48 protein-coding genes and 1 pseudogene (2 of these 49 running past the window's edge) are annotated in these 57,106 nt (G+C 68.4%); 20 read left to right on the top strand and 29 right to left on the bottom strand.

All coding sequences use genetic code 11. From position 1 onward, the window contains the following. Positions 1-2,341 carry the 3' portion of an outer membrane protein assembly factor BamA gene (gene bamA, locus MFF01_RS10075; RefSeq protein ID WP_238224648.1) on the top strand. 233 nt of this gene lie to the left of the window's left edge, so the window shows 2,341 of its 2,574 coding nt (coding positions 234-2,574); its start codon lies off the left edge, out of view; its stop codon occupies positions 2,339-2,341. 46 nt (positions 2,342-2,387) lie between these two features. Next, on the top strand, positions 2,388-3,443 hold the full coding sequence (gene lpxD, locus MFF01_RS10070; protein ID WP_238224646.1) for a UDP-3-O-(3-hydroxymyristoyl)glucosamine N-acyltransferase: 1,056 nt from the start codon (positions 2,388-2,390) through the stop codon (positions 3,441-3,443). A 33-nt stretch (positions 3,444-3,476) separates the two neighbouring features. Here the strand turns inward: lpxD and MFF01_RS10065 are convergent, their stop codons facing one another. Beyond that, positions 3,477-4,118 (bottom strand): Crp/Fnr family transcriptional regulator, encoded by a 642-nt coding sequence (locus MFF01_RS10065; RefSeq protein ID WP_238224829.1) that lies wholly within the window; start codon positions 4,116-4,118, stop codon positions 3,477-3,479. Positions 4,119-4,674: 556 nt separating this feature from the next. On the opposite strand from MFF01_RS10065, the gene fabZ reads away from it, so the two are divergent. The 5 genes from fabZ to MFF01_RS10040 all read left to right on the top strand — a co-directional run bounded on the left by fabZ (position 4,675) and on the right by MFF01_RS10040 (position 8,512). Further along, positions 4,675-5,130: a 3-hydroxyacyl-ACP dehydratase FabZ gene (gene fabZ, locus MFF01_RS10060; RefSeq protein ID WP_373319718.1), complete on the top strand. Its 456-nt coding sequence runs from the start codon at positions 4,675-4,677 to the stop codon at positions 5,128-5,130. Continuing rightward, positions 5,127-5,939: an acyl-ACP--UDP-N-acetylglucosamine O-acyltransferase gene (gene lpxA / locus MFF01_RS10055; RefSeq protein WP_238224635.1), complete on the top strand. Its 813-nt coding sequence runs from the start codon at positions 5,127-5,129 to the stop codon at positions 5,937-5,939. Before fabZ ends, lpxA begins: the two co-directional genes overlap by 4 nt. Next, positions 5,936-6,787 (top strand): LpxI family protein, encoded by an 852-nt coding sequence (locus MFF01_RS10050; protein ID WP_238224633.1) that lies wholly within the window; start codon positions 5,936-5,938, stop codon positions 6,785-6,787. Before lpxA ends, MFF01_RS10050 begins: the two co-directional genes overlap by 4 nt. Then, entirely contained in the window at positions 6,784-7,956 is a 1,173-nt protein-coding gene (gene lpxB, locus MFF01_RS10045) for a lipid-A-disaccharide synthase (RefSeq protein ID WP_238224618.1), read from the top strand. The genes MFF01_RS10050 and lpxB overlap by 4 nt, the downstream gene beginning before the upstream one ends. 64 nt (positions 7,957-8,020) lie before the next feature. Continuing rightward, the gene (locus tag MFF01_RS10040; RefSeq protein WP_238224609.1) at positions 8,021-8,512 is read left to right on the top strand and encodes a hypothetical protein; all 492 of its coding nucleotides are present in this window, start codon (positions 8,021-8,023) and stop codon (positions 8,510-8,512) included. A gap of 36 nt (positions 8,513-8,548) precedes the next feature. On the opposite strand, the gene MFF01_RS10035 is transcribed toward MFF01_RS10040, so the two are convergent. The 3 genes from MFF01_RS10035 to gltX form a co-directional block, all read right to left on the bottom strand. Beyond that, positions 8,549-9,073, bottom strand: coding sequence for a dihydrodipicolinate synthase family protein (locus tag MFF01_RS10035; protein WP_283207176.1), 525 nt, complete (start codon positions 9,071-9,073; stop codon positions 8,549-8,551). Positions 9,074-9,114: 41 nt separating this feature from the next. Further along, positions 9,115-10,404: a citrate synthase gene (gene gltA, locus MFF01_RS10030; protein WP_238224598.1), complete on the bottom strand. Its 1,290-nt coding sequence runs from the start codon at positions 10,402-10,404 to the stop codon at positions 9,115-9,117. Positions 10,405-10,637: 233 nt separating this feature from the next. Beyond that, positions 10,638-12,062 (bottom strand): glutamate--tRNA ligase, encoded by a 1,425-nt coding sequence (gene gltX, locus MFF01_RS10025; protein WP_238224596.1) that lies wholly within the window; start codon positions 12,060-12,062, stop codon positions 10,638-10,640. Between the two features lie 153 nt (positions 12,063-12,215). On the opposite strand from gltX, the pseudogene MFF01_RS10020 reads away from it, so the two are divergent. Beyond that, a pseudogene (locus tag MFF01_RS10020) lies at positions 12,216-14,474 on the top strand (ComEC/Rec2 family competence protein). On the opposite strand, the gene lexA reads toward MFF01_RS10020, so the two are convergent. Together lexA and MFF01_RS10010 are read right to left on the bottom strand one after the other, a co-directional pair. Continuing rightward, positions 14,468-15,217: a transcriptional repressor LexA gene (lexA, locus tag MFF01_RS10015; protein ID WP_238224594.1), complete on the bottom strand. Its 750-nt coding sequence runs from the start codon at positions 15,215-15,217 to the stop codon at positions 14,468-14,470. The pseudogene MFF01_RS10020 and the gene lexA overlap by 7 nt on opposite strands. Positions 15,218-15,700: 483 nt before the next feature. Next, a complete protein-coding gene (locus MFF01_RS10010; protein WP_238224592.1) occupies positions 15,701-17,146 on the bottom strand; it encodes a homospermidine synthase in 1,446 nt (481 codons plus the stop codon). A gap of 282 nt (positions 17,147-17,428) precedes the next feature. Between MFF01_RS10010 and MFF01_RS10005 the strand changes: the two genes are divergently transcribed. Further along, positions 17,429-17,599: a hypothetical protein gene (locus tag MFF01_RS10005; protein ID WP_238224590.1), complete on the top strand. Its 171-nt coding sequence runs from the start codon at positions 17,429-17,431 to the stop codon at positions 17,597-17,599. A 15-nt stretch (positions 17,600-17,614) separates the two neighbouring features. Here the strand turns inward: MFF01_RS10005 and MFF01_RS10000 are convergent, their stop codons facing one another. Both MFF01_RS10000 and MFF01_RS09995 read right to left on the bottom strand, forming a co-directional pair. Then, complete coding sequence (locus MFF01_RS10000; protein ID WP_238224587.1) at positions 17,615-18,178, bottom strand: GNAT family N-acetyltransferase; 564 nt, start codon at positions 18,176-18,178, stop codon at positions 17,615-17,617. Between the two features lie 121 nt (positions 18,179-18,299). Then, positions 18,300-19,466, bottom strand: a complete 1,167-nt coding sequence (locus tag MFF01_RS09995; protein WP_238224585.1) for a type III PLP-dependent enzyme — start codon at positions 19,464-19,466, stop codon at positions 18,300-18,302. A 669-nt stretch (positions 19,467-20,135) separates the two neighbouring features. Between MFF01_RS09995 and MFF01_RS09990 the strand changes: the two genes are divergently transcribed. Further along, positions 20,136-21,728: an OpgD/OpgG family glucan biosynthesis protein gene (locus tag MFF01_RS09990; protein WP_238224583.1), complete on the top strand. Its 1,593-nt coding sequence runs from the start codon at positions 20,136-20,138 to the stop codon at positions 21,726-21,728. Continuing rightward, positions 21,725-22,237 (top strand): GNAT family N-acetyltransferase, encoded by a 513-nt coding sequence (locus tag MFF01_RS09985; protein ID WP_238224574.1) that lies wholly within the window; start codon positions 21,725-21,727, stop codon positions 22,235-22,237. The genes MFF01_RS09990 and MFF01_RS09985 overlap by 4 nt, the downstream gene beginning before the upstream one ends. A 75-nt stretch (positions 22,238-22,312) precedes the next feature. Here MFF01_RS09985 and MFF01_RS09980 read toward each other — a convergent pair whose 3' ends face one another. From MFF01_RS09980 to MFF01_RS09960, 5 genes are all read right to left on the bottom strand, one after another. Then, the gene (locus MFF01_RS09980; RefSeq protein ID WP_238224573.1) at positions 22,313-22,552 is read right to left on the bottom strand and encodes a hypothetical protein; all 240 of its coding nucleotides are present in this window, start codon (positions 22,550-22,552) and stop codon (positions 22,313-22,315) included. Between the two features lie 106 nt (positions 22,553-22,658). After that, entirely contained in the window at positions 22,659-24,782 is a 2,124-nt protein-coding gene (gene glyS, locus MFF01_RS09975; RefSeq protein WP_238224571.1) for a glycine--tRNA ligase subunit beta, read from the bottom strand. A 46-nt stretch (positions 24,783-24,828) separates the two neighbouring features. Beyond that, complete coding sequence (locus MFF01_RS09970) at positions 24,829-25,659, bottom strand: EamA family transporter (protein ID WP_238224569.1); 831 nt, start codon at positions 25,657-25,659, stop codon at positions 24,829-24,831. A gap of 19 nt (positions 25,660-25,678) precedes the next feature. Then, positions 25,679-26,128 carry a YqhG/Tai3 family protein gene (locus MFF01_RS09965; protein ID WP_238224567.1) on the bottom strand — a complete coding sequence of 150 codons (450 nt, stop codon included), beginning with the start codon at positions 26,126-26,128 and terminating at the stop codon, positions 25,679-25,681. 123 nt (positions 26,129-26,251) lie between these two features. Beyond that, on the bottom strand, positions 26,252-27,181 hold the full coding sequence (locus MFF01_RS09960; RefSeq protein ID WP_238224565.1) for a glycine--tRNA ligase subunit alpha: 930 nt from the start codon (positions 27,179-27,181) through the stop codon (positions 26,252-26,254). Between the two features lie 200 nt (positions 27,182-27,381). On the opposite strand from MFF01_RS09960, the gene MFF01_RS09955 reads away from it, so the two are divergent. Continuing rightward, positions 27,382-27,621 carry a hypothetical protein gene (locus MFF01_RS09955; protein ID WP_238224557.1) on the top strand — a complete coding sequence of 80 codons (240 nt, stop codon included), beginning with the start codon at positions 27,382-27,384 and terminating at the stop codon, positions 27,619-27,621. A 31-nt stretch (positions 27,622-27,652) separates the two neighbouring features. On the opposite strand, the gene MFF01_RS09950 is transcribed toward MFF01_RS09955, so the two are convergent. The 3 genes from MFF01_RS09950 to MFF01_RS09940 all read right to left on the bottom strand — a co-directional run bounded on the left by MFF01_RS09950 (position 27,653) and on the right by MFF01_RS09940 (position 29,573). Beyond that, the gene (locus MFF01_RS09950; protein WP_238224555.1) at positions 27,653-28,513 is read right to left on the bottom strand and encodes a S49 family peptidase; all 861 of its coding nucleotides are present in this window, start codon (positions 28,511-28,513) and stop codon (positions 27,653-27,655) included. Positions 28,514-28,585: 72 nt separating this feature from the next. Beyond that, a complete protein-coding gene (locus MFF01_RS09945; RefSeq protein WP_290346104.1) occupies positions 28,586-29,368 on the bottom strand; it encodes a tRNA1(Val) (adenine(37)-N6)-methyltransferase in 783 nt (260 codons plus the stop codon). Next, complete coding sequence (locus tag MFF01_RS09940) at positions 29,349-29,573, bottom strand: putative signal transducing protein (protein WP_238224551.1); 225 nt, start codon at positions 29,571-29,573, stop codon at positions 29,349-29,351. The genes MFF01_RS09945 and MFF01_RS09940 overlap by 20 nt, the downstream gene beginning before the upstream one ends. Positions 29,574-29,801: 228 nt before the next feature. On the opposite strand from MFF01_RS09940, the gene MFF01_RS09935 reads away from it, so the two are divergent. Next, positions 29,802-30,821 (top strand): polyprenyl synthetase family protein, encoded by a 1,020-nt coding sequence (locus MFF01_RS09935; protein WP_238224549.1) that lies wholly within the window; start codon positions 29,802-29,804, stop codon positions 30,819-30,821. A gap of 136 nt (positions 30,822-30,957) precedes the next feature. Here the strand turns inward: MFF01_RS09935 and MFF01_RS09930 are convergent, their stop codons facing one another. The 4 genes from MFF01_RS09930 to MFF01_RS09915 all read right to left on the bottom strand — a co-directional run bounded on the left by MFF01_RS09930 (position 30,958) and on the right by MFF01_RS09915 (position 37,356). After that, a complete protein-coding gene (locus MFF01_RS09930) occupies positions 30,958-32,574 on the bottom strand; it encodes a putative bifunctional diguanylate cyclase/phosphodiesterase (protein WP_238224547.1) in 1,617 nt (538 codons plus the stop codon). Positions 32,575-32,738: 164 nt separating this feature from the next. Further along, positions 32,739-33,614 carry a 4-(cytidine 5'-diphospho)-2-C-methyl-D-erythritol kinase gene (locus MFF01_RS09925; protein WP_238224545.1) on the bottom strand — a complete coding sequence of 292 codons (876 nt, stop codon included), beginning with the start codon at positions 33,612-33,614 and terminating at the stop codon, positions 32,739-32,741. Between the two features lie 79 nt (positions 33,615-33,693). After that, complete coding sequence (locus MFF01_RS09920) at positions 33,694-35,535, bottom strand: tetratricopeptide repeat protein (RefSeq protein ID WP_238224542.1); 1,842 nt, start codon at positions 35,533-35,535, stop codon at positions 33,694-33,696. 159 nt (positions 35,536-35,694) lie between these two features. Continuing rightward, on the bottom strand, positions 35,695-37,356 hold the full coding sequence (locus MFF01_RS09915; RefSeq protein ID WP_238224540.1) for an electron transfer flavoprotein-ubiquinone oxidoreductase: 1,662 nt from the start codon (positions 37,354-37,356) through the stop codon (positions 35,695-35,697). Between the two features lie 213 nt (positions 37,357-37,569). On the opposite strand from MFF01_RS09915, the gene MFF01_RS09910 reads away from it, so the two are divergent. The 3 genes from MFF01_RS09910 (at position 37,570) to moaB (ending at position 40,025) form a co-directional block, all read left to right on the top strand. After that, positions 37,570-38,433 carry a uracil-DNA glycosylase gene (locus MFF01_RS09910; protein WP_238224538.1) on the top strand — a complete coding sequence of 288 codons (864 nt, stop codon included), beginning with the start codon at positions 37,570-37,572 and terminating at the stop codon, positions 38,431-38,433. A 102-nt stretch (positions 38,434-38,535) separates the two neighbouring features. Further along, entirely contained in the window at positions 38,536-39,441 is a 906-nt protein-coding gene (ypfJ, locus tag MFF01_RS09905; RefSeq protein ID WP_238224536.1) for a KPN_02809 family neutral zinc metallopeptidase, read from the top strand. 26 nt (positions 39,442-39,467) lie between these two features. Further along, positions 39,468-40,025 carry a molybdenum cofactor biosynthesis protein B gene (gene moaB / locus MFF01_RS09900; protein WP_238224533.1) on the top strand — a complete coding sequence of 186 codons (558 nt, stop codon included), beginning with the start codon at positions 39,468-39,470 and terminating at the stop codon, positions 40,023-40,025. 129 nt (positions 40,026-40,154) lie between these two features. On the opposite strand, the gene MFF01_RS09895 is transcribed toward moaB, so the two are convergent. After that, positions 40,155-42,359: a 3-hydroxyacyl-CoA dehydrogenase NAD-binding domain-containing protein gene (locus MFF01_RS09895; RefSeq protein ID WP_238224532.1), complete on the bottom strand. Its 2,205-nt coding sequence runs from the start codon at positions 42,357-42,359 to the stop codon at positions 40,155-40,157. A 115-nt stretch (positions 42,360-42,474) separates the two neighbouring features. Here MFF01_RS09895 and MFF01_RS09890 point away from each other — a divergent pair, with 115 nt between their 5' ends. Continuing rightward, a complete protein-coding gene (locus tag MFF01_RS09890; protein WP_238224523.1) occupies positions 42,475-43,278 on the top strand; it encodes an EAL domain-containing protein in 804 nt (267 codons plus the stop codon). 84 nt (positions 43,279-43,362) lie between these two features. Here the strand turns inward: MFF01_RS09890 and MFF01_RS09885 are convergent, their stop codons facing one another. The 3 genes from MFF01_RS09885 to MFF01_RS09875 all read right to left on the bottom strand — a co-directional run bounded on the left by MFF01_RS09885 (position 43,363) and on the right by MFF01_RS09875 (position 47,120). Beyond that, a complete protein-coding gene (locus MFF01_RS09885; protein WP_238224521.1) occupies positions 43,363-43,845 on the bottom strand; it encodes a DUF2059 domain-containing protein in 483 nt (160 codons plus the stop codon). Between the two features lie 120 nt (positions 43,846-43,965). Then, entirely contained in the window at positions 43,966-45,174 is a 1,209-nt protein-coding gene (locus MFF01_RS09880; RefSeq protein ID WP_238224519.1) for an acetyl-CoA C-acetyltransferase, read from the bottom strand. A 158-nt stretch (positions 45,175-45,332) separates the two neighbouring features. Then, on the bottom strand, positions 45,333-47,120 hold the full coding sequence (locus tag MFF01_RS09875) for an acyl-CoA dehydrogenase C-terminal domain-containing protein (RefSeq protein WP_238224518.1): 1,788 nt from the start codon (positions 47,118-47,120) through the stop codon (positions 45,333-45,335). Positions 47,121-47,402: 282 nt separating this feature from the next. Between MFF01_RS09875 and MFF01_RS09870 the strand changes: the two genes are divergently transcribed. Both MFF01_RS09870 and MFF01_RS09865 read left to right on the top strand, forming a co-directional pair. Further along, positions 47,403-50,627 carry a tetratricopeptide repeat protein gene (locus MFF01_RS09870; RefSeq protein ID WP_238224516.1) on the top strand — a complete coding sequence of 1,075 codons (3,225 nt, stop codon included), beginning with the start codon at positions 47,403-47,405 and terminating at the stop codon, positions 50,625-50,627. 142 nt (positions 50,628-50,769) lie between these two features. Beyond that, positions 50,770-51,207 carry a DUF3429 domain-containing protein gene (locus MFF01_RS09865; protein WP_238224508.1) on the top strand — a complete coding sequence of 146 codons (438 nt, stop codon included), beginning with the start codon at positions 50,770-50,772 and terminating at the stop codon, positions 51,205-51,207. Between the two features lie 16 nt (positions 51,208-51,223). Here the strand turns inward: MFF01_RS09865 and pdeM are convergent, their stop codons facing one another. From pdeM to MFF01_RS09850, 3 genes are read right to left on the bottom strand one after another with little or no spacing between them, the layout of a single operon-like run. Beyond that, positions 51,224-51,937, bottom strand: coding sequence for a ligase-associated DNA damage response endonuclease PdeM (gene pdeM / locus MFF01_RS09860; protein WP_238224506.1), 714 nt, complete (start codon positions 51,935-51,937; stop codon positions 51,224-51,226). Between the two features lie 37 nt (positions 51,938-51,974). Beyond that, entirely contained in the window at positions 51,975-54,557 is a 2,583-nt protein-coding gene (locus MFF01_RS09855) for a ligase-associated DNA damage response DEXH box helicase (protein ID WP_238224826.1), read from the bottom strand. Further along, positions 54,554-55,516 carry an alpha/beta hydrolase gene (locus MFF01_RS09850; protein WP_238224504.1) on the bottom strand — a complete coding sequence of 321 codons (963 nt, stop codon included), beginning with the start codon at positions 55,514-55,516 and terminating at the stop codon, positions 54,554-54,556. Before MFF01_RS09850 ends, MFF01_RS09855 begins: the two co-directional genes overlap by 4 nt. Positions 55,517-55,718: 202 nt before the next feature. On the opposite strand from MFF01_RS09850, the gene MFF01_RS09845 reads away from it, so the two are divergent. Further along, positions 55,719-56,063 carry a DUF6460 domain-containing protein gene (locus MFF01_RS09845; protein ID WP_238224502.1) on the top strand — a complete coding sequence of 115 codons (345 nt, stop codon included), beginning with the start codon at positions 55,719-55,721 and terminating at the stop codon, positions 56,061-56,063. Between the two features lie 66 nt (positions 56,064-56,129). Here MFF01_RS09845 and MFF01_RS09840 read toward each other — a convergent pair whose 3' ends face one another. Beyond that, positions 56,130-56,804 carry a L,D-transpeptidase gene (locus MFF01_RS09840; RefSeq protein WP_238224500.1) on the bottom strand — a complete coding sequence of 225 codons (675 nt, stop codon included), beginning with the start codon at positions 56,802-56,804 and terminating at the stop codon, positions 56,130-56,132. A 283-nt stretch (positions 56,805-57,087) separates the two neighbouring features. Next, positions 57,088-57,106: the end of a carboxylating nicotinate-nucleotide diphosphorylase gene (gene nadC, locus MFF01_RS09835; RefSeq protein WP_238224499.1), read on the bottom strand. 845 nt of this gene lie beyond the right edge of the window; 19 of the gene's 864 nt are visible here — the last part of the coding sequence; its start codon lies off the right edge, out of view — the gene reads right to left on this strand; it ends in the stop codon at positions 57,088-57,090.

The following is a 57,106-nucleotide window of genomic DNA, read 5'->3' as shown; positions in this document are numbered from 1 at the left end:
CGTGAAGGTGTCGCGCAGCGGCGGCAGCACCGTCGTGAGCGTCCGCGAGAACAACATCATCAACCGCGTGGTGTTCGAGGGGAACAAGAAGGTCGAGAAGGCCACCCTCGAAGCCGAGATCGAGGCCAAGGCGCGCGGGCCCTACAACCAGGGAATCATCACCGCCGATCTGCAGCGCATCCGCGAGATCTATCGTCGGTCGGGCCGCGGCAGCGCCAAGGTGAGCTTCCGCACCGTCGACCTGCCGAACGGCCGCCTCGACGTGATCTACGTCATTGAGGAAGGCGACAAGACCGGTATCAAGGCGATCAACTTCACCGGCAATCAGGCATACTCCGATTCCAAGCTCAAGGAGCTCATGTCCTCGTCGGAGATGAACTTCCTGTCGTTCATCAAGACCTCGGACGTCTACGATCCCGACCGGATCACCAACGACCTCGACCTCGTGCGGCGCTTCTACCTCAAGAACGGCTACGCCGACTTCCGCGTCGTGAAGGCCGATGCCCGCTACGTCGAGGCGGAAACCGATGCCGGCTGGGTCATCGACGTCATCGTCGAGGAAGGCCAGCAGTACAAGGTCGGCGCCGTCGCCATCGATTCGCGCCTACCCGGCCTCGATGCCCGGGGCCTCGACGGCGAGGTCCGCGCCCAGGTCGGCGACGTCTACAACGCCGAGGATGTCGAACGGACCCTCAGCGGCGTCACCAATCAGGTCGCCCGCCAGGGCTATCCCTTCGCCCAGGTGCGTCCCACGGGTCAGCGCGATCCGGCGACCCACACGGTCGCCCTCGGCTTCGTCGTCGAAGATGGGCCGCGCGTCTACGTCGAGCGCATCAACATCCGCGGCAACACCCGCACCCGCGACTACGTCATCCGCCGCGAACTCGATATCACCGAGGGCGACGCCTACAACCGCGTGCTCACGGACCGGGCCGAGCGTCGCCTGAACGGCCTCGGCTTCTTCAAGAAGGTCCGCTTCTCCAACGAGCCGGGTTCGGCCGCCGACCGGGTGATCATCAACATCGACGTCGAGGATCAGCCCACGGGGTCATTCTCGGTGGCCGGTGGCTACTCGACCCAGGACGGCATCATCGGCGAGGTCTCGGTCTCCGAGTCGAACTTCCTCGGCCGCGGCCAGTACGTCCGCGTCGCCGGAACCGCCGGCCAGTATGCCCGCGGTGTCGACTTCTCGTTCACCGAGCCATACTTCCTCGGCTATCGCCTCGCCGCCGGCTTCGACGCCTTCTACAAGTACTCCGACCAGACCCGTTATTCGCGCTACGAGACCACCGTGTACGGCGGCCAGCTTCGCGTCGGCCTGCCGATCACCGAAGAATTCGGCGTTACGCTGCGGTACTCGCTGTACAACACCGAACTGCGGGTCCCGAACACCCTCCGCCGGCCATACAACGACTGCTCCAACCCGATCCCGGGCTACACGGCGGTCTATCCGGAGGGTACGTTCAGCCAGAGCGTCGGTGGGCGGAGCGTCGCCGGTCAGGCGGCCTACCCGAACTGCGCCTATGACGGCGAGGCCTCCATCGCCCTCAAGGGGTCGCAGGGCAACACGCTCACGTCGCTGGCCGGCCTGACGCTCGCCTACTCGACCCTCGACAACATCGGCCTGCCCCGCAACGGCCTCTATGCCGAGCTGAAGCCCGATATCGCGGGTCTGGGCGGCGACTCGAAGTTCTTCCGCGTCACCGGCGATGCCCGGTACTACAAGGAGTTCTACGAGGACGTCGTCGGCTTCGTCCGGTTGCAGGGTGGTCACATCTCGGCGCTCAACGATGAGCCCTTGCGGATCACCGACCAGTTCTTCCTCGGACCGTCGCTCGTCCGCGGCTTCGCTCCCAACGGTATCGGCCCGCGCGACGTCGGTATCGCCGACAGCCGCTCCAACGCCGTCGGCGGCAGCACCTATGTCGGCGGTACCCTCGAGGTTCAGTTCCCGATTTGGGGTATCCCGCGGGATCTCGGCCTGAAGGGCGCGGTCTTCGCCGATGCCGGTACGCTGTTCGGCTACAACGGCCGTCGGCAGTTCGACGTCAACGGCGATGGCTTCATCAATGGCATTGCACCCGGTGGGGCGTGTAACTTCAACACCAACGCCATCGCCGTCGAACCGGAATGCGTGAACGTCCACGACAAGGCGGTGATCCGCTCGTCCATCGGTGCATCGATCCTGTGGAACTCGCCGCTCGGCCCGATCCGCTTCGATTACGCCTACGCCCTGACGAAAGATGAGGGCGTGAAGGTGGACCTCGGCAACGGACGGTTCGGCCGCGTCGGCAAGGACCAACTCCAGGCCTTCCGGTTCTCCGGCGGCTCGCGCTTCTGATCCGAGAGCAGCGTCGCCCTTTTCGGAGGGCGGCGCGTTGCCGGTCATGGCCGATCCGATCTTCTTCTCTCCCGATACTACCCTCAGCCTCGGCGCCATCGCCGAGGCTCTTGGCGTTTCACTCCCTCCGGGCACCGATCCGGACGCGATTCTCACGGGGGCTGCGCCCCTCGAGACCGCCGGCCCGGGCGACGTCGCCTATATGGACAACGCCCGTTACGGTGATGCCCTGGCGCAGACGCGGGCCGGTCTCTGCCTCGTCTCGCCGCGCTTCGCTCCGCGTGTCCCGAGCGGGACCGTCGCCCTCGTCCTGCGCGATCCCTACCGTGCCTATGCCGGCCTTCTCGGACGGCTTCATCCCGATGCCATGCGGCCGGCCTCCCTGTTCGGATCCACGGGTGTCGCCTCCGGCGCCCATGTCCATGCCGAGGCCCGGCTCGAGGACGGGGTCCGCGTCGATCCCGGCGCGGTGATCGGTCCCGGCGCGGAGATCGGTTCCGGCACGGTGATCGGTCCAGGGGCCGTTCTCGGACCGAACGTCCGGATTGGTCGCGACTGCGCCATCGGCGCGGGTGCCACTCTCACCCATACCCTCGTGGGTAACCGGGTGATCGTCCATCCCGGCGCGCGTCTCGGTCAGGACGGCTTCGGCTTCGCCATGGGACCGGGCGGTCATCTCAAGGTGCCGCAGATCGGCCGCGTCATCGTACAGGACGATGTCGAGATCGGTGCCAACACCACCATCGACCGGGGCGCCAGCCGGGACACGGTGATCGGGGAGGGGACCAAGATCGATAACCTCGTCCAGATCGCCCACAACGTCGTAATCGGACGTCACTGCGTCATCGTTTCGGGTGTCGGCATCTCCGGGTCCACCACCTTGGAGGATTACGTGGTCCTCGGCGGTCAGGTCGGCGTCGTCGGCCACCTGCGGATCGGCATGGGCGCGCAGATCGCCGGCTCCTCGAACGTCAACCGCGACGTGCCACCCGGTAGCCGCTGGGGCGGAACGCCGGCCAAGCCCGTCCGCGCCTGGTTCCGCGAGCTGACCACTCTGGCCCGCCTGGCGGAACGCGCCCCCGGAGTCGAACCGAAGGAGTGATCCGGCGGCGGATATATTGCCCGTGAGGCGGCGTCAGGCCGAGGCGCGCAGGCGAAGATAGCGTGGCTGAAAATCCGCCAGGGCTTGGAGCGAAGGGCGGTCGAGGATCGTGAGCGACCGCCCCGTGAGGGCGATGAGGCCCTGGCGGCGCAATTCCTGGATCGTCCGATTGACGTGGACGCTCGAGAGGCCCGCCGTGTCGGCGAGATCGTACTGGGTGATCGGCATCTCGAACCGGTCCTGGTCCACGAGCCCGACCGCATGCAGACGCCTGTCGAGTTCGCAGAAGAGGTGAGCGATCCGCTCAAGCGCCGGACGTCCCCCGATGTTGACCAGCCATTCGCGCAGGGTTGCCTCCTCGATGCGGCCAACGAGGCGTAAGCCCTCGGCGATGGACGGGTGATCCAGCGATAGGACCGCGACCTCGGCCGTTGTGAGATGCACGCTACGGACCGAGGTGAGCGCCATGACAGCGTGGTCAGACCCGTTCTCGCGAGCCGCATCGAGGTCGTAGCTGTCGCCGGGCACGAGATAGGCCGTGATCTGACGGCGGCCGCTCGTCAGCATCCGATACTGATAGGCAAATCCGTCCACAAGGATGAGGCGGCCACCCTTCCGGTCGTGACGCGACACGAGATCCGCCCGTGCGGGCACGAGATCCGGGTCGGCGAGCACCCGGTCCAAGAGATCACCGTCGGCCATCGACAGGGGGAGGAGGCTTTCGAGCCTTCGACGGAAGCGATTTACCTTGGAAGCGGGCACAGTTTGTTCCGACGCACCGTCACAGGCGCTCCTAGCATTTGTTAGAAATCGGCTTCGCAGGTGACGAAACCGGCGCAGAGATCACTCTTATCTAGTCGATTTGCCCTATAAAAAATGTGGGCGCGTTAAGAATCTGACTCACGCACGATGGTCGTCAAAACACCTGCGAAAAATTCTAACGTTTGTTGTGGCGTCCTCTGAGATCGGGAACGCCTACCGCGTACGGTTGCGCACGGTTGGATACTCAGTCAACTCTCACCGTGCCGGCAATCCCATCACATTTGTGCTGATCCATTGCTCCTCAGTGGGCGACGGCCATTCGGAAATGGGCTCAGCAGGCCGGGGCTTGCATCTGACGGGCTTTCTGCCGAAAGACTTTTCTCCACCGAAATAGCGGGCCGGGAACGTGCCGGGCGGAGCGCCGCGCGCGCCGCCACGCGCCAGGGAGACGATTCGATCGATGAACGAGATGCCGCGCGAACTCGGCTCGGCCGATATCCAGAAGGTCCTGGAGCTCCTGCCGCACCGCTACCCCTTCCTGATGATCGACCGGATCATCGAGATCGATGGTGACCGGTCGTGCATCGGCATCAAGAACGTCACGATCAACGAGCCACAGTTCACCGGGCACTTCCCGGGCCTGCCGGTCTTCCCCGGCGTGCTCCTCATCGAGGGCATGGCTCAAACGGCCGGTGCCATCTGTTGTCAGCACATCATGACCGACGAGATGCGGGCCAAGCAGGTGTTCTTCATGACCATCGACAAGTGCAAGTTCCGCAAGCCCGTCGTCCCTGGCGACACCGTGCGCTATCACATGACGAAGCTGAATCAACGCCGGACGATGTGGTGGTTTCAGGGCGAAGCCCGCGTCGGTGACACGCTGGTGGCCCAGGCCGAGATCGGCGCCATGCTGGTGACGGAGTGACGACGCCCGTGGGGATTCATCCCAGCGCCGTGATCGAGGACGGCGCGACGCTGGGCGCGGACGTGCGTGTCGGCCCATTCTGCCATATCGGCGCGGAGGTCAGTCTCGGTGACGGCTGCGAACTCGTCAGCCATGTGGTCGTGGCGGGCCGGACCGCCATCGGGCCGCGCACGCGCCTCTATCCCTTCGCCTCCATCGGCCACCCGCCGCAGGACCTGAAGTTTCGCGGCGAGGCCTCGACGCTCACCATCGGCGCCGATTGCCTCATCCGCGAAGGCGTTACGATGAATCCCGGCACCGCCGGCGGCGGCCTGGAGACGACGGTCGGGGACGGCTGCACCTTCCTCGCCAATTCCCATGTCGGGCATGATTGCCGGGTAGGCAACGGGGTGGTGTTCTCCAACAACGTCATGCTCGCCGGCCATTGCAGTGTCGGCGATTTCGCCATCCTCGGCGGCGGCGCGGCGGTGATCCAGTTCGCCCGCGTCGGGGCCCATGCCTTCGTGGGCGGCCTGTCGGGCCTCGAGAACGACTGCATTCCCTACGGCATGGCACTGGGCAACCGTGCCTATCTGTCGGGCCTCAACATCATCGGCCTCCAGCGCCGGGGCTTTGCCCGCGAGGACATTCACGCCCTGCGCCGGGCCTATCGGCTGCTCTTCGCCCCTGAAGGCACCCTGATGGAGCGGGTGGAGGACGTGGCGGCGGAGTTCGACTCCCATCGCGGCGTGGCCGAGATCGTTGCGTTCATCCGAGCCGGTGGCAAGCGCTCGATCTGCACGCCCCGCGAAAGCCCGGGCGCGCCTTGAGGGCGCTGCCGGCCTCCCTCGTCCTCGTCGCCGGGGCGGGGCGCCTACCCGAACTCGTGGCCGATTCCCTCGACCGCGCCGGGCGCCCGTTTCGCATCCTGGCGATCCGCGGGTTTGCCGAGCGCGCCATGCGCGCCCGCGCAGAGGCATCCGTCGATCTCCTCGACATTGCCGGTGTGCTGGCGATCCTCAAGGCGTGGGGGCCGGTGAGCGTGGTGCCGGCCGGCGGCGTGTCGCGGCCGAATCCCGCCGCCATCCTCAATGCGGGTGCCGCCCTGCGCAACCGTGATGCCCTCAAGGCCATCGCCGGAGGCGGGGACGACCGGCTCCTGCGCGGAGCCCTCGCCCTCCTCGAGGAGAACGGCCACGGCGTCGTCGGTGTCCACGAGGTCGCGCCCGATCTTCTCAGTCCGGAAGGCGTCATGGGGCGTCACGCGCCGGATGCCGCGGCCCGCGAATCCATCGCCACGGGTCGCGCCCTCCTCGGCGCCCTGGCCCCCTACGATGTCGGTCAGGCCGCCGTGGTGGCGGCCCAGCGCGCCGTCGCGGTCGAGGGCCCCGAGGGGACCGACCGGATGCTGGCCCGCGCCCGAGCGCTGGGTCGAAAGCCGTTCGGCCTCGGCGCGCCGCAGTCCGGGACGGTGCTGGTAAAGGTCGCCAAGGCCGGACAGGATCTGCGCGTCGATCTGCCGGCCATCGGCCCGCGCACGGTGGCCGCCGCCGCCGCCGCCGGCTGCGCCGGCCTCGCGATCCAGGCCGGGTTCACCCTGATCATCGACCGGCCCGCGACGGTGGCCGCCGCCGACCGCGCCGGCCTGTTCCTCGTCGGCTTGGGGACCGACGCATGATCGGCAGTGACACCCCGAGGACGATCTGGCTCGTGGCGGGCGAGGATTCCGGAGACCAGCTTGGCGCGAAGCTCATGCGTGGGCTCGTCGCCCTGTCCGATCGGCCGATCCGGTTCGGCGGCGTCGGCGGCGAGGCCATGGCGGCCGAGGGCTTCGCCTCGCTGTTTCCCATCGATGACGTCGCCGTCATGGGCTACCTGCCCGTGGCGGCCCGCCTGCGCACCCTCCTGCGCCGCATCCGCCAGACCGTGCGCGACGTGGTCGAGTCCCGGCCCGACGTGCTGGTGATCATCGACAGCCCCGGCTTCACCCATGCGGTGGCGTCCCGTGTCCGCAAGCGCATGCCGGACCTGCCCATCGTCGATTACGTGTCGCCGAGCGTCTGGGCCTGGCGCCCGTGGCGAGCGGCGCGGATGCGGCCATTCATCGACCACGTCCTGGCCCTTCTGCCGTTCGAGCCCGAGGCCCATCGCCGCCTCGGCGGGCCGACCTGTACCTATGTCGGGCACCCGCTCATCGAGCGCCTGCAGGAGCTGCGACCCGATCCGAGCGAGGCGAGAGCGCGGGACGCCTCGCCGCCGACCCTGGTGATCCTGCCGGGCTCGCGCCGCTCCGAGATCGAGCGGCTGATGCCGGTCTTCGGCGCGACGCTCGGGCGACTCACGCGGCAGGTCGGCCCCATCGAGGCGGTCCTGCCCGCCGTCACCCGGCACCGCGCCCTCATCGAGCGCCTGGCCCTTGGCTGGGACGCGCCCGTGCGCCTCGTCCATGGCGAAGCGGCCAAGCACGCCGCCTTCCGCCGGGCCCGCGCGGCGCTCGCGGCCTCCGGCACCGTCACCCTGGAACTGGCGCTGGCCGGGGTGCCGATGGTGGTCGCCTACAAGGTGTCCCGGATCGAGGAGGCCGTGGCCCGGCGTCTCATCCAGGTACCGACCATCGTCCTGCCGAACCTGATTCTTGCGCGCAACGCCATGCCGGAATTCATCCAGGCCGACTGCACCGCCCCGCGCCTCGTCGAGGCCCTGGCGCCCCTCCTGAGCGGCGGACCGGCCCGGGATGCGCAGGTCGAAGCCCTCTCGCGGATCGACGACCTCATGCGGCTTCCCTGCGGCGACGAGCCGAGCCGAAGTGCGGCGCGCATCGTCCTCGGGGCCAAGCGCGCGGCGTGATCGACTGCGCTTGGGGCTTAAGATAGCCTTTCGGCAGACCAACCGGGATCAAGATCCGGACACCGTGCGACGCGCGATCAAATTCCTCCACACGATGGGGGCCATCGGACTCGCGGGAGCGATGGCGTGCCTCCTCGTTCTCCTGAGCGTCACGCCCCCGCCGACCTCCCTGGCGGGCTACGCCCTGATGCGCGGTGCCATGGGGGCCGTGGCGACCTGGATCTTCCTGCCGTCCCTCGCCCTGACCCTGCTGTCGGGTCTGCTCGCCCTCGCACAACGCGCCTTCCACAACAGCGGCTGGGCCTGGGCGAAGCTCGCCACGGGCGTGCTCATGTTCGAGGGCGGCCTGGTCTACGTGCAGGGGCCGATGCGGCAGGAGGGCGATCTCAGCGCCGCTGCGCTCGCCGGCGCGGGCGATCCGGCCTTTCTCGGCCAGTCCCTCGGTGCCGAAGCCAACACCCTGTGGGTTCTTCTCGTGGTGGCGACGGCCAACGTCGTACTGGGCATCTGGCGGCCGCGTCTCATCCGCCTGCCGGTTCGTGCCGCAGAGGGATAGCTACTCGGCCGATCCGCGCTGTCGCCGGTGCGATGGTCAGTGCAGATCGAGGGATCGAAGTGTGTCCACGACCCGTTCCCGCGCGGAGCTCGTCAAGGGCAGGATCGGGCGCGGCGGCTGGGTTCGGCAGAGACCGCGCACCTCGGCGCAGATATACATCACGCGCGGGCTCAAAAATTCCCTGAACAGGCTCCAGAGCGGTGGGAGCCCGGCATCCAGGGCCCGCGCGGTGGCGGCGTTCTCGTCTCGCACGGCTCGAACGATCGCCATGGCGGTTTCCGGAAACAAGCCCCCCATGACGCTGTACCAGGCGTCACCCCCCGCCAGCAGGGCCTCGACGGCGTTCCAGTCACCGCTGTAGCGGCGGAAAAACTCATCCGGCACCGAATCGCGCACGCCGGCGAGATGGGCGCCGATCTCTGCCGATCCCGGCGCCGGCCTCTTGACGGCGATCACCCCGGCTTCCCGGGCCAGACGCCCGACGAGGGCCGGCGTGCGGCCGTTGCAACGAAAGCCCCGCCCGGTCGCCCGGACGGAGCTTTGGAGTTCCTGTTCTCGCATCGTCCCGAAAGCCGGCTTTCGGAGCGATGCCCGCGCGCGGCTCAGCCGCGCTGATCGATGGGGACGTATTCGCGCTTCTCGGGCCCGATGTAGAGCTGACGCGGGCGACCGATCTTCTGCGAGGGATCCTCGATCATCTCCGCCCACTGGGCGATCCAGCCGGTGGTGCGGGCCAGGGCGAACAGCACCGTGAACATCGAGGTCGGGAAGCCCATCGCCTTAAGGGTGATGCCCGAATAGAAATCGATATTCGGATAGAGTTTTTTCTCGATGAAGTAATCGTCCTCGAGGGCGATCTTCTCGAGTTGCACGGCGACCTCGAGGAGGGGATCGTCCTTGATCCCGAGCTGGCCGAGGACCTCGTGAGTGGTCTTCTGCATGATGCGCGCGCGCGGATCGTAGTTCTTGTACACGCGGTGGCCGAAGCCCATGAGGCGGAAGGGATCGTTCTTGTCCTTCGCCTTCGCGACGTACTTCGCCACGTTCTCCGGATGCCCGATCTCCTCGAGCATCTTCAGGGCCGCCTCGTTGGCGCCACCATGTGCCGGGCCCCACAGGCAGGCGATGCCGGCGGCGATACAGGCGAACGGGTTGGCCCCCGACGAACCGGCGAGGCGCACGGTCGAGGTCGAGGCGTTCTGCTCGTGGTCGGCGTGAAGGATGAAGATCCGGTCGAGGGCGCGGGCGAAGATCGGGTTGACCTTAAACTCTTCGCACGGCACCGCGAAGCACATCCGCAGAAAGTTCGACGTGTAGTCGAGATCGTTCTTCGGATACACGAACGGCTGGCCGATGGAGTACTTGTACGCCATCGCGGCGAGCGTCGGCATCTTGGCGATCATGCGCAGGCTCGCGATCATGCGCTGCTTGTCGTCCGATATGTCCGTCGAGTCGTGGTAGAACGCCGACAGGGCACCGACGCAGGCGACCATGATCGCCATCGGGTGGGCGTCGCGGCGGAAGCCCTGGAAGAAGCGGTTCATCTGGTCGTGCACCATGGTGTGGCGCGTGACCCGGTAATCGAAATCGGCCTTCTGAGCCGGAGTCGGCAATTCGCCGAACAGCATGAGGTAGCAGGTTTCGAGGAAGTCGCCGCTCTCGGCGATCTGCTCGATGGGGTAGCCGCGATAGAGCAGCACACCGGCGTCGCCGTCGATGTAGGTGATCTTCGACTCGCACGAGGCGGTGGAGGTGAAGCCCGGATCGAAGGTGAACTTGCCGGTCTTGGCGTAGAGCTTGCCGATATCGATGACGTCGGGGCCGATGGTGCCGGATTTGATCGGCAGCTCGACCTGCGCGTCGCCCACGGAGATGGTGCTGTTGGCGCTCATGGAGACGTGGACCCTTTCGTGGCAGCGGGGCGGCGCCGGCCCGCGTGGCGATGGTTCGCCAACCCGGCTCCGGGGCGCAAGGGCAGCGCATGCTGCACTTGCTCACACGAGCACCGAGTTAACGGATCGGTCGGTCGCCTTCAACCGAGCGTCCGCCTCACGGAGGTCACGAAGCGAGATCCGGGCCGAATTGTCATTCGTCCGGATCCCGCACGCTACGAACGGAACCTCTTTCAGGCCCCGGTCTGATCGCGCAGGCGACCGAGGCATTCCTCCCGCCCGAGCACGGCCATCACGTCGAAGACCGGCGGCGAGGTTGCACGCCCCGTGAGCGCCGCCCGCAGGGGTTGGGCAATCTGGCCGAGCTTGACCGACGTCGATTCGGCGAAGGCCCGCACGGCCCCCTCCGTCGCGGCAGCGGTCCATTCGGGCAGCGCTTCCAGGGCCGGCAGTATCGCGGCGAGGCGTTCGCGTGCCTCGGGACCGAGGAGGCCCTTGGCCTTCTCGTCGAGGGCCAGCGGCCGGGCGGCCGTGAGGTAGTAGGCGCTGTCGAGGAGGTCCACGAGGGTCTTGGCGCGCTCCTTCAGGCCCGGCATCGCCGCCGTGAGCTTGTCCCGCAGCTCTGGGCTCATGGGATGCGCGATGCCGCGCTCCGGGCCGAGGGCGGGGAGCACGCCATCGATGGCATCTACGAGATCGGCATCGGCCGCGCCCCGGATGTAGAGCCCGTTCAGGTTCTCGAGCTTGGCGAAATCGAAGCGGGCCGGCGAGCGCCCGATGGATTTGAGATCAAAGGCCGCCACCATTTCGTCGGTGGAGAACACCTCCTGGTCGCCGTGGCTCCAGCCGAGGCGCACGAGGTAGTTGCGCAGGGCGCTCGGTAGGTAACCGAGATCGCGATAGGCATCGACGCCGAGCGCCCCGTGCCGCTTGGACAGCTTCGCCCCGTCGGCCCCGTGGATGAGGGGAATATGCGCCATGGCGGGCGCGTCCCAACCCAGGGCATCGAAGATCTGGCGCTGGCGGGCCGCGTTGGTGAGGTGGTCGTCGCCCCGGATCACCTGGGTGACGCCCATGTCGTGGTCGTCCACCACCACGGCGAGCATGTAGGTCGGGTTGCCGTCGGAGCGCAGCAGCACGAGGTCGTCGAGATCCTTGTTTTGCCAGACGACCCGGCCCTGTACGCCATCCTCCACGACGGTCTCGCCGTCGAGGGGGGCACGGAGGCGAATCACCGGCTTTACGCCGGCCGGCGCCTCGGACGGATCACGGTCGCGCCAGCGCCCGTCGTAGCGCAGGGGACGCCCCTCGGCCCGCGCGGACTCGCGCATGGCGGTGAGCTCTTCCGGCGTCGCGTAGCAGCGATAGGCATGGCCCGAGGCGAGGAGGCCCATCGCCGCTTCGCGGTGCCGCTCGGCCCGGGCGTACTGGTAGATCACGTCCCCGTCCCAATCGAGGCCGAGCCAGCGCATCCCGTCGAGGATCGCGTCGATGGCCCCTTGCGTCGAGCGTTCGCGGTCCGTGTCCTCGATGCGCAGCAGCATCCGGCCGCCGAATCGGCGGGCATAAAGCCAATTGAACAGGGCGGTGCGCGCGCCACCGATGTGAAGATAGCCCGTGGGCGAGGGCGCAAAGCGCGTGACGACGGTGGACGACATCGATTGAAAGCTTGAACTTCTGTGGTGAAGGGGGCCGATGCCGGATCGACCGGCCCCGCGCTGCGCATGTAGCATGCGCGAAGGCGGGCGTTAAGAAATCGCTGCCCCGTCCCCGGCGGGTGGCGACGGACGCGTGCCCGGAGACGCGACGGGATGGGGCAGGGGGGCACATGGGTTGCCGGAAGGGCGCTGGCCGCCCGCCGCCTTCCCGCGCCCCGCCTCTGGCTCGGCGCCCTGCGCGATGGACTGGCCGCGGGGTTGGCCCGCGAAATCGAGCAACGTCACCTGTTCCCCTGACTTGCCGTGGCGTTCGGCCTCGGAATCCTCCTCTGCCTGACCGCAACCTCCGGACTCCCGTCCCTCGCCGCTCCCCTGGCCGTCGCGGCAGTCCTCGCTGCCTTGACGCCTGTCATGGCTGCGAGGCCCCTGGCGTTGGCCGTCACCCTCGGCCTCGTGGCGGCCTTCCTCGGGTTCACCGCCGCCACCTTCCGCCTCACGCAGGTGGCGAGCCCCGTGCTCGCACGCACCACCATCGCGCCCCTCGTCGGCTTGATCGAAGCCCTCGATGAGCGGGAGGAGGGGGCGCGCCTCGTCGTGTTGGTCGAGAGTTTCGGCACCCTGCCGCCGGAGCAGCGCCCGCGCCGGGTCCGCGTCTCGTTCAGGAAGGCGCCGCCCCTCAAACCCGGCGACCGCATCGCCGCGACGGCGCGCCTGCTGCCCCCGCCCGAAGCGGCCCGGCCGGGCGGCTACGATTTTGCCCGCGACGCCTACTTCCGGGGGATCGGGGCGGTGGGCTCCCTCGTCGGCACGATCCAGGTCCGGCCCCCGCCCGAGGATCTGCCTCCGTCCCTTCGCCTCGCCGCCGCCGTCGACGATGCGCGCAATGCCCTCACCCGCCGGATCACCGACGCCAATGGGGGCCAAGCCGGCGCCGTCGCCGCTGCCCTGGTCACGGGCAAGCGCGGCCTCATCAACGGCGAGACCAACGACGTCCTGCGCGCCGCCGGGATTTATCATGTCGTCTCCATTTCTGGCCTCCACATGGTGCTGGCGGCCGGTGTCGTGTTCTGGCTCGTACGGGCACTCCTCGCCCTGGTCCCGAGCCTCGCCCTGCGCTGGCCGATCAAGAAGATCGCCGCCGCCTGCGCCATGGTGGGCGTGACGGCCTATTGCGTCTTTTCCGGATGGGACATCGCCGCTGAGCGGGCTCTGATCATGACTCTGGTGATGCTGGGCGCGATCCTCGTCGATCGGCCGGCTTTGAGCATGCGCAACCTCTCGCTCGCGGCGATCATCGCCCTGGCACGCGAGCCGGACGGGTTGCTCGGCCCGAGCTTCCAGATGTCGTTCGGCGCCGTCGCGGGCCTCATAGCCTGCGCGCCTCTCATTGGAGCCCTGAGCCTACGGGGACAGGGCGTCGGCCCCCTCGGTCGCGCCGCGATCTGGGTGGTGACCGCCGTCATCGGCACCCTAGCGACGACCCTCGTGGCGCAGTTCGCCACCGCCCCGTTCGCGACCTATCACTTTCAGACGGTGCAACCGTTCGGCCTCGTCGGCAACGCCCTCACCCTGCCCCTCGTCTCCCTGGCGGTGATGCCGGCGGCGGTGCTCGGCATCCTGGCCTTCCCCTTCGCCCTCGATCAGCCGGTCTGGTGGCTGATGGGGCTGGCCGTCCGCGGCATGCTGACGATCTCGACATGGATCGCCGGATTCGACCGGGCGGTCTACGTCGTCCCGGCCTTCGGTCCGGGCGCCCTGGCGGCCATGGCGCTCGGCGTCGTCGCGATCACCCTGCCGGCATCGCGCCTGCGGTGGCTTGGGCTCCTGCCCATGGGCGTGGGGGTGGTCCTGGCCGCCGGCCCGGCGCGGCCGGACCTCTACATCGACCGGGAGGGCGGGGGCGCCGCGATCCGTGCCGCCGATGGGCGCCTCGCCACCTTGGGTAAACCGCCGCCGTTCGTTCTGGAGCAATGGCTGAAAGCCGACGGCGATGGTCGCAAGGCCGGCGCCGTCACGGCCCTACCGGATGCGCGGTGCGACCGCCTGGGCTGTACGGCCCGAACCCACGACGGACGCGTGCTTGCCCTCGTCACCGACAAACGGGCGCTTCCCGAGGACTGTGCCCGTGCCGACATCCTCATCACCCGGCGGGAGGCGCCAACGGACTGCGCCGCCAAACTCGTTCTCGACCGCGCGTTTCTCGTGGCCCACGGGGCGACGACGATCCGGTTTCCCGCGACGGGAGAGCCACTCGTGACAACGGCACGACGCCCCGGCGAAAGCGTACCCTGGCGGACTGCGCCGCCTACGGCCCGAGCGGCTCCGACTCCGACGAATACTGCGCCACCCCCGGCACCGGATTTCGACGAACCGGAAACCTCATCCGAAGGGCAGGCCGAAACCCTTCAATAACGCCGCACCAGAGAGACGAGTCGTCCCTGAATCCGAACTCGGTCGGGGCCGAGGACGCGGGTTTCATAGGCCGGGTTGGCCGCTTCGAGGGCAATGGACGAACCACGCCGGCGCAGGCGCTTCAGCGTCGCCTCTTCATCATCGATGAGAGCAACGATGATGTCCCCGGTATTCGCCGTATCCTGCTTGCGGATCACCACGAGATCGCCGTCGAGGATGCCAGCCTCGATCATCGAATCACCGCGGACCTCCAGGGCATAATGCTCGCCCCCCGAGAGGAAGTCCGGCGAGAGGGTAACCGAATGGCTCTGCTCTTGAATCGCCGCGATCGGCGTACCGGCGGCGATCCGCCCCATGACCGGGATGGTGATGGCCCTGCCCTCGCCATCCGTGGCCCGCGTCGTCGGCGGACGCGCCGTCGGCATCCGCTCGACGGTGGTCTTACCCTTGCCGCCCTCGACCACGCTCGGGGTGAAGCGGCGCGCCTCCGGGGGAGGGGCCGCCGCGGTACTGGCCAAGCCGCCCAGGCTCTCGGGCATCCGGATCACCTCGATCGCCCGCGCCCGGTTGGGCAGGCGACGCAGGAACCCGCGCTCTTCCAGGGCCGTAATCAGGCGATGGATGCCCGACTTCGACTTCAGGTCGAGGGCGTCCTTCATCTCGTCGAACGACGGGGGAACACCGCCCTCGTTCATCCTGAGCTGAATAAACTGCAGAAGCTCCAATTGCTTACGCGTCAACATGACGAACCCTCGCCCCCAACACAGATCGATGCGGTCAGAGGCCGCAGAAACAAACCACGAACACGATAGGCGTTCCGGAAGTGTTCTGCAAGAGTTCTCTTGAAATTAACCTATCGTTTGATGGGGTCGTAGCGCGAGGATCGGAGCGCGTTTAGAGACGCGCCACGTTATGGAGTCTCCGTCGCACCGTGTCGCTGCAAGCAAGCAAGGGTCAGCGTCCAGACCGGGGAAGAAATCGATGTCTTAGAGCGCGTCCTACCGGTGCTGCGTGCACTGAGGGCATGAAGTCCGCTGACCAACCTGTCCTGAGGAAAGAGTGCTCTAGCCGACCTTGGGGCGGGCCACAGCCCGGTGGCCGGATACAGTCGATGTCGGCAAAGCTGCCTCATCGACTGAATCTCCATCCACGGGAACCGCTCCGTGCCCCAGACGACATCCGACGCGTCGCCCGCGATCGCCCGGGCGACGCGGAAGCGACGATCGTCAGCCCTGGACCAGGACGTTGCGGAACTGCCAGGGATCGGTCTCGTCGATGTTCTCTGGGAACAGACCAGGGCGATCAGTCAGCGGGGTCCAGTCGGTGTACACGCCGACCACAGGGCCGAGATACGGCATCTGCACTTCGAGGCAGCGGCGGAAATCCATCTCGTCGGCCTCGACGATACCGGCTTCCGGATTCTCGAGGGCCCAGACCATGCCGGCGAGGACGGCCGAGGTAACCTGGAGGCCGGTGGCGTTCTGGTAGGGGGCGATGCGGCGGGTTTCCTCGATGGAGAGCTGCGAGCCGAACCAATAGGCATTCTTCTCGTGGCCGTAGAGGAGCACACCAAGTTCGTCGATGCCGTCGACGATTTCGGTCTCGTCGAGGATGTGGTGCTTCGCCTGCACGATCGCCGCCTTGCCGAACATCTCATGCAGGGACAGCACGGCATCGTCGGCCGGGTGGTAGGCGTAGTGGCAGGTCGGCCGGTAGACGGCGCGGTCGCCTTCCAGAACCGTGTAATAGTCGGAGATCGACACCGCCTCGTTGTGGGTGACGAGGAAGCCGAACTGCGCCTGGGCGGTCGGCGTCCACGAGCGCACGCGGGTGTCGGCACCGGGCTGCAGCAGGTAGATGGCGCAGCGCGAGCCCTTCTCCTGGTCGCGTGCATTGTCGGGTCGCCAGGTCTCGTGGGTGCCCCAGCCGAGTTCGGCCGGCTGGTTGCCCTCGGAGACGAAGCCCTCCACCGACCAGGTGTTGACGAAGACGCCGCGCGGCTTCGGGTTCTTGGCGCGCTGAGTGTCGCGCTCGGCGATGTGGACGCCCTTCACGCCGACCTCGCGCATGAGCTTTGCCCAGCCGGCGCGGTCCGTCGGCTCGATCACGGCAAGACCGATGTCGCCGGCGATGTTCAGGAGCGCCTGCTTGACGAACCACGACACCATGCCGGGATTGGCGCCGCAGCACGACACCGCCGTGGTGCCACCTGGGCTCGCCGCGCGGGCATCGAGGATGTCCTGGCGCAGGGCGTAGTTGGTTCGGTCGCCCTGGCTCTTCGACTTATCGAAGTAGAAGCCCGGCCACGGCTCGGCGACGGTGTCGATGTAGAAGGCGCCGAGTTCGCGGCACAGTTCCATGATGGCGCGCGACGAGGTGTCGACGGAGACGTTGACGCAGAAGCCCTGGCCACCGCCCTCGGTGAGGAGCGGCGTCAGAACCTCCCGGTAGTTTTCCTTCGTGAGCGCCACCTGCTCGAAGCGTAGGCCATGCTCGTCGGCCAACCCCTTGTGGGCGTCGGACGGCTCGATGACGGTGAAGCGCGCCTTATCGTAATCGAAGTGGCGCTCGATGAGCGGCAGGGTTCCGCGCCCGATGGAGCCGAAGCCGATCATCACGATGGGACCGGTGATGCGGGCGTGGACGGGCCAGGCGGTGGCGGCTTCGGTCATGGAGCAGGCTATCCTTCAAACTTACGCAAGCGTCGCTGCGTGCGGATGTGGCCGACGCACCTAGTCGGCGAAGATGACGCGCACGCGACGGGTTCAGTGGCGGCTGGCGTCCGGCGGGTCAACCGCGGACCGCCAAATGCTAACGCGCGGTGAAGCCGCCCATGCTCTCACCGCAGGGTCGCATCCCATCCCCCGGGATTGCGGGCCCACGGCAGCACGCCGGTATTGCACTGCAACAAAGCCGGAGGATGCGCCGCTCCATCGACGCCGAGGACCCCAACCATGCTCGCTCTCCTGACCCCGAACCTGCCCGCGCAGGCCGATGAGCCCATCGATCGCGATCCCGGAATCATTACCTTGACCGCCACCCTGCTGCGCGCCCTGAACCGTCAGACGGATGCCGCCTTCCGTCGACGCTGCAACTTGGCCGGACGGACCAACCCCCTTCGCTGAGAGGCGTCGCTCGCCTCAGGCTACCCGTCGTCGCGACGCCGCACCTGCGTCGCCGAAGGCGGTGAGCGGGATGTCGGCCTCGTCCCATGCCCCCGTCGCGCGGACGATTCCGCAGGCACCGTCCAAGGCTGCGGGCCGCAGATTCAGACCGAGGAACCGCTCGCGCTCGAACGGTCCCGGCATGGCCAGACCGGCCGCCAGCGTCTGGCTGAAACCAAAGCGTGCGTAATACGGCGCGTCTCCGATGAGGAGCACTGCGCCATGGGCGAGTGCTCCCGCCCGTGCCAGGGCGTGGCGCATCAGGCTGGCGCCGAGGCCAAGGCCCTGGACATCCGGATCGACCGCGAGGGGCCCGAGGAGAAGGGCCGGACGGTGCGAGCCCGCCTCGACGTGCCAGAGACGGACGGTGCCGACCAAACGGCCCTTGGACTCCGCCGTGAAGGCCAGCCCCTCGGCCGGCAGCCGTCCCTCGCGCAGGCGCTCGGACGTCTTCAGGCGTCGGGCCTCGCCGAAGCACAGGTCGAGCAGATGCTCGCGGGCGACGATGTCGCCGGGGCGTTCATGGCGAATCTGAATCACGGCCACACCCTTTCCCGAAGCTTGGGCGGGGGACGAACGATCCTCGCATCGGGCGCAAGCCCTCAGTCCGGGATGGAGGTGTCCGGACGGCCGAGAACCGGCCGTCCGATGCGCGCAGCGCTCAGATCACGAACTGCTGCAGGGGCGGGAAGCCGTTGAACGCCACCGCCGCATAAGTGGTGGTGTAGGCGCCCGCGCCTTCGATCAGCACCTTGTCGCCGATGGAGAGGGAGACCGGGAGGGGATAGGGTGCCTTCTCGTAGAGCACGTCGGCCGAATCGCAGGTCGGTCCTGCGAGGACGCACGGGCTCATGCGGTCGCCGTCGTGCTCCGTGCGGATCGCGTAGCGGATCGACTCGTCCATGGTCTCGGCCAGCCCCCCGAACTTGCCGATGTCGAGGTAGACCCAGCGGATCTCGTCCTCGGCGTCCGACTTCTTCGAAACCAGCACGACCTCGGCCTCGATCATTCCGGCGTTGCCGACCATGCCCCGGCCCGGCTCGATGATGGTCTCGGGCAGGTGGTTGCCGAAATGCTTGGTGAGCGCCCGGAAGATCGCGTCGCCGTAGGATTCCACGCCCGGCACCGCCTTGAGATACTTCGTCGGGAAGCCGCCGCCGAGGTTGACCATGGAGAGGGTGATGCCGCGGTCGGCGCAGTCACGGAAGATCGTGGCGGCGGAGGCCAGCGCCCCGTCCCAGGCTTCCGTGTTGCCCTGCTGCGAGCCGACATGGAACGACACGCCGTAGGCGTGCAGGCCCTGGCGGCAGGCGTGCTCCAGCACGCCGACGGCCATTTCGGGCACGCAGCCGAACTTGCGCGACAGAGGCCACTCGGCTCCGGCGCCGTCGCAGAGGATGCGGCAGAACACCTGCACGTCACCGGCCTTCACACCCACGGCTTCGGCGGCGCGGGCGATCTTCTCGACCTCGGCCTCGCAATCGACGGCGAACAGGCGCACGCCGAGCTTGAGCGCACGGCCGATGCAGCGCTCCTTCTTGATGGTGTTGCCGAACGAGATCCGGTCCGCTGTCGCGCCGGCGGCCAAAGCCATCTCGACCTCGACCACGGAAGCCGTGTCGAAGCAGGAGCCCATCTCGGCGAGCAGGCGTAGCACCTCGGGGGCGGGGTTCGCCTTCACGGCGTAGAACACCCGGGTGTCCGGAAGCGCCCTGGCGAACGCGGTGTAGTTGTCGCGCACGACATCGAGGTCGAGGACCATGACGGGACCTTCGTCCTGGCCCATGTCGCGGCGCGCGCGCAGGAAGTCGCGGATGCGATCGGTCATGCTGTTTCCAACCCACAGGTTCGCGAGCGCCCTCACACGGGGGCGCGCTGTCGAATGTCTGGACGGCGCGGAGCCGTCCGGCGTCTGGGGGCGCTGCGCCACGACACGCCGCGTGCTTTGGAGACACGCGAGACATCGTGGGCGCGAGAGCACCCGGAAGCTGCCTTGGATTGGAAGGGAGATCCCCACCGCACGCCGGGCAAAGAGAAACAAGCCTCTTCGGTGCCGGCCTTTGGAGGGCCGACGAGACCAAAAAAGCCCGTTCGTCGTTGCTTTAAGCTGCGTCCCCCGTGGAGAGCGGGGTTCGCCGGTTTCGCCTCCGGCTGCCGGTTGTTGTCGGGGTCCGGTGTCGCCACCTGGATGCCGGCCGGGGGGAATCCACCCCTTCGACCATCGATCCTTTAAGACCCCTGGCGGCTGTCCGGCAGTTGGCCGGATGCCCACCAACCGACACGCGGCCACAGGCACGTGCGAAATTGGGCAGGCGCTACATACCGTCATCGCCTTCCGCCGACAAGGAAAAACGCGCTTTTTTCAACCGCGACGGGGTCGCAGCCCCGGAATGTTGCACAAACGCCGCGCCGGGCCGGACAGCCTCTTTCCAAGCCCCGGCGGACACGCCATCAAGCGGGCGATTCGCCGTTCGACGGTCTCATCAGGGCGCAGAGCATGACAGAACCGAACCGCCGCGCCGTCGTCGCAGGACTGGCCTCAGCAAGTCTCGCCTCCGCAGGCGTCGCTGCCACCGGTCTCTTTGCCGCCTCGGCCGGCGCCCAGGAGGCTGCTGCGAAACCCTTCGGCTTCGCCGATGTCGAGCGACGCGCCAGCGACCTGTCGAAGGTCCCGTACGCCGCGAAGGCGCCGCCCCTGCCGGCTCCCATCGCCAAACTCGATTATGATGCCTGGCGCGATATCCGGTTCAAGCCGGAGAAGGCGCTCTTCGGCGCCGAGGGCAGCCCGTTCCGGCTGCAGCTGTTCCACCTCGGCTTCCTCTACGACCGCCCGGTGACGGTGAACCTCGTGCGCGGCGGGGTCGCGACCCCCATCGCCTATCAGGCCAGCCTGTTCGACATGGGCCGAACGAAGCTCGACAAGGCGCTGCCGGTGGATCTCGGCTTCGCCGGCCTCCGAATCCATTCCTTCCTCAACAGCCCCAGCGTCCTCGACGAACTCATCGTGTTCCTCGGCGCGAGCTACTACCGCTTCCTCGGCCGCGACGAACTCTACGGCCTGTCGGCGCGCGGACTGGCCGTGAACGTCGAGGGGCAGGGCGGTCCGGAGGAGTTTCCGGTGTTCCGCGAGTTCTGGGTGACGATGCCTGAGAAGAACGCCGATGCGCTGGTCATCGATGCGCTCCTCGACAGCCCCGGCCTCACCGGTGCCTTCCGCTTCACGGTTCATCCGGGCGACGAGACCACGGTGGCCGTGCAGACAACGCTCTATCCGCGCACGGAGCTGACAACGGTCGGGCTCGCCCCCCTGACGTCGATGTTCTTCATCGGCGAGAACGACCGGCGCCATTCCGACGATTACCGGCCCGAACTCCACGATTCGGACGGGCTGCAGATCGCGACCGGCAGCGGCGAATGGCTGTGGCGCCCCCTCGACAACCCAAAGGACCGGCGCATCTCGAACTTCATCGATACGGACCCGAAGGGTTTTGGACTGCTCCAGCGCGACCGGCGGTTCGATACCTATCAGGACCTTGAAGCTTCCTATCACCGCCGGCCCGGCTACTTCGTCGAGCCCGTCGGCGCCTGGGGCGAGGGGGCCGTGATGCTGATGGAACTGCCGACGGACACCGAGACCAACGACAACATCGTTGCCTGCTGGCGCCCGCGTCGGCCTTACGCGGCCGGCGAGGCGGTGCGCCTGTCCTACCGCGTGCGCAGCGTCGGCGGCGCGCCGCTCCATCCCGGCGGCCGGGTGGTCAACACCTTCGCGGCCGCGACGGTCGCGAGCGGCACGGCCAAGTCAGAGGAGGCGAAAGGCGCGCTCAGTCGGCGCTTCCTCGTGGATTTCGCCGGGGGCGATCTCGCCTATTACCGCGCCGATCCCGGCCGGGTGGAGGTGATTGCCAGCGCGTCGAACGGCAAGGTCACGGCGACGTCCCTCGTGGCGAACGCGCATACGGGCGGCCTACGGGCGGCCATCGACGTCATGGTCTCCGCCCCCGGGCAGGCGACGGACCTCCGGGCCTTCCTGCGGGCGGAGGGTCGTGCACTGTCGGAGACCTGGACTTATCCCTGGATCGCCACGTGAGCGTCGCCTTGCAGGAGCGCGCCGTCACGCCGGAGATCACCATCCGACAGGCCCGCATCGAGGACCTCGACGCCCTCGTGGCCCTCGAACACGCCGCGTTCTCCATCGACCGGGCGGAGCGCCGCGCCATCCGCCACGCCATCCGCTCGGCCAGCATGACGCTGCTGGCGGCCCTTGCCGATGACGGCGACGGGCGGGAGGTGCTCGTAGGGGCGGCGACCCTGGAGCGCCGCAAGGCCAGCCGCAACGCGCGCCTGTCTTCCATCGCCGTGTCGCCCGCCCGCACCGGGCTCGGCCTCGGACGCCTCATCCTCGACGCGGCCGAGGCGGATGCCGCCGCCCATGGCTGCACGCACCTGCGGCTCGAAGTCCGTGCCGACAACGGCGCCGGCATTCGCCTGTACGAACGGCGCGGCTACACGCGCTTTGCCGTGCTGGCGGACTACTACGAGGACGGGATGGAAGCTTGGCGCTACGTCAAGGCGCTGTCGACCGGCTCAGAAATGTGAAAACCCGCCCCGGCATAAGCTGGGACGGGTTTCAACACGTCGATCAGGAAACGCGAGAACGTCCGACGCGACCGATCAGTCGCAGACTTCCTTCGTGACCGTCTTGCGGTCTCCGAGGTCGTTTTCCTTCGTCACGGTCTTCGAGGCGCAGCCGTCACCGGACTCGCGGGTCTCGACGGTCTTGCGCTCACTGGCGGGCCGCTCGACCACCACGTCCGGCGCATCGCGGCGGATGATCGTGGTCTCGGCCTGGGCCAGGGCCGGCGCGCCGACGAGGAGCGCCAGGGTGGCGACGGCGAAAAGGCGATTGCGCATGGGGGGTCTCCGTGTCGAAAACGTCGGCTCCCAACGATGAACCAAGCGCGACCGTTCCCCGATCGGAGTCAGTTTTTGCGCAATCCTCCGAAGGTTCGAAGCGTTCTCAGCCTTCGATGCGCGAGAAGTCAGCGACCTCGCGGGTCGCCGCCCGCAAGGCATTGAGGAGGGCAAGGCGGTTTTCGCGCAAGGCCGGATCGTCCGAATTCACCGTCACCTTCTCGAAGAACGCATCCACGGGCGCGCGAAGGGTCGACAGTGCCTGCATGGCGCCGGCAAAATCTTCTCGCTCCACCGCGGCCGACGCGGCTGCGCGCGCCGCCACGAGGGCGTCGGACAGGGTGCGTTCCTCGGGCTCGCCCCGCGCGGCCAGGGCCGCATCGGGCGCGGCCTCGTAGGACCGCCCGTCCTTCTTCTCCTCGATGCGCAGGATGTTGGCGGCGCGCTTGTAGCCGGCGAGGAGGTTCTTTCCGTCGTCGGTCTCCAGAAACTTGCCCAGGGCCTCGACGCGGCGGACCACCATCAGGAGGTCGTCCTGCCCCGGCAGAGCGAACACGGCGTCGATGAGGTCGTGCCGGGCGCCCTGATCGCGGAGATAAACCTTTAGGCGGTCGGCGAAGAAGGCGAGGAGATCAGGGAGATAGTCACCCTCCAGCCTCTCAGGCGCAGCAACGCTCTTTTGCGACAATCCGAAATCCGCGGTGCCGAAATACTTTATCAGGGGCAGTTTGATCTGGCGTTCGCTGATCAGCCGGATGACGCCCAGTGCCGCGCGACGCAAGGCATACGGGTCTTTGCTGCCCGTGGGCTTCTCGTCGATAGCCCAGAACCCAACGAGTGTGTCGAGCTTGTCGGCGAGTGCCACCGCCACGGCGACGAGATCGGCCGGCACTCGGTCGGACGGGCCGACCGGCTTGTAGTGCTCCTCGAGGGCTGCGGCGACGCTCTCGTGCTCGCCCTGCAGCGCGGCGTACTTGCGACCCATGAGCCCCTGAAGCTCGGGAAATTCTCCGACCATCTCGGTGACGAGATCGGCCTTGGCCAAGCGCGCGGCGCGCTCGGCCAAGTCGGCATCGGCACCAACACGGGGCGCCAGTTCGCGCGCCAGGGCGGCGATCCGCTCCACGCGTGCGCCCTGCGTCCCGAGCTTCTCATGGAACACGATGGTGTCGAGCTTCGGCAGCCGGTCTTCCAGCTTGATCGCCTTGTCGGTCTCCCAGAAGAACTTCGCATCCGACAACCGCGCCCGGACCACACGCTCGTTGCCGGCGGTGATGGCCAGCCCTCCGTCGCTAGCGACGAGGTTCGAGGTCAGGATGAAGGCCGGGGCCAAGCGGTCGCTGCCGGCTTCGCGCAGGACGAAACATTTCTGGTTCGCGCGGATCGTCGCCCGGATCGCCTCGGCGGGGATGTCGAGGAAGGCGGCGTCAAAAGTGCCCAGAAGCACCACCGGCCATTCCACGAGGCCGGCGACCTCCTCGAGCAGGCCCTCGTCCTCCACGAGTTCGAGGCCGCGCGCGAAGGCGAGGTCGCGGGCGTCGTGCAGGATGATGTCTTTCCGCCGGTCGGCGTCGAGGACCACCTTGGCGCGCTCCAGGGCCGCAACGTAATCGTCGAAGCGGCGGACCTCGATGGCCTCGGGCGCGAGGAAGCGGTGACCGTAGGTGGTGGTGCCGGCGGCGATCCCGTCGACGCTGAACGGCACCACGTCGGGCGTCTCGGTCTCAGGACCGAAGGTGGCGACGATGGATTGCAGGGGCCGTACCCAGCGCAGGGCACCGGGTTGGGCCGAGGCCGCGCCCCAGCGCATGGATTTCGGCCACGGGAAGCTGCGGATGATCTGCGGCAAGATCTCGGCGAGGACGTCGAGGGTGTCGCGACCGGGCTTCTCGATGACGGCGACGTAGAACTCGCCCTTCTTCGGGTCGGAGACGATGGTCGCCTGATCGAGGCTCGTGAGGCCCGCGCCCTTCAAGAAGCCCTGCACGGCCCCGTCGGGTGCGCCGACGCGGGGGCCCTTTCGCTCCTCGCGCACGTCCTTGCCGCGCGCCGGCAGGCCGGCGACATGCAGGGCGAGGCGGCGCGGCGTCGCGAAGGCCTTGGCGCCGTCGTAGAGGAAACCGCGCTCCACCAGGGCGTCCGTGACGAGCTTTTTCAGGTCCTCCGCCGCGCGCCGCTGCATGCGGGCGGGGATTTCTTCGGAGCGGAGTTCAAGGAGCAGATCGGGCATGGGCTGGCAATAAGACGGGCCGAACGGGGTGTCGAGGGGGCGGCCTTCAGCCCGACAGGGCGAGGCAGGCGGCCCCGAGGGTGATGGCGCAGCAACTCGCCAGACGCCGCGTCGTCAGCGGTTCGCTGAGGAACAGCCAGCCGATCACGGCGGCGAACACGACGCTCGTCTCGCGCAGGGCCGACACCGCACCCATGGCGTCGTGCTGCATCGCCCAGATGACGATGCCGTAGGCGAGGATGGAGGCGAAGCCGCCCCCGAGGCCGGAGACGGCTTGGCGCGCCGTCGCACGCGGAAGGCCCCGCGACCGGACGACCACGAACACCGGCAGGACGAGGCACCAGGAGAGCGACATCGTGGCCGTGTAGGCGACGGCATCGCCCGCGAACCGTACGCCGAGGCCGTCCACCACCGTGTAGCCCGCGATGAACACGCCGGTGAGCAGGGCCGCCGGCAGGGCTCGCAGATGGAAGCCCGCGCGCAGGGTGAGGGCGACGATGCCGGCCGAGACCAGCCCGATGCCGAGGCAGGCGGCGAGGCCGAGGCGCTCTCCGGCCACGAGGGCGGCGGCACTCGCCACGAGGACCGGCGACGACCCCCGGGCGATGGCATAGGTCTCGCCGAGTTCGCCCGCGCGATAGGTCGCCGTCAGGGCGAGCATGTAACCGAGGTGGAGCACGCCCGAGGCGGCGGCATAGGGCCAGCTCGCGGGGTCCGGCAGGGGAAGGGCCATCAGCGCCACGGCGGAGGCGGCCGCCATGGCGAGGCACATCAGGGCGGAGGCCAGCAGCCGGTCGAGGCCGCCGCGCAGAACGGCGTTCCAGCTCGCGTGGAGGGCGGCCGCGAACAGAACCGCGACGACGACGGGCGGACTCACGATCTCGGCCTGGACGCGTTCAGTGGATGTCGCCCTTCAGGAGCGCCGACAGCAGCCAGCTCGGCTCGCCGAGGGACCGGACGTCGTCGATGCGCCAGGCGCCATCCTCGCGAACCACCGTGTAGACGAGGCGCTGCGGGCGGTCGTCGACGAGACTGACGTCGACGTCGGCGCGCGTCGGGCCCGACCGGGTCTCCACGAAACTGAGATCGGCGGTGACGTCGCGGGCCACTGGCTCGTGGTTCAGCCGGTAGTCGAAGGTCAGGGCACCACCGGATGGCGGTCGCGCGGCGGCGGCGGCGAACAGACCGCGCAGGCGCGTGGTTTGAAGGTCGGACGCGCCGGCACGGGGCTCGGCGTAGAGGCGGCGAACCACGTTGACCGGGGTCTCCTCCGCCAGGACGGGCGTCGCAAGGATCGCGAGAAAGAGAGCGATGGCACTGACCCGACCTGACCATCCCGCCCGCATCGGCCGTCCCCGTGACGTGTCGGACCAGCAGGTTGATCCCGCTGATCCTTGGATATCGAAGGGATCATCCCTTCGGCGTGTGTCGGGCAGAGCCCGACAGTTCGAAACAAGGCCCCTTGCGGATCAGGCCGCGCCGCCGCCGGCCGTGCGGAGGTAGGCCGCACCGCAGGCTTTGGCCAATTCACGCACCCGCAGGATATAGCTCTGGCGCTCGGTAACCGAGATCACCCCGCGCGCGTCGAGGAGGTTGAACACGTGACTCGCCTTGATGCACTGGTCGTAGGCCGGCTGCGCCATCCGGTGCGGCCCGGCCTCGTCCGCCGGTGCACCAGCGTCGAGGTAGGTCCGGCACGCCTTCTCGGCATCGGTGAACTGGCGAAACAGCATCGCCGTATCGGCGGCCTCGAAGTTGTGGCGCGAATATTCCTGCTCTGATTGCAGGAACACGTCGCCGTACGTGACCTTGTCGGCGCCGGTCCCGCCGTTGAAGTTCAGGTCGTAGACGTTCTCGACGCCCTGGACGTACATGGCGAGGCGCTCGAGGCCGTAGGTGAGTTCGCCCGCCACGGGCGCGCATTCGACACCGGCCACCTGCTGGAAGTAGGTGAACTGGCTCACCTCCATGCCGTCGCACCAGCATTCCCAGCCGAGGCCCCAGGCGCCGAGCGTCGGGCTCTCCCAGTCGTCCTCGACGAAGCGGATGTCGTGGAGCTTGAGATCGACCCCGATGGCATCGAGGGACGCGAGATAGAGTTCCTGCAGGTTCGGCGGGTTCGGCTTCAGGATTACCTGAAACTGGTAGTAATGCTGCAGCCGGTTGGGATTCTCGCCGTAGCGCCCGTCCTTCGGGCGGCGCGACGGCTGGACGTAGGCCGCCTTCCAGGGCTTCGGCCCGAGGGCCCGCAGGGTGGTCGCCGGATGGAAGGTGCCCGCGCCCACTTCCATGTCGTAGGGCTGCAGGATCACGCAGCCCTGCGCGGCCCAGAACCGCTGCAGCGTCAGGATCAGCCCCTGGAACGAGGTCTGGGGCGCGAGATCGACGGCGCTCGACATGGGCAATCCGGTCCGTGAAAGGGCGGCCAGCGTTTAAGAGGCGGGTCGAGGGTGTCAAGCGAGGCCGATTCACCGCCACACGCATTTTCGCCGCATTCGCCCGACCAGGCCGGAACTGTCACGCTCCCTGCCAAGTTGATCCAGCAATCACGCAGTCTTTACCGTCGTCATCGGACGGACATCAGTTGGATCAACGCGCCATGCGCTCGTCTTTCGCAGTCTTCGCCGCCCTCGCCGCCGCTTCCCTCGCGGCAACCCCCCTCGTCATGGGCGCCTCCAACGCCTTCGCGACGCAGGACGGCACCCATGCCGTGCAGATGCCGGCGGTGGTCACGCCCATCGACGTCGTCACCGTGCCGGCTCCCGTGCAGGCCGAGACCTGCACCCGCAAGGTTCGGATCGTCTATGCCGGCTATGGCGGCGGGAACTGCGCACGCTAAGGCTGTTCCGCGCCTCTAGGGTCAGGTGCTTTCACAAGCCGTAGCGTGCCCAGGCGGCACGCTCTTCGATGACCGCCAGGGCCTCGCCGGCGAGGCCGGCGGTGCTGCCGGGTCCGGCCCGGCGTAGAATCCGCGCGATGAGGGACCCCTTCTTCTCCGCGATCATGACGAGCTGAACCTCCGCACCGAAGCGCGCCCGCAAAGTCGTGCGTGTATCGCCCAAGCCGTCAACGAGGCCGAGGCGCAGGGCCTGGCGGCCGGTCCAGACGGCGCCGGTGAACAGGTTCTCCCCCTCGGGATCGAGGCTCGGGCGCCGGCCGCGCACCAGGGTGGTGAACAGATCCTGCACATCGGACTGGATCCGCTTCAGGCGTGCGATGTCGTCGGGGTTCTCGGGACGGAACGGATCGAGCATTGCCTTGGCGTCGCCCTGGGTGTGGACGCGGCGGTCCACGCCGAGCCGCTCGATGAGTCGATCGAACCCGAAGCCCGCCGACACGACCCCGATGGAGCCGATGAGGGACGTCGGGTCGGCCACGATCTCGTCGGCGGCGCAGGCGATCATGTAGCCCCCGGAGGCCGCCACATCCTCCACGAAGGCATAGACCGGCAGGGCTTTCTCCGCCGCCAGCGCCCGGATCCGCTGATGGATGAGGTGCGACTGGGCCGGCGACCCACCGGGGGAATTGATCACCAGGGCCACCGCCGCGACATGCGGCGTGGCGAAGGCCCGTTCAAGGGGACCGGCGAGGCCCGCGATGGAGAGCCCCGGCCGGAACGGCGACACCGCACCGATGGCGCCGTCGAGGCGCAGGACGGCGACTCGCGGCTTACGCTTGCGCCAGCGCGCCGGAAGAAGCGACCGCAGGCCGGTCGGAATCGTGAACGCCATCGTGTCTCGCTCGGTGAGGCTGAAGCAGGGTCCCGCCAGAGATGGGGCGCTCCGACGGCGCCGCCAGCACAATCAGGGTGCGTCGTCGTCTCCGATCCAGGTATGTCCCGCATGGAGCGCCGCGGCGAACGGCGTGAACGACCCGTCCGCGTCGTGGAGCACGAGGGGGGGCAGCAGGGTGAACGGGGCCCGGCTTCCCTTCACGGCGGAGATCAGCACGCGAATCGCAGCCGCACCGGCTCGGGGCTGGACCGGCCGCACGGCGATGGCCCCGAATCGCCCCCGCAGGGCATCGAGGCACTCGGGCAGGGCATCGGCGCGGTGAATCATCCCGAGGCGACCCCGGGGGCGAAGGATCTCGACGCAGGTCCGCAGCCACCCGTCGAGGCTGCCCGGCGCGAAGGTATGGGCCGTGGCCTTGCCGGAATCAGGGGAGGCCCGGTGCCGTCCGGCCTCGAAGTAGGGGGGATTGGTCAGGACGAGATCCGCGAGGTCCGGACCGAGACCGGCGGTCCGGCGGGCGGCGCCCCTCGAGAGCACGTCCGCCTCGATGACAACGGTTCGGTCCTCCAGGCCGTTCAGGGCCGCGTTGGCCCGGGCGAGGCCAGCGAGGTCAGGGTCGCGCTCGACGAGGACGACGCGGCAGTCTGGCGCGCGGAGGGCGACGGCGAGTCCCACCGCCCCCGTCGCGGCGCCGACGTCGCAGATCGTCAGGCCCGGCTTCGGTCGGATGAGACTCGCGAGCAGCACCGCGTCCGTGCCGGCTCGGTGGGCGCCCCGCCCGGGTTGCTGGAGCCTAAGGCTGTCGCCGAGCCATGCGTCGGGCGGCCGAGTCTCAGGCGTCACGCAGTTCATGGGCGAGGCCCGCCTCCGTGAGCAGGCGCCGCGCCTGCGCGGCGTGGTCCGCCGGGACGAGGAGGCGCCGCGCGAACGCTCCGATGGAGCCCTCCAGTCCGCTCATATGCCCGTCCGCCACGAAGGCCGGGATCTCGGCCCCCCTGAGGAGGGATTCGGCGAAACCGATGAGGACGATGTCGTTGCTGCGGATGAGTTCGGTCATCACGGTTTCCGGGAGAGACGGTCGGTGGACGACGTGGGGCAGGGATGACCAGGGCCGACGAATCGTACGCCACCGGAAACCTTGCGGCATGGTGCGTGTTGCAGCGTCTCCGAGCCCATGCGATGGGGTGCCGCACGGAAGTCGGTCACGCAAGACGGGTTTGGTATCGAGGTCTGCCGCTTCCGGCCGATCCGCACCGGATGCGTCGAGTTGGGAGGCAACGGGGTTTTGGGCGTCGTAATACCCTTGGATGAAAGCCGTCCCGATCCGGAGGCGAGCCTCACGGACCTCGTGGCCCTCGTCGCCACGGGCATGGAGCGCGTGAACGCGACCATCCTGTCGCGCACCGGCTCATCGGTTCAGATGATCCCCGAAGTGGCCAATCACCTCATCGCGTCGGGCGGCAAGCGTCTTCGCCCGATCTTGACCCTCGCGACGGCCGACCTGTGCGCCTATGCGGGCGACGGCGCCGTCAAGCTCGCGGCCAGCGTCGAGTTCATGCACACGGCGACCCTCCTGCACGACGACGTCGTGGACGAGAGCGACATGCGCCGGGGCGCCGTGGCGGCCCGGATCAAGTGGGGCAACGAGGCCAGCGTCCTCGTGGGCGATTTCCTCCTCGGTCAGGCGTTCCGCATGATGGTCGAGGTCGGCTCCTTAAGGGCCCTCGACATCCTCTCGGCCGCCGCCACGGTGATCGCCGAAGGCGAGGTGATGCAGCTCGCCGCCGCGAAGAACACCGAAACGACGGAGGACGAGTACCTCGCCGTCATCCGCGCCAAGACCGCCGAGCTGTTCGCCGCCGCCTGCGAGGTCGGGCCGGTGATCGCCGAACGCCCCCGAGCGGAGCAGGCGGCGTGCCGCGCCTACGGCATGAACCTCGGCATCGCCTTCCAGCTCGTGGACGATGTGCTCGATTACGGCGGCACCAGCGTCAGCCTCGGCAAGAACGTCGGCGACGATTTCCGCGAGGGCAAGATCACCCTGCCCATCGTGCTGGCGTTCCGGCGCGGTACCGAGGAGGAACGCGTCTTCTGGAAGCGCGCCCTCGAGGACGGGGACGTCTCCGAGGACGATCTCGCCACTGCGCTCGCCATCCTGCGCCGCCATCGCGCCCTCGAGGACACCCTGGAGCGCGCGCGTCACTACGGCGCCATGGCGCGGGATGCCCTCGCGCTCTTTCCGAAGAGCCCGATGAAACACGCTCTGTTGCAGGTGGTGGATTTCTGCATCGCCCGCGCCCACTGAGCGTGCGCGTGACCGGCCACGAGAACCGGGCACCGAGTCGAGGCATCGGCCCGAGCACCTTCGACAACGCGACGCCGTGGCGTGTGCCACTCCGCCACGCGTTTCGAAGCCTGGAGCCGCCCTCCGGGACTGTGCCCTAGGCCGCGGCGGCCGTCGGACCGGTCTGGTCCGAAGGAGCCGTTTCCGAGTCGGTGAGAACGATCTTACCCGCGATATCGGACCAGAGCGCGAGGAGACCGTCGGTGGTTTCCTTGTTCACGGGCTTGCCGAACAGGAAGCCCTGGCCGTAGGCGCAGCCCTGGTCAGCGAGCCAGTCGACGCTCGATGAATTCTCGATGCCCTCGGCCGTCGTCGCCAGACCGAGGCTCGACCCCAGGGCGATGATGGCATCCACGAGCTTGGCGCGGTCCTCACCCAAGGGAATCGATGCCACGTAGCTGCGGTCGATCTTGAGTTTGTCGAATTGCAGTTCGCGCAGGTGATACAAGCTTGAATAGCCGGTCCCGAAATCGTCCAACGCGATGCGCACTCCGAAATTCTGCAAGGATTTGAGGGCGACACGAGCGGCTTCGAGGTCGTTCACAAGAGCAGTCTCGGTGATTTCGATCTCGAGACGCCCGGGAGCGAACCCAGTCTCCGTCAGGATGGCGAGAATGCGCTCCGGCAGCAAGCGATCCTGGAGTTGAAGGGGCGAGATGTTGATGGCGAGTTGCAGGTGGCTCGGCCAAGACCGGGCATCCGTGCATGCCTTCCGCATGACGGCCCAGCTGAGTTCGGCGATCAGTCCGGTCTCCTCCGCCAAGCCGATGAACTCCATCGGACCCAGGAGACCCCGTTCGGGGTGGCGCCAGCGGGCCAGGACCTCGAATCCGATAAGCTCCCGGCTCGGTAGCTGTACCACCGGCTGATAGAAAGGTTCGATCTCGCCGCGTCCGATCCCAAGGCGCAGTTCGGCCTCCATGCGGGCGCGGAGCTTGATGGCGTGTCCCATCTCTTCCTGAAAGAAGCGGAAGGTGCCGCGTCCGTCGCGCTTGCCCTTGTACATGGCGACATCGGCGGCATGCAGCAGGGACACGGAATCGGAATGGTTCGCCGTGGCGAGGGCGATGCCGACCGTGGCGCCGATCTCGATCCGGCTCCGGTCCCAATCCACGGGTTTCGACAAGCTGGCGATGAGCTGCTGGGTAAAGCGCGGGACGGCATCGCTGTCGGATCCGTAATCGAACATCACGGCGAACTCGTCGCCTCCCAGACGCGCCGTCATGCCACCCGGCGGGTTCAGGGCGCGCATCCGTTCGGCGGCGGCGAACAGCACGGCATCGCCTGCGGCATGGCCGTAGACGTCGTTGACCGACTTGAAGCGGTCTAAGTCGATCAGAAGCACGGCGATCGTCGGGGGTTCGGCGCGCGACAGGCGCTCGTCCAGGGTCTCCTTGAACAGACGCCGGTTGGCCAGTCCCGTGAGGGCATCGTGGCGGGCTGCCAGCTCGGCCCGATCGCGCGCTGCGTCCCGTGCGATCATCACCCGACGCAACGTGAGCGATTTGCGCACCGAGGCGACCATGAGCCCAAAGCTCATGCAGACGCCGAGCATCAGCAGGTCGTTGAGATGATGGAAGGTGGTGAAGGTCAAAAACACGCCGAAGAGGCCGAGCTGCGTTCCGGCGATCCAGGCACAGACGCCGATCATCATGAGGCACAGGGCCTCACGCAACTCTCCTTCGCCCCAGGAGGTCTGCCTCGTCTCAACCATCAGCCACTCTCCCGCGAGCCGAGAGTGGCGAAGCGACGCCTTCCTAAGCGTTAAAGCGCAGCCCCGTTTCGCGGAATTCATCCTGACTTTCGTAAGAGACGGCGCAAGAGCGCACCTCGGCTCCGCTCGACAGCGGCGAAATCAGCCCCTCGCTCGGAAAATCGTCAGCGCAGCAAGGTCGGCTTGATCCACCAACCCGGGAAGGTCGCCCGGATGCGGCATGCGGCACGCACGGCCGCGGCGCGGTCGGTGAACAGGCCGAATACCGTCGCGCCCGAGCCCGACATCCGGGCCAAGCGGCAACCGGCCTCGCCGGACAGGGCCCGCAGCGCCTCGCCGATCACCGGCGCGATCCCGAGCGCCGGGGCTTCGAGATCGTTGCGCGCCGGAGCGATCGCCGCCAGCATCGTCGCGGCATCGGCCCCCTCGGCGATCTCCGGATGCGACCCCGGCCGATACCGCTCTCCGACGCTCAGGCCGAGGGCGCGAAACACCGGAGCGGTTTCGACGGGCATGCCCGGATTGATGAGGATGGCGGGGAGGGGAGCCATCCGCAGGGCGGCGCCAAGGCTTTCTCCGGCGCCCCACATCATGCGCGCCCGGGGATCGAGGCAGACGGGCACGTCGGCCCCCGTTGCCCGCGCCGCCTCCAGGAGTGCCGGGTCGACCGGATCGAGGCCGTTGCTCCGGGCGAGCAGCCTCAGGGCGGCGGCCGCATCCGACGATCCGCCGCCGATTCCGGCCGCCACGGGCAGGCGCTTGACGAGGTGGAAGGTGCCGAGCCTCAAGCCCGGCCGGCGCGCGGCGAGGTGGCGCGCGGCGCGGATGACGAGATTGTCGTCGAGGGGCCCGGCAGGTCCGGCCGTCGGCCCTGAGACCGTCAGCGCGAGCCCATCCCCCGGCGTGAGCGACAGGGTATCGCCAGCGCCCGTGAACGCCACGAGGCTTTCGAGCTCGTGGTAACCGTCCCCGGCGCGACGGCCGAGGACGTGGAGGGTGAGGTTGATCTTCGCCGGAGCGCGGGTGACGAGGACGGACACGGGCTCTCGGTGTTCTGTTGTTCAGGGGATCGGGGCGCCGGTCTGGCCCCGCATCCCCATGCGCGTCAAGTCTCGCGGATCAGCCGCCGCTCTTCTTGTCGGCGGCGCCCGGGGGTTCGCTCGGAGCCGGGGCGCCCTTGGGCAGTTCGGGGTTGGCCTTGGCGTCCGGGGGATTCTCGGCGGTGGCGGCCGGCTTGTCGAGTTCGGGCAGGCCGTCCTTGAGCTTGGCGTTGATCTTCTCGAGCTCCTCCGGCTCGGGATTCAGGTCCTTGGCGTGCTGCCACTGAAACTTGCCTTCGAGACGGCGCCCGGCGCGCCAGTAGGCATCGCCGAGGTGGTCATTGATCGTCGGATCGCCGGGCTTCAGCTCGATGGCCTTCTCCAACTCTCGCATGGCATCGTCCCAACGCCCGAGTCGGAAATAGGCCCACCCGAGACTGTCGATGATCATGCCGTCACGGGGGCTCGCATCCACGGCCTGCTTCAGCATCGTGAAGGCTTCGTCGATGTTAATGTTCTGGTCGACCCAGGAGTAGGCGAGGTAGTTCAGCACCTGGGCGCGGGCGCCCGGCTGCGAGGGCGGCACGAGTTCGAGGGCCTTCTTCAGGTCGGCCTCGGCCTTAGCCCATTGCTTGGCACGCTCGTAGGCCGTGCCGCGGAAGTAGAACGTCGTCCAGAAGTTCGACGCCGGCTGGTCGCCGATGAGGGCGATGGCGCGGCTGTAGGTCTCGGCCGCCTCCTCGTACTTCTTGCGCGAGCGCTGGACGTTGCCGAGCGCCGTGATCACGTCGATGTCGTTGGGATGGGCCTTCATGGCCGCATCGAGGTGCTGCAGCGCCTCGTCGCCCTTGCCCATCTGTTCGAGGTTGAGGCCGATCTGCACGTCGGCGTTGAGACGCAGCGGCGAACTCGTCGGGATCTGCGCGTAGGCCTCGTTGGCGCGCTCGGGCTGCTTCATCCGGTCGAGGATGTCGGCGAGGGTCAGGCGGGCGAGGGCGTGTTCGGGCGCGAGGTAGAGCGCGAGGCGCAGGTAGACCACGGCCGGCAGCTCGTCGCCCTGCGTCGAACCGGCCGAACCGAGACCGTACAGAACCTCGCCGGCGCCTTCCTGCGCCGTGGTCACGAGGCGGGTGAGGGGCTTACCCTCCTTCAGCCGGTTCAGGGCATCGCGCACGATGGGATGGCGCGGCAGCAGCTTGTCGAAATCGCTGTAAGCCTGGATCGCCAGATCGGTGCGGCCGGCCTGGGCCTCGAATCGCGCATAGGCATCGACCACCCGCAGGGTGTTGCGGTCGCCGTCATAGGCCGCCTTCAGGCGCCGCTCGGCCTCGGCCTGGTCTCCCGTGAGGGCGGCGATCAGGCCTGCGTGGTAATCCCGGAAGGTGTTGTAAGTACGCTCGCCCTTGAGCTTGTTGATGGTCTCCTGCGCGCGCTTGCCGTCGCCGGCCCCGGCGAAGGCCCAGGCGGTGAGAAGCGTCGCGGTCAGGTCGGCGGCGGCACCGCGTCCGCTGCGGGCGAAATTCTGGCGCGCCTGGGCGAACTGCCCCGCCTTGATCTGGCGTACACCCAGGGCGAGCTGCGCGAGACCGTTGGTACCGTCGCGGCTGGTGAGGCGCTCGGCGGCGCGGAACGCGTCCGGCAGGGCGCCGTCGGCGAGGAGCGAGACGAAGGCTCGCTCCAGAAGCTCGGTGTTGCGCGGATCGGCCTTCACGGCCTCGCGATAGAAACTCGCGGCCGCCGCCGTGTCCTTCGAGGCCCCGGCGATGTAGGCGGCCAGGAAATTGCCTTCCAGGGATTCGGCGGGCTCGAACTCCGGCAGGGGTGTGGATTCCCGCGGCTGCGCCGCCTGAACCGGCAGAGTGGCCGCAAGGCAGAGGGCGAGGGCCGAGAGGGTTCGGCGGGTTGCGGCGTTTCCGTTCATGGGCACCGTTCACGGAGTCTGTGCGCCGACCCGAACCGGGGTCGGCGCTTGATCGGGCGGGACACTGGACTCTTCCCCTCCGCCCCGCAAGGCGTAACGCCGCCGCGCTTGAGCGGGAGGAAGAGGCAGGCCGCCGTCCGTCCGCTCGCGCCGTCAGACTTACATATTGGGATAGTTCGGCCCGCCCGGCCCCTCCGGCGTCACCCAGTTGATGTTCTGATTCGGGTCCTTGATATCGCAGGTCTTGCAGTGGACGCAGTTCTGCGCGTTGATCTGGTAGCGCACGCCGTCGCTCTGGGCCGCATCCGCCACCCACTCGTAGACGCCAGCCGGACAGTATCGCGCCGAGGGACCGCCATAGACGTCGTGCTCGGACGCCTTCTGCAGGTCGAGGTTCTTCACGTTGAGGTGAGGCGGCTGATCCTCCTCGTGATTGGTGTTGGAGAGGTACACCGACGAGAGGCGATCGAAGGTCAGTTTGCCGTCGGGCTTCGGGTAGACGATGGGCGTCACCTCGGAGAGCGGCTTCGTGCAGGCATGGTCTGGCTTGCCGTGCTTCAACGTGCCGAACAGGGAGGTGCCGAGCAGGGTGTTGGCCCACATGTCAGCACCGCCGAGGCCGACGCCGACAAGGGTGCCGTACTTCGACCAGAGCGGCTTGACGTTGCGCACGCGCTTGAGATCCTGGCCGATGGCGCTGTCGCGCCAGCCGTTCTCGTAGGCAGTGAGTTCGTCACCCTGACGCCCGGCCTCGAGGGCCTGCGCGATGGCCTGCGCCGCCTGCATGCCCGACAGCACCGCGTTGTGAGACCCCTTGATGCGCGGCACGTTCACGAAACCAGCAGAATCGCCGACGAGGCAGCCGCCGGGGAACACGAGCTTCGGCACGGATTGCCAGCCACCCTCCATGATCGCGCGCGCGCCGTAGCCGATGCGTTTCGCCCCCTCGAAGGTCTCGGCGATCATCGGGTGGGTCTTGAAGCGCTGGAACTCCTCGAACGGCGACAGGGTCGGGTTCTCGTAGTTCAGGTGCGTGACGAAACCGACGGAGAGCAGGTGGTCATCGAAATGGTAGAGCCACGAGCCGCCGCCGGCTTTGTTCGGCAGGGGCCAGCCCATGGTGTGCTGGACGAGGCCGGCCTGGAACTTGTCGGGGCTGAGCTGCCAGAGTTCCTTGACGCCGAGGCCGTACTTTTGATGATCGCTGTTGGCGTTGAGCCTGAACCGGTCGATGAGCGTCTTCGTCAGGGAGCCGCGGGCGCCCTCGCCGAAGATCGTGTATTTGCCGCGCAGCTCCATTCCGCGGGTGTAGTCGTCCCTCGGCTCGCCCGAGCGTCCGATCCCGAGGTCGCCCGTGGCGATGCCGACCACCACGCCCCGGTCGTCGTAGAGGACTTCGGACGCGGGGAAGCCCGGATAGATCTCCACGCCGAGCGCCTCGGCTTTGGCGCCGAGATACTTCGTGACGTTCGAGAGCGAACCGACGAAATTGCCGTGGTTGGACATGAATTTAGGGAAGAACAGGTTCGGCATCGTCACGCCGCTGTTCTTCGTCAGGAACATGAACTCGTCCCGCTCGACCGCCGTCTTTAGGGGGCGGTCGGCGTCCGTGCGCCACTCGGGGAGAAGATCGTCGAGGCCGGCCGGATCGACCACGGCCCCCGACAAGATGTGGGCGCCGACCTCGGAGCCCTTCTCGACCACCACGATGCTGACGTCGGAAGACAGCTGCTTGAGGCGAATGGCGGCGGCGAGGCCGGCCGGCCCGGCGCCGACGATCACCACGTCGAAATCCATCCCCTCGCGTTCGGGCAGTGCCATTCCGTCATCCTCCTGTCACGCCCGCCGCGCGGCGGGGCACGAACTCATCGCTTCCGATCACTCTCAATCGATTCCAAGATAGGAAGGCAAGCGGCCTCGATCCCGGGACATCCGTCGTGGTGAAAAGTCGCGTTGTGTGAAAGACGGGTCCGCCGCGCCGCGCAGGGCTCGTGCCCCGTTGTCCACAGGCGTCGAACGCGCCACATCCATCCCATGACTGCGAGCGAAGACCGCCAGCGCGACCTCATCGCCGCCCTCGACTTCCACGTCGCGGCGGGTGTCGACCTCATGCTCGACGAACAGCCCCACGATCGCTTCGCGGAGGTGGATGCCCCGGCCCGTTCGGAGGCCCGCGCTCCCGAACCGGTTGCTCTTCCGCGCCGAGAGTTGCCCCCACGGGGCGAGCTGCCTTCGCGCGGAGAGGCCGCTCCCCCGGCGCGGACCTACGGCCAATCGGCCGCCGCGCGCCCCGACGCCGCAGCCGGTGACGCCCGCGCGCGCGCCAAGGACACGACGTCCCTCGACGAACTCGAAGCCCTCCTGGCGACCTTCGACGGTTGCCCCCTCAAGTTCACGGCCAAGAACCTCGTCTTCGCCGACGGCAACCCGGCGGCCAAGCTCATGTTCATCGGCGAGGCGCCCGGCGCCGACGAGGACCGCATCGGCAAGCCGTTCATGGGCCGCTCGGGCAAGCTCCTCGACCGGATGATGGCGGCCATCGGCCTCGACCGCACGAGCGCCTACATCACGAACGTCGTCCCCTGGCGGCCGCCGGGGAACCGCAACCCGACGCCCCAGGAGGTCGCGATCTGTAAGCCGTTCATCGAGCGGCAGATCGAGCTCGTGGACCCCGATTTCATCGTCTGCCTCGGCAGTCCGTCGACGCAGGCGATCACGGGAACCAAGGACGGCATCCTCAAGGCCCGTGGCCGGTTCTACCCCTACCGGGTCGGCGAGCGCGAAATTCGTGTGCTCGCCACCCTTCATCCGGCCTATCTCCTGCGCCAACCCCTGCAAAAGCGCCTGGCGTGGCGGGATTTCCGGACGCTCCGCGCCGCCCTCGACGGAAAGGCTTGACGCCGCTAGGGGAGCGTCCAAGCGGAACCGTATGGCACGCGCGGGGATTGGTTCCGGCGCGCGGCACGGATCGCGCGTTTCGGGACGATTGGTGACGAAGAGATGCGCTGGGAAGATTTCCGCAGTTCCGACAACGTCGAGGATCGTCGCGGGGAGGGCGGAGGCGGAGGCGGCTTTCCGGGCGGCGGTGCCGGCGGCCTCGGCATCGGCGCCATCGTCATCCTGTGCATAATCGGCTGGGTGACGGGTATCAATCCGGCCGTTCTCATCGGCGGCGCCGAGCAGATGACGGGGGGCGGGCGTCCGCGTCAGGAGCAGGCCGACCCTCAGACGCAGGCCAAGCGCAGGGCGAAACCCACGGACGAGAGCGGCCGTTTCGCCGCCGCGATCCTGGGCAATACCGAGGACGTCTGGAAAGAGATCCTCCCGAACCAGACCGGGCGCCAGTACACGCCCACCACCATGGTGCTCTACACCGGCGGAACGCGCAGCGGTTGCGGCTCGGCCCAGGCCGCCATGGGGCCGTTCTACTGCCCCCTCGACAAGAAGGTTTACCTCGACACCTCCTTCTTCAAGGAGATGGAGCAGAAGTTCGGCGTGAAGGGTGACTTCGCCTACGCGTACGTCATCGCCCACGAGGTCGGCCACCACGTACAGGACGAACTCGGCATCCTGGGGAAGGTCCAGGGGCGCCAGCAGGCCGCGTCGAGCAAGGTCGAATCGAACCAACTCTCCGTGCGGGTCGAACTCATGGCCGATTGCCTCGCGGGCGTCTGGGCCAAGAATTCCAACGACAAGTACAACGCCCTGGAGCCCGGCGACATCGAGGAGGCCATGAACGCAGCGAGCGCCATCGGCGACGACAAGCTGCAGAAGCAGTCGCAGGGCTATGCGGTGCCGGATTCCTTCACCCACGGTTCTTCGGCGCAGCGTCAGCGCTGGTTCATGACCGGCTACAGGAGCGGCCAGACCAAATCCTGTGATACCTTCCGGGCGGCGGGAAACTGAGCCCGCATCAACGAGGGGCGTGAGCCATGGTCGCAGCCGACAAGACCCGAAGCTTCGTCCCCCTGGCCATCGCGGTGCTGACCGTATCGGACACCCGGTCCCTCGACGAGGATCGGTCCGGCGACACCCTGCGGGATCGGCTCACGGCGGCGGGGCACACCCTCGCCGCCCGTGCCGTGGTTCCGGACGAGGTCGACCGCATCCGGGGACAGGTCGAGGCGTGGTCGCGCGACCCCGCCGTGGACGTGATCCTCACCACGGGCGGCACGGGCTTCACGGGCCGCGACGTCACGCCGGAAGCCATCGAACCGCTTTTCGAGAAGCGCATGGACGGCTTCTCGGCGGTGTTCCACCGCATCTCCTACGACAAGATCGGCACCTCCACCCTGCAGTCGCGGGCGACGGCCGGCGTGGTCAACGCCACCTACGTTTTCGTCCTGCCGGGCTCGCCCGGCGCCTGCCGTGATGCCTGGGACGGCATCCTCGCGGCGCAGCTCGACTACCGCCACCGCCCCTGCAACTTCGTCGAGATCATGCCGCGCCTCGACGAACACCTGCGCCGGGGCGCCAGCATCGAGGTCTAGGCTTTCCAAAGGGATCATCCCTTTAGCGGGTGTCGGGCGGAGCCCGACGAAAGACCAGGGCCAGCCCTGGACCCGCGAAGGGCTGAAGCCCTGCGACACCCAGTTTCCCGCGAGACGATGCGGGTCGTATCAGGCCGCCTTGCGGGCCGCCGCGTCGCCGTAGAACGTCCCGCCGCGCTCGGCCATGTCCAGAAGGTTGTGCGGGACGGCGAAACGCTGTCCGTGCTTGGCTTCGAGGCGCTGGGCCAGGGCGACGAACGCCTTGGCGCCCATGAAGTCGATGTACGACAGGGCCCCGCCCGTGAACGGCGCGAAACCGAAACCGAGGATCGAGCCGACATCGGCCTCACGCGGATCGGTGACGACGCCTTCGCCGACGGTGCGGGCCGCCTCCAGAGCCTGGACCACGAGGAGGCGCTGCTTCAGCTCCGCGAAATCCACCGCCTCAGGGTCGATGTGGGTCGCCTGCAGGTCCTTCAGGCCGGGCCACAGGCGCTTCGGGGCGCCCTCGGGGTAATCGTAAAAGCCGCGCTTGTTCTTGCGCCCAAGTCGGCCCTCTCCCTCGACGAGGGTCGTGAGCAGGGCCTTCTGCGCCGGATCGATGCTGTCGGGGCCGAGCTGGGCCTCCGTCGCCTTGACAATCTTCAAGGCAAGGTCGACCGCGACCTCGTCCGTGAGGGAGAGCGGGCCCACCGGCATGCCGGCCTGGCGTCCCGCGTTCTCGATCATCGCCGCCGGGATGCCCTCGTTCAGCATCGTATGGCCTTCCAGAAGGTAGGCGCCAACGCAGCGATTGGCGAAGAACCCACGCGCGTCGTTGACGACGATGGGGGTCTTCTTGAGGGCCCGCACGTAATCGAGGGCCGTGGCGAGGGCCGTGTCGCCGGTGCGATCCCCCTTGATGATCTCCACGAGCATCATCTTCTCAACGGGTGAGAAGAAGTGGATGCCGACGAAGTTCTCCGGGCGGGCCGACCGTGCGGCGAGCCCGGTGATCGGCAGGGTCGAGGTGTTGGAGGCGAAGATCGCGTCCGGCCGAATGGCGGCTTCGACCCTGGCGATGACCTCGGCCTTCACGGCCGGATCCTCGAATACCGCCTCGATGACGAGATCGCAGTCGGACAGGGCGGCGTAGTCGGCGCTCGTGACGATGCGGGCGAGAAGCGCCTCGCGGTCGGCGGTTTTGGCCCGGCCCTTGTTGATCTGGTCGGTGACGAGCTTGTGGGCGTAGGCCTTGCCCTTTTCGGCCGCCTCCAACGACTGATCGACGAGCACCACGTCGAGGCCGGCATTGGCCGAGACGTAGGCGACGCCCGCCCCCATGAAGCCGGCACCGACGACGCCGACGCGCTTCACCGACGTTGCGGGGACGTCCTTCGGACGGCGCGCGCCCTTGTTGAGTTCGCCCATGGACAGGAACAGCGTGCGGATCATCGCCGCCGCTTCCGTCGAGCGCAGAATCTTGGCGAAGTACCGGCTCTCGACCCTGAGCGCGAGATCCATGGGCAGCTGCAGGCCCTCGTAGACGGCCCCCAGGATCGCCTTGGCGGCCGGATAATTGTCATGGGTCTCGCGGCGATAGATGGCGTTGGCCGGCGGCCAGGTCATCATCCCGGCCGGCGAATAAACCTTGCCGGACGGCGCCTTGAACTTCGGCATGTCCCAGGGTGCCACGGCCGAACCGCCGCCCAGGATCCAAGCCTTGGCCTTTGCGACGATCTCGTCTTTGCTGGCGACCTCGTGCGCGAGGCCCATGTTCTTCGCCATCAGGGGGCGGATCTGCTCGCCCTTGAACAGCATCTGCAGGGCATCGCCCGTCTGCATCAGGCGCGGCACGCGCTGGGTGCCGCCGGCGCCCGGAAATAGACCGACCTTGATCTCCGGCAGGCCGACACGGGTCTTGGCATCGTCCGACAGCACCCGGTGGTGGCATGAGAGGGCGAGCTCGAAGGCCCCGCCGAGGCAGATGCCGTGCACGGCCGCCGCGAAGGGCTTGCCGCAGGTCTCGAGCTTGCGGAACAGCAGGGTGAGTTTTCGCGATTCCTCGAAGAAGTGGCGCATGGCCTCCTCCTCGCCACGCTCAGCCTTGAGCGATTCGAAGGCGCGGCCGAGCCCCTGCAGCATGGTGAGATCGGCGCCGCCCGAGAAATTGTCCTTGCCCGAGGTAATGACGCAGCCCTTGATCGAGGGATCGGCAACGACGGCGTCAATGACCGCATGAAGATCGTCCATCACCGCATTTGTGAAGACGTTCATGGAGCGGCCCGGCATGTCCCATGTCGCGAGGGCAATGCCATCGGCATCGGTCTCGAAACGGAAATTGATGAGATCCATCGCTGATCCTCGGGTTCGGGTCGGTGGCTCAAGGCGATTGCCTTTAAGCCATTCTCAAAACTTGCGGGTGACTGTTCGGTACCAAACGGAACGTACCGTTCTCAGGAAGATCACGATGACAGTCCGAACGCGCTGCCAGGGCTGCGGCGAAGGTGCGCCCCTCGATTTCACCTTCACCATGGCGTTCCAGCCCATCCTCGACCTCGCGGCGGAGCGGATCTGGGGCTACGAAGCCCTGGTGCGGGGGCCGGACGGTCAATCCGCCGGCTCCATCCTCGATCGGGTGACGCCCGAGACCATCTATCGTTTCGATCAGGCGGCGCGGGTCAAGGCGATCGACCTCGCCGGTCGCCTGTTCCCCGCCGACGACGAAACCCGGCTGTCCATCAACTTCATGCCGAACGCCGTCTACGAGCCGGCGGCCTGCATCCGCTCGTCCCTGGAGGCCGCGCGCCGGGCCGGCTTCGCGCACGATCGGATCATGTTCGAGTTCACGGAGAACGAGAAGTTTCGCGACACGGCGCATGTCACCCGCATCGTCACCGAGTACCGCAAACAGGGCTTCCTCACGGCGCTGGACGATTTCGGAGCCGGGTTCGCGGGCCTCAGTCTCCTGACGAACTTCCAGCCCGACCTCATCAAGATCGACATGGATCTCCTGCGCGGCATCGACACCGACCGGCGCCGGCAGGTCATCGTGCGCAATCTCATCGCCATCGCCGTCGACCTCGATATCGCGGTGATCGCCGAGGGCGTGGAGACGGCGGAGGAGCTCGCGACCCTGCGCGGCCTCGGCGCGACCCTGTTCCAGGGGTACTATTTCGCCCGTCCCGCCGTCGAACACCTGCCGCCCGTAGCCGGATTTCCGGTGCCCGACCCTACCGCCCCGGCGCCGGCCGAGTCTCGGCTGGTCGCCTGAGCCGCCCCCCCGGATCGCGCAGAGCCGATCCGGGGGGCAGGGGGACTCGATCGGGGGGGCGGCCGGCACGGGGAAGGCCGCGTCTCAGCGTGTTGGCGTCGGCAGGGGCGGCGTTCCGGCCTTGCTGTCGCCGGCCTGAGCGATGGCAAGCATGTTGAGGAGCTTCGTCACCGAGGCCTGCGAGATCGCCGTCACACTGGAGGCGGGATCGGCGTTAACGGCCTGGAACTTCTGGTAGGTCTTGTCGTCGTAGATGCCGCTGAGGTGCTTCAGCTCGTCGAGCGTGAATTTTTCCGCATAGGCCTTCGACAGACCGTCGAGCATGACCTCGCGCTGCTTGTCGAATTCGGCGCGCACTTCCTTGCGTACGGCCTCGGCCTTGTCCTCGGGCATCGAGGCGACGGTCTTCTCGAGGGCACCGGTGAACCCGGTCTCGAGGTTCTTGATCAGAGTCTTCTGCACGAGGTCCCTCGCCACCGTGACGCGGTCGGAGGCGTCGTCGGCGCGGGCGGTCAGCGGCAGGCACAGGGCGGTGGTGAGGCAAAGGGTGGCGAGCAGGCGCGTCATCGTGGCGTTTCTCCCGGTTCTTCTGGCTTGAGGCCCAGCGCGAAGGCGCGCCGGGCGCCGCCGTCTACCAGTGTTTCGAAGGGTTTGGCAGTTGCCGTTTCGAACAGAACGAAGCCGGTCTCAGACCCGCTCGATGATCGTCGCCGTGCCCATGCCCGCGCCGATGCAGAGGGTGACGAGGGCGCGCTCCTTGCCGGTGCGCTCCAATTCGTCGAGGACGGTGCCGAGGATCATCGCCCCGGTGGCCCCGAGGGGATGGCCCATGGCGATGGCGCCGCCGCAGACATTGACCCGGGCCGGATCGAGGTCGAACGCCTGCTGGAAGCGCAGGACCACGGCCGCGAAGGCCTCGTTGACCTCGAACAGGTCGATGTCGTCGAGGCCGAGGCCCGAGCGGGCCAACACCTTGCGGGTGACGTCGACGGGGCCGGTGAGCATCAGGGCCGGGTCCGAACCGATATTGGCGAAGGCCCGGATACGGGCGCGCGGCCGCAACCCGGCGGCGTCCCCGGCCTCGCGCGAGCCGATGAGTACGGCAGCGGCGCCGTCGACGATGCCGGACGAGTTGCCGGCGTGGTGGACGTGATCCACGGCCTCGACATCCGGATGGGCGTCGATGGCGACGGCGTCGAACCCGCCCATCTGGCCCATTTGCACGAACGACGCCTTGAGCTGACCGAGCGACTGCATATCGGTGGACGGACGCATGTGCTCGTCGGTGGCAAGCAGCGTGATCCCGTTGATGTCGCGCACGGGCACGAGGGCGTTCGCGAAGCGGCCCTCGGCCCAGGCGGCGGCCGAACGCTTCTGCGATTCGACGGCGTAGGCGTCGCAATCGGCACGGGTGAAGCCGTATTTCGTCGCGATGAGGTCGGCCGATACGCCCTGCGGCATGAACCACGACTTGATGGCGATGGCCGGGTCCACAGGCCAGGCGCCGCCGGAGGCACCAAGGCCCACGCGGCTCATGGATTCGACGCCCCCGCCCACGGTCATGTCGTGCTGGCCGGCCATCACCTGGGCGGCGGCGAAGTTCACCGCGTCGAGGCCCGAGGCGCAGAAGCGGTTGATCTGCACACCCGGTACGTGAGTGCCGTAATCGGCGACCAGGGCAGCGGCGCGGGCGATGTCACCACCGGCCTCGCCGACGGGATCGACGCAGCCGAGGATCACGTCGTCGACGCGCCGGGTGTCGAGGCCGTTGCGGTCCTTGAGGGCGCGCAGGGCCACTTCGGCTAGCCGCAGGGCCGTGACCTCGTGGAGTGCGCCATCGGGCTTACCACGGCCCCGCGGGGTGCGGACGTGATCGTAGATATAGGCCTCGGGCATATTTCGTCTCCGGATTCCCGGGCCCTCGCGGAGGGCCGGGCGGCAGAAAGACACGGACCGTGCACGGGTCCCTCGATGCGATCCCATTCCCCGCCGACGCATGGCGGCGCCTTCGTCGGGAAGGGCCTCCGACGGGGCGGCCTCGGTCGGCGTCCGGTCTAAAACGCCTCGGCGCCGAGCGCCATGGTGGTGTCCGACCCGGCCTTGATCCGCACCAGCCGCAGGGCCGTCTCGGGCAGCATCCGCTCCATATAGAAGCGGCCGACGACGAGCTTGTCCGCCATCCGGTCGGATGCGCCGTCGGCCTGGTTGGCGAGCGCCGCCTCGGCGATGCGGGCCCACATGTAGCCCATGGCGACGAGGCCGAGGAGGTGCATGTAGTCGGTGGCGCTGGCGCCCGCATGGTCGGGCTTTGAAAACGCGTTTTGCATGAACCACATGGTGGCGCCTTGCAGGTCGTTCAGTCCAGCCTGGAGCGGAGCGGTGTAGGGCTTCATGGCCTCGCTCTCGCCGTGGTCCTTCAGGAAGGTCTGAACCTCCGCGAGGAAGCTCATCATCGCGCGGCCGCCGTCCTTGGGCAGCTTGCGGCCGATGAGGTCCATGGCCTGGATGCCGTTGGCGCCTTCGTAGATCATGGCGATGCGGGCATCGCGCACGAACTGCGACATCCCCCATTCCTCGACGTAGCCGTGGCCGCCGAACAGCTGCTGCGCCTCGACCGCGTTGGCGAAGCCCCGGTCCGTCAGCACGCCCTTCACCACCGGAGTCATCAGGCCCATGTGGTCCTCGGCCCGCTGGCGCTCGGCGGCATCCTCGGAGCGATGGCCGATATCGGCCTGGAGGGCGGTCCAGAGGACCAGCGCGCGGGCCGCTTCGTTGAAGGCGCGGATCCCCATGAGGGTGCGGCGCACGTCCGGATGGACGATGATCGGATCCGCCGCCTTGTCGGGGGCCTTCGCGCCCGTCAGCGCCCGGCCCTGAAGCCGATCCTTCGCGTAGGCCACGGCGTTCTGGTAGGCGACCTCGGACTGGCCGAGGCCCTGGACGCCCACGGCAAGGCGGGCCTCGTTCATCATCACGAACATGGCGTTGAGGCCGCGGTTCTCCTGGCCGACGAGCCAGCCCGTGGCGCCGTCGTAGTTCATGACGCAGGTCGAATTGCCGTGGATGCCCATCTTATGCTCGAGGGAGCCGCAGGACACGCCGTTGCGGGCGCCGACCGACCCGTCCGCATTCACGAGGAATTTCGGCACGACGAAGAGGGAGATTCCCTTGGTGCCGGCCGGCGCCCCCTCAATCCGCGCGATGACGAGGTGGATGATGTTCTCGGAGAGGTCGTGCTCGCCGGCCGAGATGAAGATCTTGGTGCCGGTGAGGCTGTAGGACCCGTCGCCGTTGGGCACCGCCTTGGTCTTCAGGAGCCCGAGATCCGTACCGCAATGCGGCTCGGTGAGGTTCATTGTGCCGGTCCAGGCGCCCTCGACCATCCGGGGCAAGTAGGTCGCCTTCTGGGTCTCCGAGCCGTGGACGAGGAGGGCCGCCATCGCCCCCTGAGTCAGGCCCGGATACATGCTGAGCGCGAGATTGGCGCCGGAGGCGAATTCCTGGATCGCGGTATTGAGGGTGTGGGGCAGGCCCTGGCCGCCGAATGCCTCGGGCACGGAAAGCCCCATCCAACCGCCCCTGGCATACGCCTCGTAACCGGCGCGGTAGCCCTTCGGCGTGGTGACGCTGCCATCCGCCTGACGGGTACAGCCCTCCCGGTCGCCGACGGCGTTGAGGGGCGCCAGCACCGCCTCGGCGAGCTTGGCGCCCTCGGTGAGCACTGCCTCGACCACGTCGGGCGAGGCGTCGGCGAAGCCCCGGAGATTGCTATGGCGTTGGAAGCCGAGCACGTCGTTCAGAAGAAACAGAACGTCCTCGACCGGTGCCTTGTAGCTCGGCATCTCGCAGCGTCCTTCCCGTGTCCGGCGGCCCTTAACGTTCCGGCGAATCGCCGGGCCACGCATTGAATGGTTCACATATAAACTATTTCGCCGGGTTCGGTAAAGTGGGGGTGCCCGCACGATCCCGGAGGGTTTCGTGACCGAGCCCCGAGGGAAATTAACCAACTCTTTACTAAGAAAGTTAATGGTTGGGTCAGACGATCCGATTTCGACCCGAGCCGTCATCCCCGTGAGGTCCGGCGCCGTAAGTCGAGACCGGACCTCGCCGAATCAGGTTAGACGATGACACGTTCCGCCCCCATCGATCTCGACGGTTTCGACCCGGACATCCTCGGTGCCGCGCGCGACGTGGCTCGCCGGGCCGGGGTTCCCGTGGAAACCTGGATCGCCTCCATCGTCACCCCCGATGCGCCGGTGCAGCCGTCCGACGAAGGGGCCGGGAAACCCAGCCGTGCGGGTTCCGCGAAGCGGGCGGGCCAGGGACAGGCGGCCACGCCCCGGAAGATCAAGGCGACGCCGCCTCAGGAGGCCGAGTCGCCGCCTCCCGTCGCCGAGGTGGCGCCCCCGGCGCCCGTCACTCAGGCCCTCGCGCTTCCCGAATCCTCATCCGATTCCACGGCCCTGGCGCTGACCCAGCTCATGGACCGCCTCGACGCCATGGACCGCCGCATCGCGAAGGACCAGTCGGAGACCCAGGATCTCACCAACCGGACCCTCGAGAACCTCGAGCGGCGGATCACCGAGGTGAGCACCCAGATCGCCACCACCCGCCCCACCGGATCGCGCCGGGCGGCCCCCCTCGATGTCCGGGGTGCCGTGAGCGAAATCCGCCAGCGGCAGCGCGAGCTCGATGCCGGGCAGACGCCTCCCAGCGCCGTCATCGGCGAGCTACGCAGCGAGACCGGTCGCCTGCGCGCGGCCCTCGACGGGGTGGCCACGGACCGTGAGGTCGGCGCCCTCGAAGAGGCGATGCACGCCCTCGCGGTCGGGATCGAGAAGGCCCCGGCCCAGGCCGTCCTCTCGGCGATGAAAGGCCCCCTCGATCACATCCGCGGCGCCGTCGAGCGCCTGGGCGGCGATACCATCCGGGAAGTGCAGGCCCGCCTCGCCGCCGACCTCGAACGCCTCGGCGCGCGCATCGATGCCGTCCTCGGCAGTGGCGTGGAGGCCTTCGCGGACCGCGAGTCCCTCGACGGCCTGTTCCGCGAGTTGCAGGAGATCCGCACGGCCATCGTCGGTCTGGCGGCGCCCGAGCGCATCGAGGTTCTCACTGCGAACGTCGCCGCCATCAGCGCCGAAATCGGACGCCTCCAGAGCGCCCTCGCCGACAAGGCCGGCGCGGCGTCGACCCGTCCCCTGTCCGACGAGGTCCGGACGGGCGCGAATCGCAATCCCGCGAACGGACTCGAGGCACGGATCGACGCGATCGCGGCCAAGCTCGACGCCCTGCGCGACGGCGCCACCCTGAACGGCACGCCCGACTCGGATGCCATCATCACCCGCATCGATGCGCTGTCCGCAAAGGTAGACGCCGTCAACGCCAATCCCGTCGGAGAGCTGATCGAGCGCCTCGAGGGCCTCGGCGCGAGCCTGCGCCGCCCGGCGGCACCGGACACCGAACTGACGGCCATCCGCAGCATGCTGCACGACCTTTCGGTGAAGGTCGACCGGATGAGCACCTCCGAAACCGTCTCGGCGGAGGGGCTCGATTCCCTGGAGCAGCAGGTTCTCTCGCTCGCCGCGCGCATCGATACCCGCGCCGTTGATCCGGCCCTCGCGGGCCTCGAGCGCACCATGGGCGACCTCATCGTCCAGGTCTCGGCCCTGCGCGAGGAAGCTCCCATCGCCGAGCGGATGGCCCAGACCACCACCGTCGAGCCCGTGGCCGAGGGCGCCGAACTCAGCCGTCTCCAGGCCGGACTCGCCGACCTCCGAGACCAGCACGCTGCGTCCGAGCAGCGCCTTCAATCGACGCTCACCGGTGTCCATACGGTCCTCGAGCGCCTCGCCGGCCAGTTCGGTCGGCCGGAGACGGGGCCCGTCGCCGCCGAGACGCGCGCGGCGACGGAATACCTTCTCGGCATGACCGCGACGCCGCCGGCCCAGTCCGCCGCCAAGGCTCCGGCCATGGCCACGGCCAAGCCTGCCGCCAATCCCACGATCAAGGGTCCCGCGCGCCCGCCAGCCCGCCCGGCCGCCGACGACACCTTGGGCGATCTGCCCCTGGAGCCGGGCGCCCGGCGGCCCGGCCGCGAGCCGGCTCCCGAGCGCGCCGAGCTCAATCCGCCGCCCGCCCACGACGGCGACATCAAGACGAGCTTCATCGCCGCGGCCCGCCGCGCCGCCCAGGTCGCCCAGGCCGAAGCCTCCAGCAACGCGTCCGTCGCAAGCGCGCGTCTCTCCGCCGACGGATCCCGGGGTGATGCCCCCGCCACGGCCCTGAACCTGATCACGCGCCTGCGCCGGGAGATCGACCGCCGTCGCAAGCCCCTGCTCCTCGGGCTGGCGGCCATCATCCTCGCCCTCGGTGCCCTCCAGGCCGTGAAGATGGGCGAAGGCCCCCGCGAGATCGCGGCGGCCCCCGCCACGGAGACCCGCAAGGCCGAGTCCCCGGTGGGAGCCGCGTCCCCCGTCGCCGATCCGGTGACGACCCAGTCCCTTGCCAGCACGCCGCCGATGAATTCGGAGGGTTCACAGCCGAATGCGACCGCGACCGAGGCGAACATCGCGCTGAGATCCGATCTCGGCAACGCGGAGGCGGTCCGCGTGCCGCAGGTGCCGGCTGTCGCGAACCTATCGGCGGATCTCGCCGTCGTGCCGTCGAACCTCACTGGCCTTCGACAGGCAGCCGTCAAGGGCGACGGCGCGGCCGTCTACGACCTTGCCACCCGCTTCTTCGAGGGACGCGGCGTGGGACGCGACATCGCGTTGTCGCAGAAACTCTACGAGGCTCTCGCCCAGGCCGGCTACGCCCCGGCCCAGTACAAGCTCGGCGGCGTCCACGAGAAGGGCATCGGCGTCCCCCGCGACCTGAACCTCGCCAAGCTCTGGTACGGTCGCGCGGCCGAGCAGGGCAACGTCCGCGCCATGCACAACCTCGCGGTGATCCAGGCCGAGGCTCCCACCACCTCGGCCAAGCCGAACTACGCCATGGCCGCCCACTGGTTCCAGCGCGCGGCCGAGTACGGCCTGCGCGACAGCCAGTACAATCTCGCGGTGCTCTATGCCCGTGGACTCGGCATGCCGCAGGACCTCGTGCAGTCCTACCTGTGGTTCTCGGCCGCGGGCGCGCAGGGCGATTCCGACGCGGCGAAGAAGCGCGACGACGTGGCGGCCAAGCTCGCTCCGAAGGATCTGGCAACGGCCCAGGCCCTCGTCTCCGCGTTCAGGGTCAAGGTCGCCAACCCCGTCGTCAACGAGCCTCCGGCGGCGCCCGCCGCCCCGACCATGAGCCTGCTCGGCGCGGTGCCGCCCGCTCCGGTTTCGACCCCGCCGCGCCGCGGCTGAACGGACACACCGCCCCCGCATGTGGTGCGTGCGGGTATCTGCCGCCTTCCCCCGCGTGCCCCGAGACGTTTGGATGGCGCAGGCCCCCAACCGGCCGGCACAGAGGCCGGACGGGGTGGGGAGATGGACGACCGGAGAGCCGATGGCGCGCGTGACGACGGTACCGCCGGTGGCCCTGGTTCTCGGGACCGCCGGCCTGATCCCGTTCCTCGGCTTCGCGTTCCTGTCGGTCTCCGGCGGCGATGCGGGCCTGAGCACTCTCGGACTCAGCGCGCGGGCCGTGCTCTCGACCTACGGAGCCGTGATCGCCTCGTTCCTCGGCGGCATCCGCTGGGGGGCCGCCGCCGCGCGCGGTGGTGGCGGGGCCGACTACGCCATCGCCATCGTCCCCTCACTCCTGGCCTGGACCGCCCTCGCGATCCCCGCCCCCTGGGACCTGCGGATGCTCGGCTGCATCGTCCTCGCCTGGGGTCTCGTCGATCAGGATCTGCCGCGCCGCGGCCTCGTGCCGGTCTGGCTCGGACGCCTGCGCCTCGGCCTTTCGGTGGTGGCCGGCCTCTCCCTCCTCATCGCCGCCTGACGGGCGGCCGCCGACGCTAATCCTTCGCCAGCATCGTCCGGCCGATGGCGAAGACCCGCCCGTCTCCCAGGAGATGCGCGGTGAAGCCGGTGGGAAACAGCGGCTCGAACACCGGGTTGCGCACGTTGAGGCCGCCCGCATAGGCGCCGAAGGCCGGCATGATCAGGCGGCGACCGTCGGTGACGAAGCAGCGTCGGCGGACGGCACGCCCGCGCAGGGCGACCTTGCCGCACGGATGCAAGTGGCCGGCAATCTCGCCGTCGACGGTGCCCTCACGCGGCTCGTGCCGCAAGGTGAGGCCGCCGAGGGAAAGAGTCTCGGCATAGCGACCGCCGACACCCTCCGACACGGCATGGTCGTGGTTGCCAGCGATCCAGACCCAGTCGCGCCCCTCCTGCAGGGCCGCCACCATCGCCCGGTCGCCCGGCTCCATCCGCTCGGGGCCCCGCGCGTCGTGGAAGGAATCGCCGAGCGCCACGACGCAGGCCGGGTCGAGCCGCGCCACGACCTCGTGCAGGCAGGCCAGGGTCTCGCGGGTGTCGTAGGGCGGCAGGAACTGGCCCGAGCGCGCCGCGAACGCCGACCCCTTCTCCAGGTGGAGATCGGACACGATGAGGGTGCGATGGGCGGCCAGCCACAGGCCGCCGCACAGGTCGAGGGCCAGATGTTCGCCGGCCAGGGTGAGGCCGGGGGCCTTGGTGGTCTTTTCGAGTCGTGCGCCGAGCGCCAAAACCGCATCCTCGTCTTGGGTTGAGCGGGGCGCCACCTCAGCCGAGCGCCTCTTCGAGAAGCTGCGCCTCGGCTTCGGCCAGGATCTCGTCCGCGCCCTCGCCGTAGACCTTCTCCCGCCCGATTTCGAGCATGACGGACACGGACAGGGGCGAGACGCGGTCGAGGGACTTGTGAACGATGCGCCCCTGGATGCGCTTCAACATCACACCGAGGCGCTTCACGTCGAGGAGTCCGGTTGCCGCATCCTGGCGGGCGGCGCGCAGTAGCAGGTGATCGGGCTGGTGCTTGCGCAGGACGTCGTAGACGAGGTCCGTCGACATGGTGACCTGTCGCCCGGTCTTCGCCTGTCCCGGATAGCGCCGCTCGATGAGGCCGGCGATGACGGCGCATTGCCGAAAGGTCCGCTTCATCATCGCCGATTCGTCGAGCCACGCCTCGAGGTCGTCGCCGAGCATGTCCTCGGCGAACAGGGCTTCGAGAAATTCCGGCTCCAGGGCGATGCGCGCGGAGAGGTCCCGGGTCATCCAGATGGCGATACCGTAATCGTTGGCGGCAAATCCCAGGGGCCGCATCCGTGCGCGCTCGAGGCGACGGGTGAGGAGCATGCCGAGCGTCTGGTGGGCGAGGCGCCCCTCGAACGGGAACGCCGTGAGATAGTAGCGGCCGGATCGCGGAAACGTCTCGACCAGAAGGCCGGTCGCGCCGGGCAGCACCGAGCGGGTGCGTTGCTGGACGAGGTAGTCCGAGACCTGTTTCGGCAGGCGATCCCACTCGAACGGATCGGCGATCATCGCCCGCACCCGCGCGGCGAGGAAGGTCGAGATCGGGAACTTCGCGCCCGCATAGGACGGAATCGCCGGATCGGTGCCGGGGCCGGCGCGGGTCGCCAGGGCCTCGTCCTCGGACAGGCCCTCGAACCGCAAGACTTCGCCGGCGAACAGGAAGGTGTCGCCGGGGGTGAGCGTGTCGGCGAAATCCTCCTCGATCTCGCCGAGCACCCGCCCGCCCCGGGGCAGCACCGCGCCCGGCCGGGTCCGGTTGGCGCGGGCGAGGCGAACCCTCACCTTGGCCGACTCGACGATGGTGCCGACGTTCATGCGGTACTGCTGGGCCGTGCGCGCATCCCGCACCCGCCACAGGCCGTCCGGACCGCGCAGGATCTTGGCGAAACGCTCGTACGCGCGAAGGGCGTAGCCGCCTGTCGCGACGTAATCGACCACCGCCTCGAAATCCTCCCAGCTCAAGGTCGCGTAGGGCGCGGCGGAGACGATCTCGTCGTAGAGCTGGATCGGGTCGAACGCATCGGCGCAGGCCATGCCGAGGATGTGCTGGGCGAGCACGTCAGGGCCGCCGAGGCGCGCGTCGGGGGTGTCCTGGGCCGCCGCCTCCACGGCATCGAGGGCGGCCTGGCATTCGAGGATCTCGAAGCGGTTGGCCGGCACCAGATAGGCTTTGGACGGCTCGTCCATGCGGTGGTTGGCGCGGCCGATGCGCTGCATGATCCGGCTCGCGCCCTTCGGCGCGCCGATATTGACCACAAGGTCGACGTCGCCCCAATCGATGCCGAGATCAAGGGTCGCCGTGCAGACGATGGCCCGCAGCTGCCCCGCCGCCATGGCCGCCTCGACCCGCCGGCGCTGGGTGGCGTCCAGCGACCCGTGGTGGAGCGCGATGGGGTAGGAGGCCTCGTTGATCCGCCAGAGTTCCTGGAAGGTGTACTCGGCCTGGAGGCGGGTGTTGACGAAGACCAGGACCGTGCGGTGACGCCCGATGAGGTCGTAGATCATCGGCATCGCCTGCCAGGCGGTGTGGCCGGCGAGGGGCAGGGTCAGGCCGGTATCGAGCATGTGAAGGTCGGGCGCGGCGCCACCCTGGACGACGACGAGGTCGGCCATGGGGGTTGGCTCGGGCTCTAGGGCTTCATGCCCGCCACGCGTCTCCCTCTCCTGGAAGGGGAGGGAGCCGCGATCCTCGACCGGGAACTGACGCTGTGGCACCAGATACCGCCGCAGGTCGTCCGGCTCGCGCACCGTCGCCGACAGGCCGATGGCGGTGAGGCCCGGACTCAGGCGGTGCAGCCGTGCGAGCGCCAGGGATAGGAGGTCGCCGCGCTTCGACGTCACCAGGGCGTGCAGCTCGTCGAGCACGACGCAGGACAGGTTCGCGAACAACTCCGACGCCTCGCGGTGGGCGATGAGCAGGGCGAGCTGCTCCGGTGTCGTCAGCAGGATGTCCGGCGGGCGCTCCACCTGCCGGGTCCGCTTGTGGGACGGGGTGTCGCCCGTTCGGGTCTCGACGCGGATCGAGAGGCCCATCTCGGCGATAGGAGTCTCGAGGTTGCGGGCGATGTCGACGGCGAGCGCCTTCAGGGGCGAGATGTAGAGGGTGTGCAGACCGCGCGATCGTTTCGCGGGCGGGCGCTCGGCGAGGGCGGTGAGACTGGGCAGGAACCCGGCGAGCGTCTTGCCGGCGCCCGTCGGGGCCACGAGCAAGGCAGAACGACCCGCCCGCACGATGGCGAGCAGATCGAGCTGGTGCGGCCGGGGCGCCCAACCGCGACCCGCGAACCAAGCCGCGAAGCGTTCGGGCAGCGCGGGGTCCGGCGGGACCGCGCTCAGGCGAGGGCCATCAGGAAGCGGTCGATGAGTTCGAGGGCCCGCTCCGTCATGGCGCCGGGATAGCGCACGAAGACATGGCAGCCGCCGGGATAGATCGCCGTGTGGCCGCCATTGCCGGCGGCCGCCCAACGCGACGACATGTAAAGGGTGTCGTCGAGGAGCGGATCGTGGGTGCCGACCGTGAAGAGGGCGGGGGGCAAGCCCTTCAGGTCGGCATAAAGCGGCGACACATCGGGCCGACGCCGATCGATCCCGTCGCGGACGTAGTCGTTGGCGAAGGTGGTGAGATCCTTCGTGTTCACTACAAGGCGCTCGTCGCCCCAGTTGCGCACGCTGGGGGTCAGGCCGAGGTCGAAGAAGCCAGCATTGAGGTTGGCGCCCCGGAAGGCGCGGGGCAGGTTGTGCCGGTCGCGCAGGCGAAGCAGCGTCATCACGGCGAGGTGGGCGCCCGCCGATTCCCCGCCGATGGTGAGGGCGGTGACACCGAGTTCCGCCCGGCCCGGCCCGGCGAGCCAGAGGGCTGCCGCCTCGCAATCCTCCAGGGCGGCCGGGTAGGGATGCTCGGGGGCGAGGCGGTACTCGACCGACAGGCAGACGAAACCGCAGGTGTCGGCGATGCGCTCGAGCCACGGGTCCTGCTCGTCGGCCGCCCCCCAGACCCATCCGCCGCGGTGGATGTGGAGATAGGCGCCCCGCGCCTTCGGCCATTTCTTCGCGTCGGGCCGGATCAGTCGAAGGCTCAAGGGGCCGCCGGGCCCGTCGATGGTCAAAATCTCGGCCCGCGCGCTGCGCGGCATGGCGGGCGAGGCCTTGGTGCCCTGGCGGCGGCGCTCACGCACCTCGGCGATGGGAATCGACCACGGGTCGGCCTGCGCGGCATGGGCGGCCACGATCTCGGCATTCAGCCGTTTGGTCTCCGGATCGATCGTCGCCGGGTCGAACAGGGCGTGGTCGATCATGGGTCGCTTCGTTTCATCACAAAAAGAGATCGCTTCAACTTGGACTGCGCCGCGCGCATTGCCACCTGGGCTCTCGACAGCAACCCGCCTAACGCCCGAGCGGCGATCCGGTTTCGACCGGGTGTGTCGATTCGGTCACGCTTCCGCCGGCTTCGGTGGGTTTGACGGGGGAACACAGTCCGCGCGCCGCAAGGAACCGCCCATGACCCCCGACCACGACCCGCGTCGCCCGCAGCCCTTCCCCGGTCAGCCCTATGCGGCCGGGTATTCTGAGCCGGACCGGCGCTCGACCCTGCGCCGTTTCCTCGGCGGTTCGCCCGCGGCGGTTTTCGTCAAGCTGCTGTTCCTGTCGGTTCTCGTTGGCGCCGTGATGGCGACCCTCGGCGTCACGCCGGGTCTGTTGTTCTGGCACGCCTACGACGCCGTGCGGACCCTCATCGATCTCGGCCTCGACACCTTCCACGATTTCGGTCGCTGGATCCTGGCCGGGGCCGTGGTGGTGGTGCCCCTGTGGCTGCTTTCGCGCTTCTTCGCGGTCTCGAAGTAGCGTCGCAACGCAGAAGGGCCGGTGTTTCCACCGGCCCTTCGTGGCGTCAGACTATTTCGGCCGCCCTTAGCGGACGACGATCACCTTCGCGCCGACCTTCGCACGGGTATACAGGTCCGCAACGTCATCGTTGGTCATGCGGATGCAGCCCGAGGAGACGGCCGTGCCGATGGTCTCCGGCTCGTTCGAGCCGTGGATGCGGTAAATCGAGTTGCCGAGATACATGGCGCGGGCACCGAGGGGATTCTCGACGCCGCCCTTCATGAAGCGCGGCAGGTCGGGGCGACGGCGCAGCATCTCGGCCGGGGGACGCCAATCGGGCCACTCGCGCTTCATCGTGATCGTCTGCACGCCACCCCAGGTGAAGCCCGGACGACCGACGCCGACGCCGTAGCGCAGGGCCTGGCCACCGCCGAGCACGTAGTACAAACGCCGCTCGGCCGTCGACACGACGATGGTGCCGGGGGCGTAGTTGCCCGCATAGGCCACCTGCTCGCGCTGGATCGCCGACATCTGCGGCACGGCCGAGGCCATGGGATCGGCGGGCGAAAGCGAAGCGTTCGCAGTCGGCACGGCCACCGCCGTGGCGGCAGTCGGCTCGGCCTGGGGCCGCACCCGCAACACCAGGGCGTTGTCGAGGGGCTGGCGGGTGAGGGGGTCGATTTCGTAGGCGGCAGCGGGCGACGCCCACGCGGCAAGCGCGCAGGCGAGCCCGGTGAGGGTGGGGGCGAAACGGCGCATCGGGGCCTCTCGAAGGCGGTCGGAAATGTTGGCGGTCGGCACGAAGCACGTTAGGGTGCGAAGCGTCCCCAAGACGTAAACGCTGGGGTCCCAAAGCCAAGCTTAATCCGCAGTGCAGCATCGCTTGCCGCGACGTCGTGACCCCGTGGCCACAGTGAGGCGGGGGAGGCTCGAACGACTTGGCGACACGAATCCTTGGGATAACCTGTGGAATAAGGATTCAGCAGGGGGGATTGGACGGCCTTGGCGACCATCCCCGCGCGACGGTCAGGCGATCGTGCGATCAGGCATCGTCGAGGCCG

Origin of the sequence: Methylobacterium adhaesivum, assembly GCF_022179065.1 — a bacterium.
Taxonomy (GTDB): Bacteria; Pseudomonadota; Alphaproteobacteria; order Rhizobiales; family Beijerinckiaceae; genus Methylobacterium; species Methylobacterium adhaesivum.
Note: the sequence above shows the minus strand (reverse complement) of the source record. Positions and strands in the feature narration are given on the sequence as shown.

Excerpts from the sequence above, each read along its gene's own strand:
- lpxB (WP_238224618.1), top strand. The coding sequence starts at position 6,784 with ATGATCGGCAGTGACACCCCGAGGACGATCTGGCTCGTGGCGGGCGAG.
- MFF01_RS09980 (WP_238224573.1), bottom strand. The coding sequence starts at position 22,552 with ATGCGCAATCGCCTTTTCGCCGTCGCCACCCTGGCGCTCCTCGTCGGC.
- MFF01_RS10010 (WP_238224592.1), bottom strand. The coding sequence starts at position 17,146 with ATGACCGAAGCCGCCACCGCCTGGCCCGTCCACGCCCGCATCACCGGT.
- MFF01_RS09960 (WP_238224565.1), bottom strand. The coding sequence starts at position 27,181 with ATGTCGAGCGCCGTCGATCTCGCGCCCCAGACCTCGTTCCAGGGGCTG.
- MFF01_RS09950 (WP_238224555.1), bottom strand. The coding sequence starts at position 28,513 with ATGGCGTTCACGATTCCGACCGGCCTGCGGTCGCTTCTTCCGGCGCGC.
- MFF01_RS10035 (WP_283207176.1), bottom strand. The coding sequence starts at position 9,073 with ATGCGAGAACAGGAACTCCAAAGCTCCGTCCGGGCGACCGGGCGGGGC.
- MFF01_RS09875 (WP_238224518.1), bottom strand. The coding sequence starts at position 47,120 with ATGCCGAGCTACAAGGCACCGGTCGAGGACGTTCTGTTTCTTCTGAAC.
- MFF01_RS09995 (WP_238224585.1), bottom strand. The coding sequence starts at position 19,466 with ATGACCGATCGCATCCGCGACTTCCTGCGCGCGCGCCGCGACATGGGC.
- MFF01_RS09840 (WP_238224500.1), bottom strand. The coding sequence starts at position 56,804 with ATGCGCCGTTTCGCCCCCACCCTCACCGGGCTCGCCTGCGCGCTTGCC.
- fabZ (WP_373319718.1), top strand. The coding sequence starts at position 4,675 with ATGCCGCGCGAACTCGGCTCGGCCGATATCCAGAAGGTCCTGGAGCTC.
- lpxD (WP_238224646.1), top strand. The coding sequence starts at position 2,388 with ATGGCCGATCCGATCTTCTTCTCTCCCGATACTACCCTCAGCCTCGGC.
- MFF01_RS09990 (WP_238224583.1), top strand. The coding sequence starts at position 20,136 with ATGACAGAACCGAACCGCCGCGCCGTCGTCGCAGGACTGGCCTCAGCA.
- glyS (WP_238224571.1), bottom strand. The coding sequence starts at position 24,782 with ATGCCCGATCTGCTCCTTGAACTCCGCTCCGAAGAAATCCCCGCCCGC.
- MFF01_RS09870 (WP_238224516.1), top strand. The coding sequence starts at position 47,403 with ATGACACGTTCCGCCCCCATCGATCTCGACGGTTTCGACCCGGACATC.
- MFF01_RS09910 (WP_238224538.1), top strand. The coding sequence starts at position 37,570 with ATGACTGCGAGCGAAGACCGCCAGCGCGACCTCATCGCCGCCCTCGAC.
- MFF01_RS09965 (WP_238224567.1), bottom strand. The coding sequence starts at position 26,128 with ATGCGGGCGGGATGGTCAGGTCGGGTCAGTGCCATCGCTCTCTTTCTC.
- MFF01_RS09895 (WP_238224532.1), bottom strand. The coding sequence starts at position 42,359 with ATGGATCTCATCAATTTCCGTTTCGAGACCGATGCCGATGGCATTGCC.
- MFF01_RS09945 (WP_290346104.1), bottom strand. The coding sequence starts at position 29,368 with ATGAACTGCGTGACGCCTGAGACTCGGCCGCCCGACGCATGGCTCGGC.
- moaB (WP_238224533.1), top strand. The coding sequence starts at position 39,468 with ATGGTCGCAGCCGACAAGACCCGAAGCTTCGTCCCCCTGGCCATCGCG.
- MFF01_RS09890 (WP_238224523.1), top strand. The coding sequence starts at position 42,475 with ATGACAGTCCGAACGCGCTGCCAGGGCTGCGGCGAAGGTGCGCCCCTC.
- MFF01_RS09940 (WP_238224551.1), bottom strand. The coding sequence starts at position 29,573 with ATGACCGAACTCATCCGCAGCAACGACATCGTCCTCATCGGTTTCGCC.
- gltX (WP_238224596.1), bottom strand. The coding sequence starts at position 12,062 with ATGTCGTCCACCGTCGTCACGCGCTTTGCGCCCTCGCCCACGGGCTAT.
- MFF01_RS09865 (WP_238224508.1), top strand. The coding sequence starts at position 50,770 with ATGGCGCGCGTGACGACGGTACCGCCGGTGGCCCTGGTTCTCGGGACC.
- MFF01_RS09850 (WP_238224504.1), bottom strand. The coding sequence starts at position 55,516 with ATGATCGACCACGCCCTGTTCGACCCGGCGACGATCGATCCGGAGACC.
- MFF01_RS09845 (WP_238224502.1), top strand. The coding sequence starts at position 55,719 with ATGACCCCCGACCACGACCCGCGTCGCCCGCAGCCCTTCCCCGGTCAG.
- MFF01_RS09885 (WP_238224521.1), bottom strand. The coding sequence starts at position 43,845 with ATGACGCGCCTGCTCGCCACCCTTTGCCTCACCACCGCCCTGTGCCTG.
- MFF01_RS09930 (WP_238224547.1), bottom strand. The coding sequence starts at position 32,574 with ATGGTTGAGACGAGGCAGACCTCCTGGGGCGAAGGAGAGTTGCGTGAG.
- MFF01_RS09955 (WP_238224557.1), top strand. The coding sequence starts at position 27,382 with ATGCGCTCGTCTTTCGCAGTCTTCGCCGCCCTCGCCGCCGCTTCCCTC.
- ypfJ (WP_238224536.1), top strand. The coding sequence starts at position 38,536 with ATGCGCTGGGAAGATTTCCGCAGTTCCGACAACGTCGAGGATCGTCGC.
- lexA (WP_238224594.1), bottom strand. The coding sequence starts at position 15,217 with ATGTTGACGCGTAAGCAATTGGAGCTTCTGCAGTTTATTCAGCTCAGG.
- MFF01_RS09920 (WP_238224542.1), bottom strand. The coding sequence starts at position 35,535 with ATGAACGGAAACGCCGCAACCCGCCGAACCCTCTCGGCCCTCGCCCTC.
- gltA (WP_238224598.1), bottom strand. The coding sequence starts at position 10,404 with ATGAGCGCCAACAGCACCATCTCCGTGGGCGACGCGCAGGTCGAGCTG.
- MFF01_RS09915 (WP_238224540.1), bottom strand. The coding sequence starts at position 37,356 with ATGGCACTGCCCGAACGCGAGGGGATGGATTTCGACGTGGTGATCGTC.
- MFF01_RS09880 (WP_238224519.1), bottom strand. The coding sequence starts at position 45,174 with ATGCCCGAGGCCTATATCTACGATCACGTCCGCACCCCGCGGGGCCGT.
- MFF01_RS10005 (WP_238224590.1), top strand. The coding sequence starts at position 17,429 with ATGCTCGCTCTCCTGACCCCGAACCTGCCCGCGCAGGCCGATGAGCCC.